43 protein-coding genes and 1 tRNA gene (2 of these 44 running past the window's edge) are annotated in these 57671 nt (G+C 65.6%); 24 read left to right on the top strand and 20 right to left on the bottom strand.

The genetic code is table 11. The features are described 5' to 3' along the window. Positions 1 to 13122: the 3' portion of a leukotoxin LktA family filamentous adhesin gene (locus tag AXZ77_RS15230; protein WP_176536052.1), read on the top strand. Its footprint begins 4743 nt before the window's first position; the window shows 13122 of its 17865 coding nt (coding positions 4744-17865); its start codon lies off the left edge, out of view; its stop codon occupies positions 13120 to 13122. 76 nt (positions 13123 to 13198) lie between these two features. On the opposite strand, the gene hemN is transcribed toward AXZ77_RS15230, so the two are convergent. After that, positions 13199 to 14554: an oxygen-independent coproporphyrinogen III oxidase gene (gene hemN / locus AXZ77_RS15225; protein WP_098411804.1), complete on the bottom strand. Its 1356-nt coding sequence runs from the start codon at positions 14552 to 14554 to the stop codon at positions 13199 to 13201. A gap of 60 nt (positions 14555 to 14614) precedes the next feature. Here hemN and fnrL point away from each other — a divergent pair, with 60 nt between their 5' ends. Then, complete coding sequence (fnrL, locus tag AXZ77_RS15220; RefSeq protein WP_098411803.1) at positions 14615 to 15361, top strand: transcriptional regulator FnrL; 747 nt, start codon at positions 14615 to 14617, stop codon at positions 15359 to 15361. Positions 15362 to 15373: 12 nt separating this feature from the next. Here fnrL and AXZ77_RS15215 read toward each other — a convergent pair whose 3' ends face one another. Next, on the bottom strand, positions 15374 to 15787 hold the full coding sequence (locus AXZ77_RS15215) for a hypothetical protein (RefSeq protein WP_098411802.1): 414 nt from the start codon (positions 15785 to 15787) through the stop codon (positions 15374 to 15376). A gap of 162 nt (positions 15788 to 15949) precedes the next feature. Here AXZ77_RS15215 and AXZ77_RS15210 point away from each other — a divergent pair, with 162 nt between their 5' ends. Further along, on the top strand, positions 15950 to 16318 hold the full coding sequence (locus AXZ77_RS15210; protein ID WP_098411801.1) for a hypothetical protein: 369 nt from the start codon (positions 15950 to 15952) through the stop codon (positions 16316 to 16318). A 48-nt stretch (positions 16319 to 16366) separates the two neighbouring features. Here the strand turns inward: AXZ77_RS15210 and AXZ77_RS15205 are convergent, their stop codons facing one another. Then, on the bottom strand, positions 16367 to 17206 hold the full coding sequence (locus tag AXZ77_RS15205; RefSeq protein WP_098411800.1) for a universal stress protein: 840 nt from the start codon (positions 17204 to 17206) through the stop codon (positions 16367 to 16369). A 263-nt stretch (positions 17207 to 17469) separates the two neighbouring features. Here AXZ77_RS15205 and ccoN point away from each other — a divergent pair, with 263 nt between their 5' ends. From ccoN to ccoP, 4 genes are read left to right on the top strand one after another with little or no spacing between them, the layout of a single operon-like run. Next, entirely contained in the window at positions 17470 to 19074 is a 1605-nt protein-coding gene (gene ccoN, locus AXZ77_RS15200; protein ID WP_078604652.1) for a cytochrome-c oxidase, cbb3-type subunit I, read from the top strand. A 12-nt stretch (positions 19075 to 19086) separates the two neighbouring features. Next, on the top strand, positions 19087 to 19815 hold the full coding sequence (gene ccoO / locus AXZ77_RS15195; protein ID WP_078548271.1) for a cytochrome-c oxidase, cbb3-type subunit II: 729 nt from the start codon (positions 19087 to 19089) through the stop codon (positions 19813 to 19815). A gap of 13 nt (positions 19816 to 19828) precedes the next feature. After that, positions 19829 to 20029 carry a cbb3-type cytochrome c oxidase subunit 3 gene (locus AXZ77_RS15190; protein ID WP_078520404.1) on the top strand — a complete coding sequence of 67 codons (201 nt, stop codon included), beginning with the start codon at positions 19829 to 19831 and terminating at the stop codon, positions 20027 to 20029. A 31-nt stretch (positions 20030 to 20060) separates the two neighbouring features. After that, positions 20061 to 20945: a cytochrome-c oxidase, cbb3-type subunit III gene (ccoP, locus tag AXZ77_RS15185; RefSeq protein ID WP_098411799.1), complete on the top strand. Its 885-nt coding sequence runs from the start codon at positions 20061 to 20063 to the stop codon at positions 20943 to 20945. A gap of 294 nt (positions 20946 to 21239) precedes the next feature. Here ccoP and AXZ77_RS19625 read toward each other — a convergent pair whose 3' ends face one another. Further along, a complete protein-coding gene (locus AXZ77_RS19625; protein WP_176536051.1) occupies positions 21240 to 21404 on the bottom strand; it encodes a hypothetical protein in 165 nt (54 codons plus the stop codon). A 100-nt stretch (positions 21405 to 21504) separates the two neighbouring features. Between AXZ77_RS19625 and AXZ77_RS15180 the strand changes: the two genes are divergently transcribed. From AXZ77_RS15180 to ccoS, 5 genes are all read left to right on the top strand, one after another. After that, positions 21505 to 22389, top strand: coding sequence for a LysR family transcriptional regulator (locus AXZ77_RS15180; protein WP_098411798.1), 885 nt, complete (start codon positions 21505 to 21507; stop codon positions 22387 to 22389). A gap of 124 nt (positions 22390 to 22513) precedes the next feature. After that, a complete protein-coding gene (gene ccoG, locus AXZ77_RS15175; RefSeq protein ID WP_098411797.1) occupies positions 22514 to 23962 on the top strand; it encodes a cytochrome c oxidase accessory protein CcoG in 1449 nt (482 codons plus the stop codon). Further along, the gene (locus AXZ77_RS15170) at positions 23959 to 24423 is read left to right on the top strand and encodes a FixH family protein (protein WP_348638848.1); all 465 of its coding nucleotides are present in this window, start codon (positions 23959 to 23961) and stop codon (positions 24421 to 24423) included. The genes ccoG and AXZ77_RS15170 overlap by 4 nt, the downstream gene beginning before the upstream one ends. Positions 24424 to 24427: 4 nt before the next feature. Beyond that, positions 24428 to 26653 carry a cation-translocating P-type ATPase gene (locus tag AXZ77_RS15165; RefSeq protein WP_098411796.1) on the top strand — a complete coding sequence of 742 codons (2226 nt, stop codon included), beginning with the start codon at positions 24428 to 24430 and terminating at the stop codon, positions 26651 to 26653. Positions 26654 to 26665: 12 nt separating this feature from the next. Continuing rightward, positions 26666 to 26827, top strand: coding sequence for a cbb3-type cytochrome oxidase assembly protein CcoS (ccoS, locus tag AXZ77_RS15160; RefSeq protein ID WP_078520399.1), 162 nt, complete (start codon positions 26666 to 26668; stop codon positions 26825 to 26827). A gap of 192 nt (positions 26828 to 27019) precedes the next feature. Here the strand turns inward: ccoS and AXZ77_RS15155 are convergent, their stop codons facing one another. Together AXZ77_RS15155 and AXZ77_RS15150 are read right to left on the bottom strand one after the other, a co-directional pair. Continuing rightward, positions 27020 to 28825, bottom strand: a complete 1806-nt coding sequence (locus AXZ77_RS15155) for a D-alanyl-D-alanine carboxypeptidase family protein (protein WP_098412575.1) — start codon at positions 28823 to 28825, stop codon at positions 27020 to 27022. 268 nt (positions 28826 to 29093) lie between these two features. Beyond that, a complete protein-coding gene (locus AXZ77_RS15150; RefSeq protein ID WP_098412574.1) occupies positions 29094 to 29792 on the bottom strand; it encodes an HAD family hydrolase in 699 nt (232 codons plus the stop codon). Between the two features lie 120 nt (positions 29793 to 29912). On the opposite strand from AXZ77_RS15150, the gene clpS reads away from it, so the two are divergent. The 3 genes from clpS (at position 29913) to AXZ77_RS15135 (ending at position 32248) form a co-directional block, all read left to right on the top strand. Then, positions 29913 to 30239: an ATP-dependent Clp protease adapter ClpS gene (clpS, locus tag AXZ77_RS15145; protein ID WP_078520398.1), complete on the top strand. Its 327-nt coding sequence runs from the start codon at positions 29913 to 29915 to the stop codon at positions 30237 to 30239. A 79-nt stretch (positions 30240 to 30318) separates the two neighbouring features. Then, positions 30319 to 31398 (top strand): class I SAM-dependent methyltransferase, encoded by a 1080-nt coding sequence (locus tag AXZ77_RS15140; protein ID WP_098411795.1) that lies wholly within the window; start codon positions 30319 to 30321, stop codon positions 31396 to 31398. A gap of 40 nt (positions 31399 to 31438) precedes the next feature. Continuing rightward, positions 31439 to 32248, top strand: coding sequence for an SDR family NAD(P)-dependent oxidoreductase (locus tag AXZ77_RS15135; protein ID WP_098411794.1), 810 nt, complete (start codon positions 31439 to 31441; stop codon positions 32246 to 32248). 3 nt (positions 32249 to 32251) lie between these two features. Here the strand turns inward: AXZ77_RS15135 and AXZ77_RS15130 are convergent, their stop codons facing one another. Continuing rightward, a complete protein-coding gene (locus AXZ77_RS15130; RefSeq protein WP_141536288.1) occupies positions 32252 to 33511 on the bottom strand; it encodes a hypothetical protein in 1260 nt (419 codons plus the stop codon). A 126-nt stretch (positions 33512 to 33637) separates the two neighbouring features. Here AXZ77_RS15130 and AXZ77_RS15125 point away from each other — a divergent pair, with 126 nt between their 5' ends. Beyond that, positions 33638 to 34198, top strand: a complete 561-nt coding sequence (locus AXZ77_RS15125; RefSeq protein WP_098411792.1) for a hypothetical protein — start codon at positions 33638 to 33640, stop codon at positions 34196 to 34198. 1 nt (position 34199) lies between these two features. On the opposite strand, the gene hemC is transcribed toward AXZ77_RS15125, so the two are convergent. After that, complete coding sequence (hemC, locus tag AXZ77_RS15120) at positions 34200 to 35153, bottom strand: hydroxymethylbilane synthase (RefSeq protein WP_098411791.1); 954 nt, start codon at positions 35151 to 35153, stop codon at positions 34200 to 34202. Between the two features lie 99 nt (positions 35154 to 35252). Between hemC and hemE the strand changes: the two genes are divergently transcribed. Further along, the gene (hemE, locus tag AXZ77_RS15115; RefSeq protein ID WP_098411790.1) at positions 35253 to 36284 is read left to right on the top strand and encodes a uroporphyrinogen decarboxylase; all 1032 of its coding nucleotides are present in this window, start codon (positions 35253 to 35255) and stop codon (positions 36282 to 36284) included. A gap of 147 nt (positions 36285 to 36431) precedes the next feature. Here hemE and hemF read toward each other — a convergent pair whose 3' ends face one another. Beyond that, positions 36432 to 37331: an oxygen-dependent coproporphyrinogen oxidase gene (gene hemF / locus AXZ77_RS15110; protein ID WP_098411789.1), complete on the bottom strand. Its 900-nt coding sequence runs from the start codon at positions 37329 to 37331 to the stop codon at positions 36432 to 36434. A gap of 127 nt (positions 37332 to 37458) precedes the next feature. On the opposite strand from hemF, the gene AXZ77_RS15105 reads away from it, so the two are divergent. Beyond that, the gene (locus AXZ77_RS15105) at positions 37459 to 37866 is read left to right on the top strand and encodes a hypothetical protein (protein ID WP_078600099.1); all 408 of its coding nucleotides are present in this window, start codon (positions 37459 to 37461) and stop codon (positions 37864 to 37866) included. A gap of 4 nt (positions 37867 to 37870) precedes the next feature. Here the strand turns inward: AXZ77_RS15105 and AXZ77_RS15100 are convergent, their stop codons facing one another. Next, the gene (locus AXZ77_RS15100; protein ID WP_255266515.1) at positions 37871 to 38533 is read right to left on the bottom strand and encodes an arylesterase; all 663 of its coding nucleotides are present in this window, start codon (positions 38531 to 38533) and stop codon (positions 37871 to 37873) included. Between the two features lie 40 nt (positions 38534 to 38573). Between AXZ77_RS15100 and AXZ77_RS15095 the strand changes: the two genes are divergently transcribed. Continuing rightward, the gene (locus AXZ77_RS15095) at positions 38574 to 39272 is read left to right on the top strand and encodes an ABC transporter ATP-binding protein (protein WP_098411787.1); all 699 of its coding nucleotides are present in this window, start codon (positions 38574 to 38576) and stop codon (positions 39270 to 39272) included. Next, positions 39269 to 41776 (top strand): ABC transporter permease, encoded by a 2508-nt coding sequence (locus AXZ77_RS15090; protein ID WP_098411786.1) that lies wholly within the window; start codon positions 39269 to 39271, stop codon positions 41774 to 41776. The genes AXZ77_RS15095 and AXZ77_RS15090 overlap by 4 nt, the downstream gene beginning before the upstream one ends. Before the next feature lie 138 nt (positions 41777 to 41914). Here the strand turns inward: AXZ77_RS15090 and AXZ77_RS15085 are convergent, their stop codons facing one another. Both AXZ77_RS15085 and AXZ77_RS15080 read right to left on the bottom strand, forming a co-directional pair. Continuing rightward, on the bottom strand, positions 41915 to 42376 hold the full coding sequence (locus AXZ77_RS15085) for a transglycosylase SLT domain-containing protein (RefSeq protein ID WP_098411785.1): 462 nt from the start codon (positions 42374 to 42376) through the stop codon (positions 41915 to 41917). A 104-nt stretch (positions 42377 to 42480) separates the two neighbouring features. Beyond that, complete coding sequence (locus AXZ77_RS15080; RefSeq protein ID WP_098411784.1) at positions 42481 to 44709, bottom strand: heavy metal translocating P-type ATPase; 2229 nt, start codon at positions 44707 to 44709, stop codon at positions 42481 to 42483. A 126-nt stretch (positions 44710 to 44835) separates the two neighbouring features. Between AXZ77_RS15080 and AXZ77_RS15075 the strand changes: the two genes are divergently transcribed. From AXZ77_RS15075 to mnmH, 3 genes are all read left to right on the top strand, one after another. After that, positions 44836 to 45042, top strand: a complete 207-nt coding sequence (locus AXZ77_RS15075; protein ID WP_078520385.1) for a DUF2892 domain-containing protein — start codon at positions 44836 to 44838, stop codon at positions 45040 to 45042. Positions 45043 to 45187: 145 nt separating this feature from the next. Next, the gene (locus AXZ77_RS15070; RefSeq protein WP_098411783.1) at positions 45188 to 45772 is read left to right on the top strand and encodes a L,D-transpeptidase; all 585 of its coding nucleotides are present in this window, start codon (positions 45188 to 45190) and stop codon (positions 45770 to 45772) included. Further along, entirely contained in the window at positions 45772 to 46821 is a 1050-nt protein-coding gene (gene mnmH, locus AXZ77_RS15065) for a tRNA 2-selenouridine(34) synthase MnmH (protein ID WP_098411782.1), read from the top strand. The genes AXZ77_RS15070 and mnmH overlap by 1 nt, the downstream gene beginning before the upstream one ends. Before the next feature lie 172 nt (positions 46822 to 46993). Here mnmH and selD read toward each other — a convergent pair whose 3' ends face one another. Continuing rightward, a complete protein-coding gene (gene selD, locus AXZ77_RS15060; RefSeq protein ID WP_098411781.1) occupies positions 46994 to 49159 on the bottom strand; it encodes a selenide, water dikinase SelD in 2166 nt (721 codons plus the stop codon). Positions 49160 to 49296: 137 nt separating this feature from the next. Between selD and AXZ77_RS15055 the strand changes: the two genes are divergently transcribed. Beyond that, positions 49297 to 49373: transfer RNA gene (locus AXZ77_RS15055), tRNA-Met, on the top strand. A 76-nt stretch (positions 49374 to 49449) separates the two neighbouring features. On the opposite strand, the gene AXZ77_RS15050 is transcribed toward AXZ77_RS15055, so the two are convergent. From AXZ77_RS15050 to AXZ77_RS15020, 7 genes are all read right to left on the bottom strand, one after another. Then, on the bottom strand, positions 49450 to 51594 hold the full coding sequence (locus AXZ77_RS15050) for an OmpA family protein (RefSeq protein ID WP_098411780.1): 2145 nt from the start codon (positions 51592 to 51594) through the stop codon (positions 49450 to 49452). Between the two features lie 161 nt (positions 51595 to 51755). After that, positions 51756 to 53042 carry an NAD(P)/FAD-dependent oxidoreductase gene (locus tag AXZ77_RS15045; RefSeq protein ID WP_098411779.1) on the bottom strand — a complete coding sequence of 429 codons (1287 nt, stop codon included), beginning with the start codon at positions 53040 to 53042 and terminating at the stop codon, positions 51756 to 51758. 217 nt (positions 53043 to 53259) lie between these two features. Continuing rightward, on the bottom strand, positions 53260 to 54345 hold the full coding sequence (locus AXZ77_RS15040; protein WP_078604630.1) for a BMP family ABC transporter substrate-binding protein: 1086 nt from the start codon (positions 54343 to 54345) through the stop codon (positions 53260 to 53262). A gap of 55 nt (positions 54346 to 54400) precedes the next feature. Continuing rightward, complete coding sequence (locus tag AXZ77_RS15035) at positions 54401 to 55333, bottom strand: ABC transporter permease (protein ID WP_078520378.1); 933 nt, start codon at positions 55331 to 55333, stop codon at positions 54401 to 54403. Next, on the bottom strand, positions 55330 to 55665 hold the full coding sequence (locus AXZ77_RS15030) for a hypothetical protein (RefSeq protein WP_098411778.1): 336 nt from the start codon (positions 55663 to 55665) through the stop codon (positions 55330 to 55332). The genes AXZ77_RS15035 and AXZ77_RS15030 overlap by 4 nt, the downstream gene beginning before the upstream one ends. Beyond that, the gene (locus AXZ77_RS15025; RefSeq protein ID WP_098411777.1) at positions 55662 to 56741 is read right to left on the bottom strand and encodes an ABC transporter permease; all 1080 of its coding nucleotides are present in this window, start codon (positions 56739 to 56741) and stop codon (positions 55662 to 55664) included. The genes AXZ77_RS15030 and AXZ77_RS15025 overlap by 4 nt, the downstream gene beginning before the upstream one ends. Next, on the bottom strand, positions 56738 to 57671 hold the 3' portion of the coding sequence (locus tag AXZ77_RS15020) for an ABC transporter ATP-binding protein (RefSeq protein WP_078541953.1). 581 nt of this gene lie beyond the right edge of the window; the window shows 934 of its 1515 coding nt (coding positions 582-1515); its start codon lies off the right edge, out of view — the gene reads right to left on this strand; the stop codon is at positions 56738 to 56740. The genes AXZ77_RS15025 and AXZ77_RS15020 overlap by 4 nt, the downstream gene beginning before the upstream one ends.

Below are 57671 nucleotides of genomic sequence, written 5' to 3'. Positions count from 1 at the left end.
GACAGCACGCAGTCGGTCTACGGCTTCGGCGTCTCGGCCGGTAAGGGCAAGACCGGCATCGCAGGCTCGATCTCGGTCAACAACATCACCGGCGGTGCGCGGGCCGACGTGACCGGCAATGGTGCGGGCGCGGACCGGATGGGCATCTCGGCCAGCTCGATCAATATCGGCGTGACCGAGGCCAACACGATCTTCTCGCTCGGCGGCGCGCTGGCCAATGGCGACAATGCCGTGGGTGGGGCCGCGACGGTGAACGTCATCACCTCGACCTCCGGCGCGACGCTGACCGATGCGCTGGTGCACGGGCAGGGCGGCACGGGCGGCACCGGCGCGATCACGATGGGCGCTGACGGCTCGAGCACGATCTCCTCGATCGCCGTCGCAGGGGCCGTGGCCGATCAGCAGACCGCAGCGGGCGTGGGCCTCTCGGCGAACAACATCTCGGCCACTCTGGAAGTCTCGGCGGCCGGCACAGAAGCGCTGGATGCGGATAGCATCGCACTGACCGCGACGAATTCGCGCGAAATCAACAGTTTGGGTGGCGGCGCTGCGGTTTCGAACGGCAGCGCGGGCGGCTTTGCGAGCACGTTGAACCTGCTCACCGCGAACACCACGAGCATCGATCTCGCCAATGCGAACCTGAGCACGACCGGTGCCGGGGCGATCTCGGCCACGGCGACCGCGACGGGCAAGATCCGGTCGGCGGCCGTGGCGCTGAGCGCGTCGCGCGACACCTCGCTGGGCGGCGCGGTGACGGTGAACGTCTCGACCGCGACGACGCGGGTTTCTGCTGCGGATGCTGTGCTGAACGCAGGCGGCGCGCTGAGCCTGAATGCTGACGATACCGGCACCATCGCGAGTGTCTCGGGCGGCGCGGCGTTTAGCGCGGGGGGCTCTGGCGTCGGTGGCGCGGTCTCGGCCAACTTCATCGCCCATGACACCGGCGTGCTGACAGATGGCGCGGATATGACCGGCGAGGGCGTTACGCTGGGTGCCAAGAACGGTTCGACCATCACCAGTGGCGCTGTAGGCCTTGCGGGGGGCGGCACGACTGCGGTCGGTGGCTCGATCGCGATCGGCGATATCGGCAACACCACGGCGGTCGATGCGACGAATGCGAAGATTGACGGCGGCACCGGGGCGGTGGCGCTGTCGGCGACGCGTGAAGGCCAGATCTCGATCCTGTCGGGCGCGGCGGCGGCAGGCGGCTCCAACGCGGTGGGCGTTGCGCTGACCGTGGCCTCGATCCATGGCGGCACCACGGCTGACCTGATCACCGGCGAAGCGGTGACGGGCGACTCTCTGAGCGTCACGGCGGATGATACCGCCGGGATCGACGCCATCGCGGTCTCGGGCGCGGCCTCGGGCGAGACGAGCGCTGCCGGTTCGGTGGTCTTCACCCAGATCGGTCAGCCGGGCGCGAATGGCCCGAGCGTGGCCCCGCTGCCCGGATCGAGCAGCGAAGACCCGGTGGGCGATGCGCAGACCCGCGTCGCGGATCGGCGCGACGCGGCGGTGACCGGACTGGTCTCGCGCGTGGGGGCGACGACGCAGGCCCCGGATTTCGACGCGAGCAAGCTGTCGCTGACGCTTGATGCGGATGCGGTCACCCGCGCGCGGGTCGAGCTGTCGGGTGCAACGCCCGCGCTGCCCGCCACCACGATCACCTCCAGCACCACCGGCACGATCCGCTCGCTCGCGGGCGCGGTCGCGATTGGCGGTTCGGGTGCTGGCGTGGGCGCCGGGATCGGCGTCAATCTGCTGTTCGCGAAGACCGAGGCAGAGCTTGTCCTGCCCACCGATGCCGAGACCCAGGCGCCGAGCGTCACGGTCGGCGCGACCCAGACCGGTACGATCGAGACGGCGGCGGTCTCGGGCGGCTTCTCGGGCGGCGTCGGCGGCGCGGGCTCGATCCTCGTGAACGTGATGAACCGGCAGGCCGATGCCCATATCCGCGGCAATGGCGGATCGGGCACGCGCGCGGCGCTGCGCACCGATCGCGGCGATGTCTCCGTGACCACGACCCAGACCGGCACGATCAAGGCGCTGGCAGGCTCGGCCGGGATCGGCGGGCAGGCGGGCGCGGGCGGCGCGATCGTCGTCAACGTGATGTCGGACGATACCGAGGCGGCGGTCGAGGACGCGGCGATCCTCGCGCGCAAGCTCGATGAGAGCGCGACGGTGGATGGCCCGCTGTCGCTCGCGGGCAAGCTGACCATCGACGCCGATCAGCAGATGACGCTTGAGGCCCTGTCGGCAGCCGTCGGTGGTGGCGGCTCGGGCGCCTTCGCGGGCAGCTTCGCGGTCAATGTCGCCAATGGCGAAGTCTATGCGGGTCTGCGCCGCTCCGAGACGCAGGTCGGAACGCTGGCGCTGGCCGCTCATTCGACCCCCTCGCTGACCGCAAATGCGGGCGCGATCAGCGGCTCGGGCGGGGCCTCGGTCGGCCTCGGCATCGCGATCAACAATTCCGCGCAGACCGTGCGCGCCGATCTCACCTCGAGCACGCTGCGCACGGGCCATAACGCTTCGCTCGGCGCCTATCAGACGACGACTTTCCACGGCAATGCGATCTCGGGTGCTGGCGGCACGGTTGGCGTGACCGGCTCTGGCGTGAACAACACGGCCGCGAACACCGTCGAAGCGGTGGTGCAGGGCGGGCCGATCTCGCTGGTCGATCCGACGAGCGGTCTGGCAGAGCAGACGCGCTACGGTTCCGACATCGCGACGCGCGGCTCGCTGCTGATCGATGCGCAATCGACGACGGCGATCACGCTCTTGGGCGGCTCTGACGAGACGAAACCCGGCAATTCCACCGATGCGCGCAACGCGGCGCCCGATCTGAACCTGTCGCTCTCGGGCGGGGCGACGGCGGGTGTCGGTGTCTCGGCTTCGGTCAACACGATCGAGAACCGGGTGAAGACCCGCATCCTCGACAATGCGCGGATCGTCGCGCTGGGTCAGGAAGCGATCGACTGGACCAATGCCGACGGTATCGCCAAGTCGACCTACGGGCTTGCGATGAATGCGCAGGCGCGCAGCGGCATTTCGATGCTGACCGCGAACGGATCGGTGGGGGGCGTCGCCGGTGTGAGCGCGCTCTTCGGGATGAACCTGATCGACGACGAGGCGCTGGTGCAGCTAGGCTCCGCGCAGGGCAGCGATCTGGTGCGGCTCAATCCGCGCTACGACGCCGATTTCACGAGTGATATCGGCAGCAATACGGCCTCGGTGGCACAGGATGTGACGCTCAATGCGGATACCGCGAACGACTCCGCGCTCTATACCGTCAATGTCGCAGCGGGTGGTGCGGCTGGCGTTGGTGCGAGCGCGGGCACGACGGTCGTCACCTCGGCCGCGAAGGTCAAAACCTATGACGCGCAGGTCGCTGCGGCGCACAATATCGCGACCAATGCGACCAGCAAATCGACCCTGACGAGCTTCGTCGCGGGGATCGGTGGCGGCTTCGTCGGAGTGACCGGCAATGCCAATGTGAACGTCCTCAACTCGACCGCCGAGATCGGTATTCATGGCGGTACGTTTGATGCGGGCTGGGATCTGAGCCTGAACACGCTGATCGACAATGACCTCTATGCGATGACCGGCGGCGGATCGGGCGGCGTGGCGGCGGCTGTCGGTGGCGCGATCCAGGTCACGGTCGCCAATGGCACCTCGAAGGTCTCGGTCGGCTCGGGCCGTGCGGGCGATGCCGCGCAGCTGCAGACAGGCAACGACCTGACCGCCAAGGCCGATACGCAGCTTCTGCAAAAGGGCTTTGCCGGGGCCGGGGCCGCGGCAGGTTTGGGTGTCGCGCTTTCGGCCAATCTGGTGGTGGATCGCGCGACCACGGAAGTCGCAATCGACGACAACCAGAAACTGTCCGCGGGCGCCAAGCTGAGCCTGACCGCGAATGAGACGGCAGACCTCACCGGAGCGGCGGGCTCGATCGGCGGCGGCGCGCTCGGCGTGGGCGTGAGCCTCGACTTCGCGAGCCTGCAGGGCACGACCAAGGTCTCTGTCGGCGACGGCGCGGTGCTGAAGGCCAATGACGCGGCCAATGGCGCGCGCGGTGTCGGGCGCAACGGGATCACACTGTCGGCCACCTCCGAGCGTATGCTGGATTCGACCGTGGTTTCGGTCGGCGCGGGCGCGATCGCGGTGGGCGCCGCGATCTCGGTGGCCGATCTGGGCGGTGTGGCCGATGATGAGAGCGGCAATCTCTCGAAAGCGATGGCCTCGATCAACAGCGAGCTGGCGAGCGATCAGAACGGCAGCGGCGGGCTGGACTCGAATTCAACCGCGCAAGATCGTCAGAATACCGGCGGCTCGATCATCGGCTTCGCCGGGGCGAGCGATACGCAAAGCCAGATCGTCACCGCACGTCAGGGGCTGAACCCCAGTGCCACGGGCAGCGATCAGGTGGGGGTCGAGATCGGCTCCGCGCAACTTCTGACCAATGGCGATCTGTCGCTGATCAGCCATGCCAAGACCGATCTGTCGCAAGCGGCCGGGGCCGGGGCCGGTTCGATCTTCGGCGGCGCGTCGAGCGGGATCGTGGTCTCCAACGTGTCCACCGGCGCGGCGGTGACGCTGCACGATGGCGCGTCGCTGAGCGCGGGCGGGGCTGTGAAGCTCGGGGCCAAGACCTATGGCGGTGACGATGGCAATGTGATCGACGCCGCGGCTTCGACCGTTGCGGGCTCGCTCGGCTATACGGGTGGCGCGGGCGTCACCGTGGCCACGCTGAACGCGGGCGCGTCGGTGCAGATGGGCGCGGGCGTCTCGGTCTCGGGCTACAGCGTCGGGGTCAATGCCGATCGCACAGGCGAGGTGAAGAGCGTCACCACGAATATTACCGGCGGTCTCGGCGGCGTTGCGGGTGTCGCGGTCTCCACCGCCAAGAGCGAGGGGACCAGCGCGATCACCATCGGCCGCGCAGGCGCGGGCCTGAGCACGCTGAATAGCAGCGTGGGCACGATCTCGCTTGAGACTTCCGATGGCACCTCGGCCCATGCGGAGGGCTCGGGCAGCACGGGCGGGCTTGGCGGTTCGGCGAATTCGGTCGTCGTGACCGGCACCAATGCGGGCAACAGCGCGGTCAGAGTTCAGCACAGCAAGATCACTGCGGGCGGGGACTTCGACCTGCAGAACACCAATGGCGGCGCGGCCTATGCCGAGGCGCATGGCGTCTCGGTCGCGGCAGGTGTGTCCATTGGCGCAGGGGTTGCGACCTCGCGCGCCGATATGAGCGTCACCACCCAGTTCGCCACCGATGTCAGCGCGCGCAACATCACGATCAACAGCGAGATCAAGCGCACCGCGGATCGGATGACGAGCCAGGCGAAGGCGCAATCGACCTCGGGCGGTCTGCTGGCCGGGAACGGGGCGGCGGCCCACGCTTATTCCAGCTATGGCGTCACCTCGACGCTGAGCGGCAACCTCATCGCCAATAACGCCCTCGCGCTGAGCGCGGATGCGAGCGCGGTGAAGGTGGATGCCTTCGCGACCGGGCGCAGCGGTGGTGCGGTGGCGGTCGGCGTGACGCTGGCCTATGCCGGGCAGGATCTGACGAAGGGCGATAGCGGCGATGTGGCCTTCTCGATCAACGACTCGGTGCTGCAAGGCAAAGTCGTCACGCTGGGCGCGGGCAATGCGCCCGATATCGTCGCGGGGGCGAATTCCGGTTCGGGCGGAATCGTCTCGGGCTCGGGGGCGGAGACCCATGTCACGACCGACACGAAATCGACTTTCGATATCGGCACGACCGGGACCACGGTGATCACCGCGTCCGATCAGCTTCAGATCACGGCGGCCCAGAACGGCGCCTTCGCGAGCAATCTCGATACGACGAGCGCCGCGGCGGTCGGCTATTCGGGGGCGCTGAGCCGCAACACGATCGGCGCGGCGACCGCGCTGACGCTGGGCGGTCATACGACGATTGGTGCGCGCAATATCGAGATCGGTGCGGATACGACCTTCAAGCGTCCCGACACTGGCTACAATCTCGTGTCGGGCTCCGGCGGGGCGATCGACGTGGCCGCGATGCGCAGCTTCGTCACTGTGAACGCGTCGACCGATCTGAATATCGACGATGGCGCGATGCTGCTGCAGACCGGTGTCGCCGATGGCGGACAGACCTTCGAGCTGGGCGCCTCGACCAACATGATCTTCTTCGACCGGCTCAAGCTCGATTCCGGCGGCGCCATCGCCAGCCCGAACGGCAACAGCACGGTCGATATCCGGACCAACACGGCCCATGTGACCATCGGCGATGCGAAGCTGCTCGCGATGGACGATCTCGACGTCTATGCGGGGGGCGACGCGAATATCAAATCCGAGGTCGATACCACCTCTTACGGTCTGTCGGGTGCGGCCTCCGGCAACTCGATGGCGTCCTATAATGCCGACAACAAGATCAACCTGACCTCGGGCGCCGATCTGCAATCCTTCACCGATATCGGTCTGCGCGCGGGCTATACCTCGAAAGGGGCGCAGCAGGTCGATGTGAAGGCCGAAACGCGCGTCTTCAACAAGACCACGTTCCCGATCAACGGCACGCCGGGCGCGGATGCGCTGGCCAACACCAACCAGCGCGTGAACGTCGGCACCGGCGCCAGTGTCGCCGCCGTGCATGACGTCTATGTCTTCGCCGAGCGCGGGGGCGGTGAGGTGCTGGGCTACGGCCGCGGCAAGGACCTCTATCGCGAGGTTGCCGCCGAGATCGGCTCGGCACTGAGCACGGCCTTCGGCGGCGATCCGGTCAGCCTCGACATCGAGAGCGGCACCTCGACCGACAAGGGCGAGAACATGATCGTGGTGAACGGTTATGTCCGCGCAGGCTCGCGCAACAAGCAGATCCTGATCCTCGATGCGAATAACCACCTGAACAACCCGTCGGAGAGCTACACCAACTCGCAGGGGCAGACGGTCAATTACAGCAATGAGGACGCGAAAGGGATCCTGAACGATCCGGGCAATGCCGATCCCGAAATCCAGGCGATGATCACGCAGGGCACCGTGCAGAACGAGCTCGCGTCACGGATCGCGGACCTTCAGTCCAAGATCGCCGATCCGATCCTGAGCCAGGACACGCAGGCGGTCACCGCGTGGAAAGCCGAGATCGATGCTCTTTCGGGCCGTCTCGATACTACCAAGAACAAGACGGTCGACTTCATCAATCTGCCCGATATCCGTGCCTCCGGCGGCAGCATCTACATGCGGTCCGATACGGTTCAGGGCGCCTCGACGGGCACGCTGGATGCGCCGGGCAATGCGCAGATCGTCGTCCATGTCTATTCCGACGCTTTCGTGAATGCCGGCAGCATGGAGATCCCGTCCTCTGACGGTGGACGGATCTATTTCAACGACGTCTCGGTCAATACGCCTGCCGACGTGCAGAAACTCGCCAATCCCAAAGGCGCCCCGATCGATTACAAGATGATTTCGGGCAATGATGCGGGCGAGTCCAAGATCGAGCTGGTGACCTATGGCAAAGGCTCGATCACCCTGAAAGGCCCGCTCACCAATCTGGACGGCAAGGTTCTGGTCAACTCGAACGTCGGCGATCTCGACGTGCGCGCCGATATCTCGGCCAAGACGATCGATTTGAGAGCCGGGGGCGATTTCACCCAAGGCTACACGCCGGGCCTGCGCAACGAGGGCGGCGAGCCGCGCGCGATCTACACCGGCTATTTCAATCAGGTCGACAATGTCGTGCGGAAATACGTGGTGGCGGGTCAGACCGTCACCGGCTTTGACGGCGGTTCGATGACCGCCACTTCGGGTGGCACTAGCGTGCAGACGCCCTCCGTCCCGAATTTCACGATCGAGCCGCGCCAGAGCGAGGTCAAGGCGGGGGCGAATGTCTACATCACCGCCGACAAGCTCAATATCAACGGCCTGATCCAGGCGGGCGTCGGCAGCTATGACGTCGTGATCGGCGATGGCCTTCAATCCGATATCTCGAACTTCTCGAAGACCCAGCCGACGGTGCTGTTCGATCCGTCGACCCCGGTGAACGCCAATATCGTGCGCAAGCCCTATGTGACCGCGAATGACGTCTGGGTGAAATACGACCCGACCGCGACCAATGCAGAAGGCGTGCAGACCGGCGCGATCACTGTTTCTCCGATGGTCGTGAAGGGGGGCACGGTGGAGATCACCGGGCAGATCCTCTCGACCGGCGCGGGCAGGATCGAGTCGCTTGACGGGTTCGGCAATATCAACGTGACCAACAAGACGTCGCTCCCGGTGGTGTTCGACCGGGTCGATACCGGCGAGGCGGGCGCGAACGGGCAGGGGCTCGAAGGGCTCGTGCGGATCACCGATACCGACCCGCTCAAGAAGACGGCAGCGGGCAAGAACCTCATCACCGAATACCGGCGCATCGGTCAGACGCTGAAGGTCTATGACAACTCCTCGACCTACGACACCATCACGAAAACCTATGGCGATGGGAACAAGCCCTTGACGGTCACGCGTGTCGTGCCGACGACCCTGATCAAGAGCAGCACGGTCGACAGTGGACGCAGCGCCAGCTACCAGCCGGTGAAGAACCGCGACCTCGTGGTTCTGCAATCCGAGCAAATCACCCAGGAGACGAATTACGACCAGACGAGATTCTACTTCTGGGCGCCGTTCAAAAAGAAGATCAAGAGCACGCTCGGCAAAGTGACGCTGACCCCGTCTGTTCCGGTCACGACTGCCGGCGCGAACGGGACCTACGTCGCCTCCGAGGATGTCAATATCAACGGTGGCGATTACAGCTACGCTTTCGATGGCGAGCGGACGAGTTATTCCACCGTCAAAGGAACCGTCAAGACGACAGACTACCGGATCCTCGGGATCGGTGACGTCAAGAAGTCGTGGACCGAGACCACGACGACAAACGTGCTCTACAAGCATCGCCTGCGGGCCGATTACCCGATCGATATCGTCTTCAGCGGTGGTGATACCGGCGCGCTGAACATCACCTCGGGCGGCGACGTGATCTTCAAGAAGACGGTCTCGAACCTCGTTGGCGATACCAACATCACCTCCAATAACGGGTCCATCGTGACCGCGAGCCCGCAGATCACCGCGACGCTCGACAATCTCGACATCAATGCCGAGAACGGTCGGATCGGTGGCGTCACGGGCGCGTTCCGCGTCGATCAGTCTGAAGGCTCGCGGTTGACGGCGGTGGGCGGCAGCGCGGTCAACATCCGCGAAATGTCGGGCTCGATGACGCTCGGCAATATCGAGGCGAAGGATCGCCCGGCCAGTACCGATGCGCCGATCACCGGCACCGTGACGCTGTTTGCCGATGGCGATATCAAGATGGCGTCCGGTTCGGACCAGATTACCGCGACCTCGATCAACCTGACTTCGCAGAACGGTTCTATCGGCAGCTTCAATGGGTCTTACGCACCCGCCTGGGTGTCGCTGAATGGCGGTGTGCTCGATGCGACGGCGAACAAGGATGTCGTGATCGGCGCCCATCAGGGCGATCTGCCGGTCCATACCGTGACCGCGCAGACCGGGTCGGCCACGCTGGCCGCGTTCAACGGTTCGATCCTCGACCGCAACAACATCGAAGTCCGCGATATCCGCTCCGAGAGCGAGCTTGCGAAGCTCTGGACGCAGGATATGGGGCTCGACAAAAAGGTGGCGCAGGACGCCCGCGCCCAGCAGCAGCTCGACGCGCTGGCTGCGAGTCGCGAGCACGACTACCGGGTCTACTGGAAGGCGCGCACCGACGCGGGTGGCGCTCCGATCAGCTACACGATGGATGCTTCCGATCAGGCGGCTCTGCTCAACAGCGGTTGGACGCAGGCGCAGCTCGACGATTACATCTCGCAGCAGCAAGGGCTCTATGCTGAATGGAATGGCGAGACCGCGGAGCAGACCAGTTTCACCTACACGCCGACGGCAGATGATCAGGCGAAACTGCTCGAAGGGATCGGCTGGACCACGGCTGAGCTCAAACACTGGATCCGCGCGGGCCTGATCAAGGGGACCGGGGACACCAATACCCGGATCGAAGACCCCAATATCAACGCCTACAAGGATATCACCTTGGGCGCGACGGGCACGATCGGGGAGATGCTCGCTCCCTATACCGTCGGCTCTGGCAAGGATCTGACGCAGGATCTGCTGGTCCTTTCGCAGGCCGAGCCTTCCGACCTGACCATCAAGCCGAACGGCGACGTCGTCGTGCGCCGGGCCGAGGATCTGAACTTCGCCTTCACCGGGCTCGATGCGAATGGCGCGCCCGTCGGCACGCTGAACGCGGTCGCGCTCGGGACGGATGTCTTCCTCGGTGCCGAGACGCCCGCCGCGATCAAGCAGGTCAACGCGGCGCGTGACGTCACGATCAAGCTCGACGGGATGATGTCGAACGCCCATGCCGGCCGCAACGCGGCGGTGACGGGCCGGATCATCGTGCTCGAGAGCGGCAATGACGCCCCGATCGCGACCCAGACGAACCCGCTTACTGTGAAGGTTCTCAATGACGGGATGCTGACCGCGCGCTCCGGCGTCGAGGTGAATATCGCAGCGACGGGCAATCTGCCGCTGGCCGAAGCCTATGCGCCGGGTCCGGTGCGGATCAGCGCGACCGGCGCGATCACCGATGCGCTGGCCACCGGCGCGGTGCGGATCAGCGCGGGCAGCCTGAAGCTGACCGGCAGGTCGATCGGCACCAGCACCGTGTCGCTGCCCTTCACCCTGACCGATACCGCGAATGGTGGCGCGCTCGACGTGACCACCACCGCGGGCGACGCCTGGCTGAGCGCAACCGGCGATCTGCCGATTTCCTCGGCCCGGATCGCGGGTGGCGGCAAGATCACGACCGATGGGCTGATGTCCTTCACCGGGATCGATACGCTTTCCTTCGGCACGGGGTCGACACTGGAGCTTGCGACCGCGTTTGGCCTCGATACCTCGGCGTCGAGTGGGACGGATGCGACGGGCGGCACGCTCTCGATCCTCACCGGCGGCCCGGTCGGCAGCCAGGCGAAGCGCTTCGAGACCGCGCTCGGCACGTTCAACTTCGCCGCGACCGGGGCCGATCCGACGCCGCTGTGGATGCATGAGGCGGACGATCTGACCATCGCGTCGCTGACCCAACTGACGGCGGGCTCGCCCACCGATATCACCGTGGGCGGCGCACTCACCATCGGCACGATCACCTCGCCGGACGAGGTGCGCCTCGACGCGGCCTCCTTCACGCAAGGCCGGATCGTGGCCGGGCGCACCAAGCTCACCGCAAGCGGCACGATCGGGAGCGTCTCGCCCCTGAGCCTGACCACCGGCAGCCTTTATGCCTCGACCGTGGATGGCGATATCCGCCTCGCGCTGAGCGACCGAGCTGCCAATCTCGAGCAGGTCACTGCGGGCGGCTCCGGGGCAATCACGCTGAGCTCGACCAACGCGCCGCTGACGCTGCTGACCGGTCCGGGGATCACCACGCAGGGCGGGGCGATCGGTCTGGATGTGACGAGCCTCAAGGCCAATGCCGATATCCTGAGCCACAACGGGGCGATCTCGATCCTCTCCGCAGGGCTGCTGCAACAGGCGGCGGGCACCTCGATCGACGCGGGCACCGGCACGATCGCTCTCGGCATCGATGGCGACATGATCGCCTCGCATGTGGTGACCCGAAGCACCGCGGACCCGGCCTTGTCCGTAACCGTCCAAGGGGCGCTGTCGATCGCGTCGGGCCAGAGCGGCACGGTGTTCGACGCGAACGCGGCGGGAGCAGGAGCGGTCCTGAACCTCGGGTCGATGATGCCGATTGGACCCGATGGGCTGCCGGTGGCCTTCGATCACGTCGTGGCGCAGGTCGCCAATGGCGCGATGCATCTCAACGAGCGCGACGCGATCCGGCTCGACCTGTTGCAGACCACGAACGGTCTGATCGACCTCTATGCTGGCGGTCCGATTACGGTACGCGACATCGATGCCCACGGTGCCTCGCCGATCGTGATCTCGGCCGGGCAGGGGGATATCCGCTCTGACGGCGCGCTGATGGCGGGGGGCGATGTGCGGCTCTTCGCCTTCAATGGCGCGATCACCGGCGAGACGGGGCCGACCTTCATGGGTGACATGTCCGACGGCGCGACCGGCCATTTCTACGCCAATGGCGACGTCAACTATCGCGAGACGGCGGGCGCTCTGCGGGCGGGCTTCGCGCTCTCGCAGAGCGGGGCACTGCATCTCGAAGCGGCGAATGGTCAGATGACGCTCGGCGCGCTGGGCGCGCGCACCGATCTGACGCTGGCCGCGGATGATGCGCTGCGCGTGACGATCGTGGGGGGCGCGACGGTCGATCTGGCCGACGAGCAGGCGATGCAGCTGATCCATCCCGAGCTCTACGGTCTGCGCGAAGCGCAATCGCCGAGCCATGCCGATCTGCGGGCGCGCAATCCGGGTTCGACCCTCTATGCGGGGCTGGTGAACGTGCGCGACACGCTCGGGCTGCATGCCGATAACATCAACGCCGATCTCTACGACATCACGCCTTCGGATGCGCTCGCGCTGACGCTGGACGGGCATGACGACGGCATGGCGGCGCAGGTCGATGTGAACTCCATCGGCGACGGCCCGGTGCTGTTCATCCCGCAATCGCAGTATTTCGACGATGTGCGCGGGCGTCTGGGTGGCCGGGACCGGGCGCGCGGCACGCTCAACCTCGTCCGAGGGCGCATCACCACGGGCTCCGTCAGCCATGCCGGGCCGGTGATCAACGGTGAGGACGTGGTGATCGGCGGCGATGTCTGGTTCTACCAGCAGGGCTTCTCGGTGCTGGCGCAGGCGGTCTATGACAAGCTCTCGACCGTGGCCGATGCGCAGACGCTTGCGATCAACGCGGGCAAATACAGCTTCAGCCAGTCGAACCGGATCGACCTGAATGTGACGGAGGGGCTCGTGCTGAACCGTCGCCTCGGCGGGACCGGGATCAATGGCGGACAGGGCTTTGGTTTCAATGTCGGCGTCGAGACCGATCTGCTGGGCTTCCCCTTCACCAGTGCGGGCGCACGCCCCGGCGTCACCCGCCCGGGGATGATCATGCGGCTGCCGAGCACGCAGCCCGAGAAGGAAGATCCGCGCGTGACCTGGGTGGTTTCCTCCGCTGGGTGAAGCCCGCGCCGGGAGCCAATGACAAAAGGGGCCGCATTTGCGGCCCCTTTCGCGTCCCTCGGTTCGGTCTTGGTCGTCAGATCGCCGAGCTATGCCCGGCTTTCGACAGATCATAGGCATCGAAATGGCGCGCGATCATCCTGGTCAGGGGGCGTGCCTTGACCGGAATGCGCAGCCCCTCCGCACTCACCTGAACCATGTCGCCGAAATGTTCGGCGCAGGTGGCGAACAGCGCGGACAGCTCCTCCGGATCGGCGCCGAAATCCTGCACCAGCTCTGCCGCGCTCACTTCGAAATCGCACATCAACGCCTCGATCAGCCGCGCGCGCATCTTGTCATCTGCGGTGAAGCGGTGCCCGCGCGAGGTCGAGAACCGATCCGCCCGGATCGCCGCCGTATGGGCCGAGGTGGCGGGCGCGTTCTGCGCATAGCCCTGCGGGAAGCGCGAGATCGACGACGCGCCGAGCCCGACCAGCGCTTCGGCCTGATCGTCGGTATAGCCCTGGAAATTGCGCCGCAGCTTGCCAGCCCTCTGCGCGATCGAGAGGCCGTCGGTCGGCAGGGCGAAATGGTCGATGCCGATCTCGTCATAGCCATCGGCCACGAACAATTCGCGCGCCACTTCGAACAGCTTCAGGCGTTCCTGCGGGGTGGGCAGGTGATCCGAGGGGATCATGGTCTGGCGTCGCGCCATCCACGGCACATGCGCGTAGCCGTATAGCGCCACCCGGTCGGGGCCGAGAGAGAGCAGCTTTTGCACCGAGTCCGCGATCTTCGTCGGCGTCTGATGCGGCAGCCCGTAGAGGATATCGGCGTTCAGGCTCGCGACATCGCGTTCGCGAATCATGTCGACCGCGGCCTTGGTGATCTCGTAGCTCTGATCGCGCCCGATAACGCCCTGAATCTGCGGGTCGAAATCCTGCACCCCGATCGAGGCGCGGTTCATCCCCGACTCGACCAGCGCATCAAGACGGGCTGCGTCGATTTCGTTGGGATCGATCTCGACCGAGAATTCCGCGCCTTCGCCCATCGGCACGGCATCGAAGACCGCATCGGCGAGGCGACGCATCATGTCGGCGGGCATCAGCGTCGGCGTGCCGCCGCCCCAATGCAGCCGCGACAGCGTGACGCCGGGAGCCAAGCGTTCCTTGAAAAGACGCAGTTCGGCCAGCAAAGTCTCGGCATAGGCGCGCACCGGTTCTTCGCTTTGCGTGCCTTGCGTGCGGCAGGCGCAGAACCAGCACAGCCGGCGACAAAACGGCACGTGCATATAGAGCGAAATGGACGCGCCTTCGGGGATCGCTTCGATCCAATGCGAGAATTCCATCGGCCCGACATCGCCCGCGAAATGGGGGGCGGTGGGGTAGCTTGTGTAGCGGGGCACCCGTGCGTCGAAGAGCCCGAGCCGGGTCAGTTGCGATTCCTGTTCCATAGGCGTATCTTTAGATGTAAGACGCGCAACAGAATTTGACCCAGATCAAGCAATATCCACATGGCACATGACGACGTTCAGCCGACTTCGCTCGCATGCGGAGACTGCCCGATCCAACATCGCGCGGTCTGCGCGCGCTGTGACGCAGACGAGCTCGCTCTGCTTGAGAAGATCAAATATTACCGAAGTTTTGAGGCGGGCCAGACGATTATCTGGGCCGGCGACCAGATGGATTTCGTGGCCTCGGTCGTCTCGGGCATCGCGACCCTGACGCAGACGCTCGAGGACGGGCGCACGCAGATGGTTGGCCTGTTGCTGCCCTCGGATTTTGTGGGCCGTCCCGGGCGCAACCGCGCCGCCTATAACGTGACCGCGACCACCGACATTCTGATGTGCTGCTTCCGCCGCAAGCCTTTCGAGGAGATGATGGAGCGCACGCCCCATATCGCGCAGCGCCTGTTGCAGATGACGCTCGACGAATTGGACGCCGCGCGCGAATGGATGCTGCTTCTGGGCCGCAAGACCGCGCGCGAGAAGATCGCCTCGCTGCTGTCGATCGTGGCGCGGCGCGATGCGTCGATCAACATGAGCCCGAGCGCCCGACATATGGTGTTCGATCTGCCGCTGACGCGCGAGGCGATGGCCGACTATCTCGGGCTGACGCTCGAGACGGTGAGCCGCCAGATGTCCGCGCTGAAACGCGACGGGGTGATCGAGCTGCAGGGCAAGCGCCATGTCACCGTCCCGGATATGGACCGGCTGCTGCTGGAAGCGGGCGATGACAGCGACGGCGGTTTCCTCATCTAAACGTCCGTCCGATCAGGGGGACACGCACTGCCGATAGGTGAGGGGCTTCATCGAGTCCCGCGTGATATCCTGACGCGAGAGATAGATGCCTGTGCTCGACAGGGTCAGCACGATGTCGCGCTGCCATTTTTCTCCTTCTCCGATAAAATTCCACGTCGCCCGCACCACGCGATCGGTCGCGCTGTCGATCTCAGTGAGCTTGGCCTGCGACTCGTAGAATTGCAGGCTGTCCGGTTTCACCACCATCAGGCCCTTGGCGTCATCGCGTGAGCTGTCGCAATCGGCTTTCGTTAGTCCCCAACGCCCGATCATGCCATCCGGCAGCGTCGTGGGCATCGCCCCGTCTTGTTTCGGCGCCATTTCCTGACAGGCGGCGAGCAGCGCGAGGCTGGCGAGAAGGGCGGGAAGCATGATGTGGCGGGTCATTGGGGGGCTCCGGTCTTTCGTCAGCCAGCCAACCCGCCAGTGCGGTTGGAGTTCCGCGCAGGGCAGGGATGTCGCGACAAGGTCGCGAATTCGTGCGGGTTCTGCCCCGGTTTCGGCACTGTCGTTAGGTAAATAAGGGTAGGCCCAACGAGGGAGGTCTTTATGCGTTTCCTGTTTGTCAGTGTCTTCCTCGTTGCCGCTCCAGGCCTGAGTGTGGCGCAGCCGTTGTCGCAGAGTATGGCGCAATGCTCGGGCCTGTTTCATGGCGTCGGCACGATGATGTCCGACCCCGCGCGGGCGGGAAAGCTCGACCGGGCGGGGATGATCTGGCGTGGCGCGGCGATCAAGCAGGCCGAGGCCGAAGGGCGCGCAGATGCTGCCAGCTGGGTCGCGGAACACCAGCGTGAAAGCTTTGACGACTGGCGTGGGCGCGGCAAGATGGCGGCCTTCTCGCAGGACTTTCGGGACTGGGCCAGCTATTGCCGGAAGCTGGGCAAGGCGAAGGGCATCGAAACCGACTTGCACCAATGAAAACGGCGCCCCGAGAGGCGCCGTCATCCGTCCTGAAAGGTGGCGCGCTCAGTGCGCCATGATCACCGGAACCTCGGCCATCTCGAGCATGTGGCGCGTCGCCCCACCCAGGATCGCTTCGCGGAAGCGCGAATGGCCGTAAGCCCCCATCACCACCGCATCGGCTTCGCTGTCGCTGATATGGCGGTTGAGCACGTCCGACACGCGCGGCATGGTTTTGGCCAGCACCGACACTTCGGCATGGACGCCGTGACGCGCCAGCATCTGGCTGAGTTGGCCACCGGGGTCGGAGCGCTCGGGCCCATGCGCCGGCGGGTCGATCACGGTGATATCGACCAGATCGGCCGATTTGAGGACGGGCAGGGCGGCGCGCACGGCGCGCATCGCCTCATGCGATTGATTCCACGCGATAACGACGCGCTTGGCGGGCATGTCGCCGTTATACCCGTCGGGCACGATCGCGACCGGAACCTGGCCCTCGAAGAGCGCGGCTTCGACCGCAGCCTCGATCTCCGGCCCGCGGCCCTCGCCATAGGGGCGGCCCATCACGACCAGATCGGCGAAACGGGCGCGCTGGCCGACAACGGTCGGCATCGCGCCGATTTGCGAGACGACCGCATCGACGCCCCAGCGGATGTCTTCGGAGTCGAGCCGCGCGCGCACCGCGGCTTCGGCATTGCGCGCATCATCCTGTGCGCGATCCATCGTTTCCTGCTGCACGAAGGCGGTCGCGCCTGCGTAATAATATCCGGTCTGCGTGCGATCCACACCGAGGCAGAGCACGTCGAGATGGGCGTCGCGCCGCCGGGCGACGGCCACGGCGGTATCGATTTGTGTCGCGGCCGCCTTGGGATCCGTGACGATCGTGAGAAGTGTCTTGTAAGCCATGGGTCCTGTCCTTGCGCCAAAAGCGAATAAGCATGTGAGACCAGAGACTAACCCGAAGAGATCGGCCGCACTTTGACGCGGATCAAGGGACGTGTTCGTCATATCACATAACTGCGACCGAATGGCGCACTGTGATCGCGAGCATTTGATGCAGATCAAGGCATCGTGCATACCCTCGGATCACAAGGACTCCAGTCAAGCCCAGGAGGATTCTCGGTTTACGAGGGTGCCGCAGGGGCAGACCAGACGAAGGGACGCACAAAATGTGGGATTATATCAAGCTGATCGCGCTTGGCCTTGTGGCGGTTCTGGCCGCCATTGCGGCCGGCTACGCGCGCGATCTTGCCTATCAGGTGAATGCCGTCGAGGTCATGCTGGCCGCGGCCATCGCATTCATCTGGGTGCTTCGCACCATGGGGAGCCGCCAGCCGGTGGCTCAGAACGAGTATTTCGACGGCGTGGTTCGCGCCGGGGTGATCGCGACGACCTTCTGGGGTGTCGTGGGCTTCCTGGTCGCCGTCATTATCGCCTTCCAGCTGGCCTATCCGGCGCTCAATTTCGAATGGGCACAGGGCTATCTGAACTTCGGCAAACTGCGCCCGCTGCATACGTCGGCGGTGATTTTCGCTTTCGGTGGCAACGCGCTGATCGCATCGTCGTTCTACGTGGTGCAGCGCACCTCGGCAGCGCGGCTGTTCGGTGGCAACAGCCTCGGCTGGTTCGTGTTCTGGGGCTATAACCTGTTCATCGTGCTCGCCGCGACCGGCTACATCCTCGGCGCGACGCAGTCGAAGGAATATGCCGAGCCGGAATGGTATGTCGACATCTGGCTGACGATCGTCTGGGTCGCTTATCTGCTTGCCTTCCTCGGCACGATCTTCAAGCGCAAGGAACCCCATATCTACGTCGCCAACTGGTTCTACCTGTCCTTCATCGTGACCATCGCGATGCTGCATATCGTGAACAACCTGTCGATCCCGGTCTCGTTCTTCGGTTCGAAGTCGGTTCAGGTCTTCTCGGGCGTGCAGGACGCGATGACGCAGTGGTGGTACGGCCACAACGCGGTGGGCTTCTTCCTGACCGCAGGCTTCCTGGGCATGATGTATTACTTCGTGCCGAAGCAGGCTGAACGTCCGGTCTACTCCTACAAGCTGTCGATCGTGCACTTCTGGGCGCTGATCTTCCTGTACATCTGGGCCGGTCCGCACCACCTGCACTACACGGCGCTGCCTGACTGGGCCTCGACGCTGGGCATGACCTTCTCGGTGATCCTGTGGATGCCCTCCTGGGGTGGCATGATCAACGGCCTGATGACGCTCTCGGGCGCATGGGACAAGCTGCGCACCGATCCGATCATCCGTATGATGGTGGTGTCGGTCGGCTTCTACGGCATGTCGACCTTCGAAGGCCCGATGATGTCGATCAAGGCGGTGAACTCGCTGTCGCACTACACCGACTGGACGATCGGTCACGTGCACTCGGGTGCGCTCGGCTGGAACGGCATGATCACCTTCGGCATGCTCTACTTCCTCGTGCCGCGTCTGTGGGCGCGTGAAGGGCTCTACTCGCTGAAACTGGTCAGCTGGCACTTCTGGCTCTCCACCATCGGGATCGTGCTCTACGCCGCTTCGATGTGGGTCGCCGGGATCATGCAGGGCCTGATGTGGCGCGAAGTGGACAGCCAGGGCTTCCTCGTGAACGCCTTCGCCGACACCGTGGCCGCCATGCATCCGATGTTCGTGGTCCGTGGTCTGGGCGGTGTGCTCTACCTCACGGGTGGCATCATCATGGCCTACAATCTGTGGATGACCGTCGCTCGTCAGCCGCGCGTGGAATCGCGTTCGGTTGCCGCCGTGCCGGCTGAATAAGGAGAGGAACAGATGGGACTTCTCGACAAGCACAGTGTTCTTGAAAAGAACGCCACGCTCCTGCTGATCTTCGCCTTCCTGGTCGTCACGATCGGCGGCATCGTGGAGATCGCACCGCTCTTCTACCTCGAAAACACCATCGAGGACGTCGAAGGGGTGCGGCCCTACACGCCGCTGGAGCTCACCGGGCGCGATATCTACATCCGCGAGGGCTGCTATGTCTGCCACTCGCAGATGATCCGCCCGATGCGCGACGAAGTGGAGCGTTACGGCCATTACTCGCTGGCAGCGGAGTCGCAATACGACCACCCGTTCCAGTGGGGTTCGAAGCGGACGGGGCCCGACCTCGCCCGCGTCGGCGGCCGCTACTCGGATGCCTGGCATGTGGATCACCTGACCAATCCGCAGTCGGTCGTGCCGGAGTCGGTGATGCCGAAATATGGCTTCCTGCTCAATCGCATGGTCGATCCCGCGCATATCGACGAGCGGCTCTCGACCGATGCGATGGTGGGCGTGCCCTATACCTCGGACATGATCGAGAACGCCAAGGCGGACTTTGCCGCTCAGGCCGATCCGAACAGCGACTATGACGGGCTGATGGAGCGTTATCCCAACGCGACGAACGTCCGTAACTTCGACGGTCGCCCGGGCATTTCCGAGATGGACGCACTCGTCGCCTATCTGCAGGTGCTCGGCACCATGGTCGATTTCTCGACCTTCGAACCCGTGGCCAGCCGGTAAGGGGAGCTGATCAATGGACTATCACATCTTCAGGGAATTCGCGGACAGCTGGTTTCTGATCTTCATGTTCGTCTTCTTCCTGGCCGTCGTGGCCTGGGTCTTCCGGCCCGGTTCGCGCAAGACCTACGAAGATACGTCCGAGATCCCGTTCCGGCACGAAGACAAACCCGCCAATGCCTCGGAGGCCGGCGAAAGCCGGTCCTCCAAGGACTGACGGCGCCACGTTGTAAGGAGGCGTGGAGAACATGAGCAAAAGACCAAGCAAGCACAAGCACGAGGTCGAGACCACGGGTCACCAGTGGGACGGCATCGAGGAATACAACAATCCGCTGCCCAAATGGTGGCTGTGGACCTTCTATGCCTGCGTCATCTGGGGGATCGGTTACTCGATCGCGATGCCGGCATGGCCGATCTTCAAGTCCGGCGCGACGCCGGGGATCATGCACTCGTCGACCCGCGCGAATGTGCAGGCCGATATCGACAAGTTCGCCGCGGCGAACAAGCCGATCCAGGAGAAGCTCGTCTCGGTCGATCTCGACCAGATTTCGAGCGATCCCGAGCTGAACAACTACACCCAGAACGCCGGTGCGGCCGTGTTCCGGACCTGGTGCGCGCAGTGCCACGGTGCGGGTGCGGGCGGCAACTCGAACCTGGGCTATCCGAACCTTCTCGACAGCGCATGGCTGTGGGGCGGCACGATGGAGGACATCCATTTCACCGTCACGCACGGCATCCGCAACGAGACGGACCCGGATGGCGAGGCGCGTTACTCGGAAATGCCCGCGTTCGGGCGTGACGAGATCCTCGAGCCCGCGCAGATCGACCAAGTCGTGCAATATGTCCGCAAGATTTCGGGCCAGGAGCATGACGAGGCAATGGCCGCCGAAGGCGAGACCGTCTTCGTGGACAACTGCACGGCCTGTCACGGTGAAGAAGGTAAGGGCGACCCGATGATGGGCGCGCCGAACCTCACCGATGCCGTCTGGCTCTATGGCGGTGACGTCGACACGCTGACCTACACGGTCACCAATGCCCGTTACGGCGTGATGCCGAACTGGAACGAGCGTCTGTCGGAAGCGGATATCCGCGCCGTGGCGGCCTACGTTCACAGCCTGGGCGGCGGCCAGTAACGGTCGAAATTACAGAGATCCCGCGGGGCTTTGGTCTGGCGGGTCGCACCGGCACCCCGTCCTGTTCGCGCGTTTCCTGGGGGTGCCGGTGCCCAATTTCAGAGGGCCCCCGTCGCGGGGCCCTCTCGCTTGTCGAGGGTTACCTATCACCTATCTTGGGGTCATCTTTGGGCAAAACAAGCTCCGCGCTGGTCTTTGCACGCCGATGTGAACGCCGATGAGTGCGGGCCGCCGGCAGGCTGGAGCGCTGATCGAGGCCCGTGGCGATGGTGAAGCTCTGCGCCCAGATCCCGATCATTTCCACATCTCCCGAAACCGTTGGCGCAGCGAGGGGCGCGGTCCGCGACGGCGCTGGCGCGAGTCTATCGGGTCCGTCAGGTGCGGCCAGTTGCTTTGCGGTGGGTAGAGGTCCATGCGGGCGAGCAGCATCAGCGTGTCGGGTGTAACTCTATCTTTCATGTCTGATCTCCTGAAGGCGGGTCAACTCTGGTCAGGATGCGTTACTTGCGCGAAGATGCGACTCAGGAAACTTTCCACTATGTAAGGTAAAGTTACGGATATGGACTGGCGAACCCTTCCCTCCCTGACCGCGCTGCGGGCCTTTTCGGCGTTTGCCGACTCCGGTTCGGTGGCTCAGGCGGGGCGTGCGCTCAACGTGTCGCATGCGGCCGTCAGTCAGCAATTGCGGGGGCTTGAAGAGCGGCTCGGTGTGACGCTTGTCGACCGGTCGGGGCCGCGGCCTGCGCTGACGCCCGACGGTCGCCGTCTTGCGCAGGCGCTCCGGGAGGGCTTCGGCACGATTGCCGAAGCGGTCGCTTCGCTGAGCGGCACCGCCGACTCCCGCCCGCTGCAAATCTCCACCACGCCAAGCTTCGCCTCGGCTTGGCTGTTGCCCCGGCTCCCGGATTTCCGCGAAGCCCATCCCGAGATCGGTCTGACCATCGACCCTACGGCGGCCGTCTCCACGCTTGCGCCGGGCGGGGTCGAGATGGCGCTGCGCTACGGATCGGGGGACTGGCCCGGCCTCGAGTCGCGGCTTCTGGTGCGCTCGCCCATCGTCGTGGTCGCGGCGCCTGCGCTGGTGGGGCAGGGACGGTATGACTGTCCGGCGGATTTGCGCGGCCTGCCGTGGCTGCAAGAGCTCTGTACTTCCGAGTCGACCGACTGGTTCGGGCGCCATGGCGTCACGCAGGATCAGGCCAAAAGCCTGACCGTGATGCCGGGGAACCTTTTGCTCGAAGCGGCGCGCGGCGGGCAGGGGGTGGCGGTGACCGCTTTGGCCTGGGTCGCAGGCGATATTGCGGCCGGACGGTTGCGGCTTCTGTTTGAAGACAGCGAGGAAAAAGGCTATTACACGGTTACGCGACCGGGCGTGAGGCGACCGGCGCTACGCCAGTTCATGTCTTGGCTCTTCAAACAAGCGGCGCATGCCGGTGACCAGTAAAAATATCAACCAGTGAAGATTTCCTGTATGGCAGACCTGTCTTTTTGACGCAGGTCAAAGCCTTCACGACTGTGTCATACCAGAAGAGCCTGTGACGCAGAGAAATATATGAACGGAGAGAGTCGTGAGCTCCACCGAACCAGTCGATCCCCCGCCGCTTTACGCCGCCCGCGAGCCGATCTTTCCGCGCCGCGTGCACGGCCAGTTCCGCAACCTGAAATGGGTGCTCATGGCGGTGATGCTTGGCATCTATTACATCACGCCTTGGATTCGCTGGGATCGTGGCCCGGAACTGCCCGATCAGGCGGTGCTTCTGGACCTCGCGAACCGCCGGTTCTTCTTCTTCATGATCGAAATCTGGCCGCATGAATTCTACTTCGTCGCGGGCCTTCTGATCATGGCGGGCCTTGGCCTGTTCCTGTTCACCTCGGCGCTAGGGCGCGTCTGGTGCGGCTATGCCTGCCCGCAGACCGTCTGGACCGACCTGTTCATCTTGGTCGAGCGGTGGGTCGAGGGCGACCGCAACGCGCGTATCCGTCTGCTGCGTCAGAAATGGAACGCCGAGAAATTCCGCAAGCGCATCACGAAATGGGTGCTCTGGCTGCTGATCGGCGTCGCCACCGGCGGGGCCTGGGTGTTCTACTTCACCGATGCGCCGACGCTGCTGACCGATCTGTTCCACGGCACCGCCTCGCCGATCGCCTATACGACGATCGCGGTGGCGACGCTCACGACCTTCGCCTTCGGCGGCTTCGCCCGCGAGCAGATCTGCATCTACGCCTGCCCGTGGCCGCGTATTCAGGCGGCGATGATGGACGAAGACACGATTACCATCGCCTATCGCGAATGGCGCGGCGAGCCGCGCGGCAAGCTCAAGAAGGGCCAGCACGATCCGACGCAGGGCGACTGCATCGACTGCATGGCCTGCTTCAACGTCTGCCCGATGGGCATCGATATCCGCGACGGCCAGCAGCTTGAATGCATCACCTGCGGCCTGTGCATCGACGCCTGCAACGAGATGATGGACAAGATCGGCAAGCCGCGCGGCCTCATCGGCTACATGGCGCTGAAGGACGAGGCGAACGAGCGCTCGGGAAATCCGGTCATCAATGTCTGGAAGCACATCATGCGCCCGCGCACGATCCTCTACTTCTCGATGTGGTCGCTGATCGGCATCGGTCTGGTGGTCGCGCTGTTCATGCGCTCGCCCATCGACTTCAACGTGACGCCGAACCGCGATCCGCTCTTCGTGGTGGAGCCCTCGGGCGCGATCCGCAACATCTACACGCTGCGGCTGCGCAACAAGGCGGGCGAGGCGACCGAGTTCAAGGTCTCCGTCAAAGCCCCCGATCCGGTCGAGCAAAGCACGCTGAGCGTGTTGCTCGAAGGTCAGGACGGAAACACCGTGACGGTGCCCGCAGATGAAACCATGACCCAAAGGGTCTATATTGTCGCCGAACCCGGTTCGTCCATCGCCACCAGCGAGCGTACCGAGCTGACGATGTGGATCGAGGACATGACCAATACTGACCGCGTGTCGGAGACGACCGTATTCAACGGAAGGGTACAATGACCGAGATGGCGAAACCGCTGACCGGAAGAAAAGTGCTGATGATCGCGGTGGGTGCCTTCGGGGTGATCATCGCGGTCAACCTCGTCATGGCGTGGCAGGCCGTCAGCACCTTCCCCGGCCTCGAGGTCGACAATTCCTATGTCGCCTCGCAGACCTTCAATGAAGAGAAACTGGCGCAGGATGCGCTCGGCTGGACGGTGTCGCCGGAGTATTCCGACGGCAAGCTGAGCTTCGTGATCCGCGACGAGGACGGGCTGCCCGCGAGGGTGGCCGAGTTCAAGGCGCTCGTCGGGCGCACCACCCATGTCCGCGATGACATGACGCCCGATTTCGACTATGTCGGCGGCATCTTCACCACGAAGCTCGATCTTGCGCCGGGCGTCTGGCTGGTGCATCTCGACGCGAAAGCCGCCGACGGCACGGAGTTCCGCCAGCGGATTGACCTGTTCGTGAAAGGCTGAGCCGATGTCGGTGTCGCCCGCTTCTCCATCGCATAGCGAACCGTTCGAGGACGAGCATGTCTCGGCCTCGGCCTGTCCCGCCTGCATCGCGGCCCCCTCGGCCGAGCAGATGGCGAAATCCGGTGACATCAAGGGCGCGCGGATCATGCTGTCGCTGCCCACGGCGCATTGTGCGGTCTGCATCACCGATGTCGAACGCGAGCTGATGAAGCAGCCGGGCGTAAAATCCGCCCGGGTGAACCTGACGCTGAAACGCGCCTCGGTCGATGCGGCGGGCGATGTCGAACCGGCGGGGCTGATCGCGGCGCTCGACAAGATTGGTTACGAGGCGCACGAGCTCGATCCCGGCATGCTGTCCGCGACCGAGGCCGACAAGCGCGGACGGGACCTGCTGATGCGCATGGGCGTCGCGGGCTTCGCGATGATGAACATCATGATGCTCTCGATCGCGGTCTGGTCGGGGGCGCAAGATTCGACGCGCGACCTCTTCCACTGGATTTCGGCGGCGATCGCGCTGCCCACCACGATCTTCGCGGGCCAGCCCTTCTTCGCCAATGCCTGGGCGAGCTTGCGCGGCGGGCGTCTCGGGATGGATGTGCCGATCTCGCTCGCGATCCTGCTCGCGCTCGGGATTTCGCTGTTCGAGACGATGCATTCCGGGGCACACGCCTATTTCGAAGCGGCGACGATGCTCACCTTCTTCCTGCTGGTGGGCCGCTATCTCGACTATCGCACCCGCGCCGTGGCGCGCTCGGCGGCCGAAGAACTGGCCGCGCTGGAAGTGCCCCGCGCGACCGTGTTGCGCGACGGTGAAGAGGTCACCGTGCCCGTGAGCGAACTGGTTCCCGGCGATCTGATCCGGGTGCGCCCGGGGGGGCGTATCCCCGCCGATGGCGAAGTGACCGAGGGCCAATCCGAGAGCGACCGCTCTCTGCTGACCGGCGAAAGCCTGCCCGTGCAGGTGCTGCCCGGCATGGCGCTCTCCGCCGGGGAGGTGAACCTGACCGGGCCGCTGACCCTGCGCGTGACGGCAGCCGGGCGCGACAGCTCGCTGCATCGGATGGCCGATCTCGTCGCGATGGCCGAGAGCGCGAAGACCAAATACACCTCGCTCGCCGAACGGGCGGCGCGGGCCTATGCACCGATCGTGCATATCCTGTCCTTCAGTGCGTTCTGCGCCTGGGCCTGGATCACGGGCGGCGATTTCCGTCTGGCGGTGAATATCGCGGCGGCGGTGCTGATCATCACCTGCCCCTGTGCGCTGGGGCTTGCAGTGCCTGCCGTGGTGACCGCCGCATCGGGCAAGCTGTTCCGCAAGGGGCTGTTGATCAAGGATGGCACCGCGCTGGAGCGTATGGCCGAGATCGACACGGTCGTCTTCGACAAGACCGGCACGCTGACCATGGGCGCGCCGCGCCCGCAGAACCTCTCCGACCTCTCGCCCGAGGCGCTGTCCGTCGCGATGGCGTTGGCCGAAGGTTCGAGCCACCCGCTCGCGCGCGCCCTGCACGAGGCGGCGGCAGTGCAGGGGGGCGTCCCCGCCACGCTGAGCGATCTGCGCGAAGTTCCCGGCTACGGCGTCGAAGGCGTCTGGCAGGGGCAGCGCGTGCGGCTCGGTCGTGCGAACTGGATCGGCGCTGCCGAGGGGGCGACCACCGCGACCCATCTCGCGATCGGTGAGACCACCCCGATCTCGATCCGTTTCGCCGACACGCTGCGCACCGGCGCCGAAGAGGCCGTGGCCGGTCTGAAGGCGCAGGGCAAGCAGGTCTGGCTGGTGTCGGGCGATGTCGAAGGCGCGGTGAGCGATCTCGCCGCACGCCTCGGGATCGACACCTACCGCGCCGGTGCTTTGCCCGCGGAGAAAGCGCAGCTCGTGAGCGATCTTACGCAACAGGGCCACCGCGTGCTCATGGTCGGCGACGGTCTCAACGACACCGCCGCGTTGGCGGCCGCCCATGTCTCGGTCTCGCCCGCCTCCGCACTGGATGCGGCGCGCACGGCGTCGGATATCGTGCTTCTGGGTAAGGATCTCGCGCCGGTTTCCGATGCCGCCTCGATCTCTGTGCGCGCCCGCCGACGGATCAAGCAGAACTTCGGCATCTCCATCGTCTACAATATCATCGCCGTACCGCTCGCGCTGACCGGGCTTGCGACGCCGCTGATGGCGGCGCTCGCGATGTCGGCCAGCTCGATCACGGTTTCGCTCAACTCGCTGCGCCTGCGCTGAAAGGAGCCCCTCATGGAGGTTCTTCTCTATTCGATTCCGATCTCCCTGCTGCTCGGCGGGATTGGCCTCGGGGCGTTTTTCTGGTCGCTGAAGAACAATCAGTATGACGACCCGAAAGGCGATGCCGAGCGTATCCTGTCCGACGAGTTCGACGATCACCCGAAGCAGGACTGAGCGCGCGACGGGCAGGGCAGGGCCGGGCGGCCCGATCCCCTCAGATCCGCGCTCGCTTCGCCTTGGCATAAATATCCCCGCCGGAGGCTCCTGCCGTGGCAACCCGTGCGGCGGGTACCAAAAGGTCCGGAAAAAGGAAAAGCCGCGCTGACCAAGCGCGGCTTTTCATATTTTGCCCCTAAGGGAAGACTCTCAGGGGCCGACCACTTTGCAGTCCATAGCGCGAGACTCGAGCCTTGCACAGGCCAGTTGTGCCATGTCTTGGGTCATTCCCACGAAATTCGCCTCATAACCGGTCTTTCGGGTGGCCACTTTGCGCAAAGCTTCGCCCAAAGTGTCGCTTTCCATCAATGCCGTGGTCAGCATGTGACGCTCCGCAGCGAATCGCGAACCGAACAGTCCGAGGCTGACACCCCAGTTGCGCCCGCCCGAGCTGGAGACGCGGGCGACCACGCGCGGCTTCTGCGCGGGGGTCGGGGCAGGGGGGGTGAGAGCGGCGAGGATGATCTCGCTTTTGCGCTTCTCGGGGGCTGCGGCCATCTGCGCGGTCTCGGGCTGCGGGTCCGTCGACTGCACGAAGCTGGACGGGGCCTTGGCGCTATCGGGCTTGCCGTTTTGGTCCAGATCGAGCGTATGCGCCTCGGCCAGTTCCATCGTCTCGGGCTGCGGCTGGGTGGACTGGACGAATTTCGGGCCGTCCGATGCGCCGGGCTCGTAGGAGGCAAGCTGCACGTCGCTCGGCTCTTCGCTGCCATCCGCGCTGGCCTTGCCTGCGGCGACGGCGGCGTCATGCGCCTGTGCCTGAGCCAGCGGGGTGGCCTTGGTCACCTCGGCCGGCAGCGCCTTCGTCGCGTCCGCAACCTGAATTTCGCGCGGGTTGCGCTGCGGGCGGGGGCTTGCGGTGATCTCCGCGCCGATCCCGAGCGTGCCGGCATCGGCCACGACGACATCTTGCGTGTCCGCAGCGTTGTCCTGCGCGCCTTCGGCCACGTCTTCGGGAATGTCGGTGCTCTCGTCCACCTGATCGGCCTGCACCGCGGCGGCGAGCGCCATCGAGATCGCATCGCTATCCGCGGTCGGTGCGGAGGGGCGGATTTCGGGACGCGGGCTCTTCTTGGGCGCGAGGTTCGCCATCAGCATCGGCGATTGCGCGGGGGCGATGTATTGCGGGATCCGGGGGCGGTTCGTCGGCGCGCGGTTCGGTGCGCGCTTGAAGCCCAGATCCAGCAGATCGGCCATTTTCGCGTTGCGCTGCGCGGTCGAAGTGCCGCCGAAGACGGTCGCGATGATGCGCTTGTTGCCGCGCTGTGCGGAGGCGGTCAGGTTGAAGCCCGAGGCCGAGGTATAGCCGGTCTTGATGCCGTCCGCGCCCTTATAGGCTGCGAGGAATTTGCGGTTCGTCGAATAGACGGTGCGCACTTTCGCATCCGCCGAGCGGCGCGAGAAAATGTTGTAATATTGCGGATAGTCGAAGAACAGGTGACGGCCCATGATCGTCATGTCATGCGCCGAGGACAGGTGGCCCTTGCGGGTCAGGCCGTTGGCGTTGACGAAATGGGTGTTCTTCATGCCTAGCTGCCGGGCGGTGCGGTTCATCCGCGCGGCGAAGCCTTCTTCCGAACCGCCGATGTAATCGCCAAGCGCCGCAGCGGCGTCATTGGCGGATTTGATCGCGGCGGCGCGGATCAGGTAGCGCACGGCGATCTTCTGGCCGGGGCGCAGGCCGAGACGCGAGGGCGGCTGGCTGGCGGCGTGCTTCGTCACGGTGACGATGGAATCGAGGCTGAACTCACCATGCTCGATCGCCTGGAAGGTGATGTAGAGTGTCATCATCTTCGTCAGCGAGGCCGGGTGCAGCGGCGTGTCGGCGTTCTTGGAGTAGAGAACTTCGCCCGATCGCATGTCCATGACCATCGCCGCGTAGGGGGCGGCCTGCGCAGCGATCGGCGCAATGAGTGTCAGAAGGATTACGAATAGCCCATCACGGACCCAGCGCATCAGCGTGGTCACGGCTTCACCTATTTCACTGCCTCAATTTGACCCCTTTGCGGTACCGATCTTGAGCCGGTTTCCGGGGTTTATATTAGCGAGAAGCGTAGCACGGGTCTCTCAGGCTGAAAACTCCCTATTTTCAAGAGCTTTCACTGCGGCATTCATGCAATACCGCAAGATGTGGTGGGGCTCTTGCGCGAATCCGTCTACTGGTGGTGGTCGGAGCACACGTGCCCGTGAGATTGGCGGAGCATGACGCCACGCAATGCAGGGCTCAATCGGTGATTTTTGCGATCAGATCGGGCAATGCGCCGAGGTCGGGCAATTCGGCGAAGCGCGGATGCTCCATCGGGGGCTCGGCATGCTCGAAGGCCCATGTCAATTCATGGGGCACATGCACGCCCCAGCCGCCCGCCTCGATCATCGGTATCACGTCGGATTTCAGCGAATTGCCCGCCATCAGACCATGCTCCGCCCCTTCGGCATGGCGCGCGAAAATCTCGGTGTAGACCGGGGCCTTCTTGTCCGAGACGATTTCGACCGCGTCGAACAACTCGCCCAAGCCCGACTGCGCCAGCTTTCGCTCCTGGTCGATCAGGTCGCCCTTCGTCACCAGAAGGATGCGGTAGTCGTCCGACAGCGCCTCGATCGTCTCCCGCGCATGGGGCAGCAGCTCGATCGGGTGAGAGTGCATCTCCCGCCCTGCCGCGAGAATCTCCGACAGGATCGTTGCGGGCACGCGGCCCTCGCTGACTTCGATCGCGGTTTCGATCATCGACAGGGTGAAGCCTTTGATGCCAAAGCCGTAATGCGCGATGTTGCGACGTTCCGCCGCGATCAGCCGCTCTGCCAGATGATCGGGCTCCGCGTGCTCGCGCAGCAAGTCGGTGAAGCGGTCATGCGTGAGTTGAAAGAAACGCTCGTTATGCCAGAGCGTATCATCCGCATCGAAGCCAATCGCCGTGAGCCGCATCGTCCCGCCTTTCTCGCCGGAGGTGTTGAAAGACTTTTCATATGTCACGAAGACCCTATATTCCGCCAGAGCCCCTCAACGATTCCTGATGCCGGAGCGCCCTTGACCGAGCCTCTTTACATGATGTCCGACGACGACCAGGACGACAGCGACAACGATGCGTCCCTCGCGACCAAGACGCGGCCGAAGACGCAGCGTCCGCCGATGTACAAAGTCATGTTGTTGAACGACGATTACACGCCGATGGAATTTGTCGTCCATATCCTCGAGCGGTTCTTCGGTCTCAATCACGCGCAGGCGTTCGAGATCATGCTGACCGTGCACAAGAAGGGCCTTGCGGTGGTCGGCGTCTTCTCTTTCGAGGTGGCCGAGACGAAGGTGGCGCAGGTGATGGATTTCGCGCGCCGCCACCAGCACCCGCTGCAATGCACGATGGAGAAGGACTAAAGGCCGCCCAAGCGGTTCCTTGCAAATTCAGTCGCGCCCGCCTATCTGGCGGGCTCGTTTCTTTCAGAGGGTTCCCTGCATGAGCCATCCGCGACTTTCGCTCGCTCTCGAGATGCCCGAGGCGCTTCCGCCCGAGGGAGACATCGCGCTGTTCGCGCCCGTGGGCACGCTGGACCTCGGCGGTCTGCCGGTCGATCGCCTCGTCGCGATCCAGCCCGAGAAGCCCGACCATGACGTGCTCGCGCAGCGCGGCGTTCGCGTTTCGCCGAGTGCCGAGGGCAGCTATGCCGCCGCGATCATCTTCGCGCCCCGCGCCAAGGCCGAAGCCCGCGCGCTGATCGCCGAAGCCTGCCAGCGCGTGGCGCCGGGCGGGCCGATCTATGTCGACGGGGTGAAGACCGAAGGGATCGACTCGTTGCTCAAGGAATTGCGGGGACGGGTGGAGCTGTCCGCGCCGATCGCGAAGGCCCATGGCAAGATCGCTTGGTTCGCCGCAGCCCCCGATCTGCTGAGCGACTGGGCGGCGCAGGATATCCATCCGGCCGAAGGCTTCGTGACCCGTCCGGGCGTGTTCTCCGCGGATGCGGTGGACGAGGGCTCGGCGCTTCTGGCCGAATGCCTGCCCGATAGCCTGCCGTCGAAAGTCGCCGATCTCGGCGCGGGCTGGGGTTGGCTCTCGGCGCAGATCCTTGCGCGCAAGGGCGTCGAACGGCTCGATCTGGTCGAGTCGGACGCGGTCGCGCTGGACTGCGCCAAACGCAACATCACTGATCCCCGCGCGCAGTTCATTTGGGCCGATGCCACGCGGCATGCGCCGGAAGAGCGCTACACGGCCGTCGTGATGAACCCGCCTTTCCACGGGGCCGCACGCGGGGCCGATCCGGCGCTGGGGCTGGCCTTCATTCAGGCCGCACGCGGGATGCTGTCGCTCTCGGGCACGCTTTGGATGGTCGCGAACCGCCATCTGCCCTATGCCGACGCGCTCGCCGCGGCGTTCCACGAGATCGAAGAGATCACGCCGCCCAGCGGACCCTCGACCCGTTTCCGCAGCATCCGCGCAGCCAAGCCGATCCCCGCTGGAAAGAGCCCGGGGAAATCGGCGGGCGTGCGCGCCACAGCCGAGCCGAAACGCCGCGTTGCCCCTCGCAAGCGGCGCTAAGCTCGCCTAACCTGCCTCCAAATCCACAGGGAGACACCCAATGTCCCTTTCTGTTTCCGGCAAGACCGTCATCGTCACGGGCGCAGCCCACGGTATCGGTCAGGCCATCGCGCGCCATTTCGTCGATCGCGGCGCGCAGGTGATGTTTGCCGATATCGATGAAGACAAGCTCGCCGCCGAACTGGGCGACACGGCCAAGACCGAAGGGCCGGTGCGCTATTTCTCGGGCGATCTGTGCGAGAAGCTGGCGGTAAAGAACCTGCTCTCGGCCACGGTGGACGCGTTCGACCGGATCGACATTCTGGTGAATTGCGCGCGCACCTTCGCGCCCTGCGACCCGCTCGAGCCGTCGGTGGACGTGCTCGATTCGATGCTGTCGCAGAACATGAAATCGGCGCTGCGGGTCAGTCAGATGACCGCCAAGCGGATGATCAAGCAGGCCGAGGACGAGGGGCGCACCGAAGGCGAGATCGGCTCGATCATCAACGTCTCGACGCTGGCCTCGAACCGCACCCAGCCCGAGCTGATGGCCTATTCGATCGCCTGCGCCGCGCAGGATCAGGCGATCCGTTCGCTCGCTGTGGCGCTCGCGCCGAAGCGGATCCGGGTGAACGGCGTCAGCTTCGCCTCGGTGATGAGCCGCTCGCTGCAGGATGCGCTGAAAGAGAATGACGACTGGCGCGAGGCGATCTGCGAAGGCACGCCGCTGGGCCGGATCGCGCCGCCGTCGGAGCTGGCCGAGACGGTGCAGTATCTTGCGTCCTCGGGGGCGAGCTTCGTCACCGGGCAGATCATCAATGTCGATGGCGGGCGCAGCCTTCTCGACCGCGTGCAGGTCCCGGCCTTCTAAGGCTCAGGATCGCGCCGCGCGCCGGTCCATCGCCCAGAGTGCGCCCGCGCCGGCTACGCCCAGAAGGGCGCCTGCGGCTGCGGCCAGTTCATAGCCCGCAAGCGCCGTGCCAATGGCGAAGATGGCCGCGGAGAACCCGTCGCCTGCCAGCTTTTGCAGCGCCATCAGCGAGGCCCCCGCGCCGGGCCGGTTCGACAGCAGGTCCTGCAGATAGGCCATCGGCTGGGTCAGCACGACCGCGCCGCCTATCGCGCCGGGCAGGGCGAGAAACCAGACGTAAGGCGTGGGCGCCAGCAGCGGCAGCAGCCCCAGATGGGTCGCGTAAAGCGCAGCCCCGATCCAGATCATCGTCGTCCGCTCTATCCGTCCCAGAACCAGCGGCAGCGCCAGCATGAAGGGCACTTCCAGCCCCGCCATTAGGCCCGCGTATAGCGCGGTATCGGCGGCCCCGCGTCCGGGCGTCGCCTCGAACACGAGCCCCATCACGACGAGATAGAGCATGATCGACCCGTTGATCGTGCCAAGCGCCACGACGCGGGCGAGGATCGGCAGGTTCGCCATCTCGTGCAGGGATTGCCGGAAGGTCAGCCCCGATTTCGGATCGGGCCAGCGGGTCGCCCCGTCGCGCGGCCAGAACAGGAAGGTCAGCGCGAGGATCGTGGCCCCGAGCGTCAGCGTCACCGGGTAGATCGAGGTCATCGCAGCGCCTCGGTCGAAGACCACCGACCAGATCGGCAGCACCACCACCCAGGGCAGCGCGAAGAGCGCGCGCAGGGTCGAGAGGATCGCAGGGCGGTCCTCTGTGGGATGGGTGGAGGCCGCCAACCGCGAGAGCGCGAAGAGCTGGCCGAAGATCGATGCCGAGAGCGGCAGGATCAGCGCGTTGGCGATCACGAAGACCACCCAGTTGTCGCCCGCCAGCACCAGCCCCGAACCCACGATCAGCATCGCCGAGGTACCAAGCGCGATGGCCCGGCGGTTCGCGCGCTGATCGGCGAGGATGCCAAGCCCGACCGAGGCCGAGACCGAGAGCACCGAGGCGACCATCAGCACACCCGAATAGGCGCGGTCCGACAGGCCGAAGACCTTGATCGCCAGCGCCGAGACATAGGGCCCCATCGTTGCCGCATGGGCGCCGAACAGCACCAGCAACACGGCGGCGAGGCGCAGGGCAGGATCGGACAGGACGAGACGGATCGGACGCAGCATGTCGCCGCTTTGCGCTTTCGGGCCGCCAAGTGCAAGAGGCAGCCACCAAGCCATACGCGTGGACCTACAAAGGCTTAGCGAAATGCTCGGCGAAAAACCGCCAAGGGCAGGGAACGGCTGCGCTGGAACACTACTTCAAAAGGCAGGGCGGGAGAGGTTGTACATGTAAAAGGAAGCATCATGCTCTCGCGTCATATCGCCCTGAAGTTCGACAATGTGATCCGTAATATCTTCGTTCGCGCCGAGGCGCCGCCTTCGCAGGTGGCGACACCGCGGCTGGGCCGTCTGGAAGATGCCGAAACCGCTCTGGAGCAGGAGTGCGCCCGCGTGGTGCTGGCGATGCCGCAAGAGGAACGCGGGGTTCTGAGCCTCACCTACGGGCTCAGCGGTCACGCCCCGATCCCGCCGCACCGCGCCGCCGATGTGCTCGGTTGGACATTGATCCAGACGATGACGATCGGGGAGGGCGCGATCCTGCGGTTGCGCAATGCCCAATCCGCGCGTGCCGCATTCGAGCCGCTTCTGCAGGCCCTGCATCCGCGCCTGCTCGCGGCGGCGGACGAGATCTACGAGATGCGTCTGGCCGATGTGCCGCGCAAGCGCCGCAACAAGGTGCTCAAGACCCTCTGGTGCGAAATCAGCCCGCTGGAACGGCTTGCGCTACGCGGCTTCGGCGACGGCGAGGTCCCCGAGATAGAGCGGGCGCTGGAGCGCCGCGCCGCCGGTCAGCTTCTGTGTTAACTCAGCGCCAGTCGAAGAACCCTTCGCCCGCCTGAGACAGCAGATCGCGCGCGAGGTGCTCGCCCATCGCAGCGCCCTCGTCGATATTGCCCCAACGCTCGCCCGCGAGCGCCTCGGACCCGTCGGGGCGCAGGATCTGGCCACGCAGCCAGAGCCGGTCGCCCTCGATCAGCGCAAGCCCCGCAATCGGCGTCTCGCAAGAGCCGTCCAGCGTCGCGAGGAAGGCACGTTCGGCCAGCAGGCGCTGCTCGGTCACCAGATCATGGATCGGTTCAAGGAGCGCCTCGGCCCGCGCATCGGCCATCCGGCGTTCGATCCCGATCGCGCCCTGCGCGACTGCCGGCAGCATCTCCTCGGGGGCGATCGGCCCGCGTGCCGAGTCCTCCATCCCCAGACGCCGCAGCCCCGCATAGGCGAGGAAGCTCGCTACCGCGACACCGTCCGCCAGTTTCTTCAGCCGGGTCTGCACATTGCCGCGGAACTCCACCAGTTTCAGATCGGGGCGCACATGGGCAAGCTGCGCCCGGCGGCGCAGGCTCGACGTGCCTACCGTCGCCCCTTCGGGCAGGGCCATGATCGAGTCGTATTCCAGACTGACGAAAGCATCGCGCACGTCTTCGCGCGGCAGGTAGCAATCGAGCACCAGCCCCTCGGGCTGCTCGGTCGGCATGTCCTTCATCGAATGCACGGCGATATCGATGCGGCCATCGACCATGGCCTCTTCGATTTCCTTCGTGAACAGGCCCTTGTTGCCGATCTCCTTGAGCGGCTTGTCCGCCGCGATCATCGCCCGGTCGTCGCCCGTGGTCTTGATCACCACGACTTCGAAAGCGTCTTCGGGCAGACCATGCGCGGCCATCAGCCGGTCTCGGGTCTCATAGGCCTGCGCCAGCGCCAGCGGCGAGCCGCGGGTGCCGATCTTGAGCGGGGATTTCGCATCGGGCATCTGTGTCATGGACCCGGAATATCCGCGACAGATGGACCTTGCAAGAAGCCCTGCGCTTGACATGACGCCACAGGTCGCGTCGAAGGGGTGCAAAGAGGAGGCGCGAGAATGACCGACAAGACGATCCTGCGAGCTTTGAAAGGCGAAGTGCTGCCTACCCCTCCGGTCTGGATGATGCGGCAGGCGGGGCGCTACCTGCCGGAATATCGCGCGACGCGGGCGAAGGCGGGCGACTTCCTGTCGCTGTGCTACAATCCCGAACTGGCCGCCGAAGTGACGCTGCAGCCGATCCGCCGCTACGGGTTCGACGCGGCGATCCTGTTTGCCGACATTTTGCTGCTGCCGCAGGCTCTGGGCGCCGATCTGTGGTTCGTCACCGGCGAGGGTCCGCGCCTCTCGACCATCACCGGGGCGGAGGGCTTCGCCAAGCTCAAGACCAAGGACGACATCCACGAGACGCTCAACCCGGTCTACGAGACCGTCTCGATCCTCTCGGAAGAACTGCCGAAAGAGACCACGCTGATCGGCTTCGCCGGCGCGCCCTGGACCGTCGCGACCTACATGATCGCGGGCCGTGGCACCAAGGATCAGGGCCCGGCCCATGCGCTGAAGGCCGAAGACCGCGAGACTTTCGTGAAGATCATCGACCTGCTGACCGTCTCGACCATCGAATACCTGTCGAAACAGGTCGAGGCCGGGGCCGAGGTCGTGAAGATCTTCGACAGCTGGGCGGGCTCGCTCAAGGGGCAGGATTTCGAGGATTTCGCCGTCGAGCCGGCGCGCAAGATCATCGCCGAGATGAAAGCGCGCTTCCCGGGTCTGCCGGTCATCGCCTTCCCGCGCGAGGCGGGCGAGGGCTATATCGGCTTCCATCAGAAGACCGGCGCCGATTGTGTTGCGCTCGACAATTCGATCACGCCGGAATGGGGCGCCGAGCATGTGCAGGTGTCCGGCTGCGTGCAGGGCAACCTCGCATCCTCGCATATGGTCACCGGCGGTCAGGCGCTGATCGACGAGACGCGCCATGTGGTGCAGGCCTTCAGCAAGGGTCCGCATATCTTCAACCTCGGCCACGGGATCACCCCCGATGCCGATCCGGAGAATGTGGCCCTGATGGTCGAGACGATCCGCAACGGCTGACGCGCGGTTTCGACCGAGAGCACGCGCGTCCGAGCCTTCGGGCGCGTGTCCTTCGCTTCCTCTTGGCCCAAATATCCCGGGGTGAATTCGCGCAAGCGAAGAGGGGCAGCGCCCCTCCAACCTTGGCCCTGTGCGCGCCTTAGCCCCTCAATACCACTTCGCGATTGGCGGTAGGCTCATCAGAACCGCATCCGCGTTATGCCCGGTCTCGAGCCCGAATTTCGTGCCCCGGTCATAGACGAGATTATATTCCGCATAGAGGCCGCGATGGCGCAGTTGGGCCTCGCGGTCCTCCTCGGACCAATCCTGTACCCGGCGCTTCTCGATCAGCGGCTGGAAGGCGGGCAGGAAGCCCGCGCCCACCGATTGGGTGAAGGCGAAATCATCCTCCCACTCGCCGGTGTTCAGATCGTCGTAGAAAATCCCGCCGACGCCGCGTGCCCGGCCGCGATGGGGGATGAAGAAATACTCGTCCGCCCAGGCCTTGAAGTGGTCGTAATAGGTCTTGTCATGGGCGTCGCAGGCGGCCTGCATCTCGGCGTGGAAATGCGCGGTGTCCTCGTCATACTCAAGGCACGGATTGAGGTCGGCACCGCCGCCGAACCACCACGCGCCGGGCGTCCAGAACATGCGGGTGTTCATGTGGACGGCGGGGCAATGCGGGTTTTGCATATGCGCGACGAGGCTGATCCCCGAGGCCCAGAAGCGCGGGTCTTCCTCCATCCCCGGCACGCCGCGCGCGGCCATCGCCTTTTGCGCGCGGGGCGCCAGTTCGCCCCAGACGGTGGAGATGTTCACGCCGACCTTCTCGAAGACGCGCCCGCCGCGCATCACGCTCATCTTGCCGCCGCCATGATCCTCGCCGTTCGGCCCCTTGCGCTCGGTGGGCGTCACCTCGAACCGGCCCGGCGCCTGATCGGAAAGCGGGCCTTGCGCATGGCTGTCCTCCAGCCCCTCGAACGCCGCGACGATCCGGTCGCGCAGGTCGGAAAACCACTGGCTCGCGCGGGCCTTGCGGGCGTCGAAATCCTCAACCGTGTCAGTCATGCGTAGGGCCTCCCAAATCTCTGGCGTGATCCTTAGCAGGCGCGGGCGGGTGCGGGAAGGGCGCGATTGATCGCGCGATTGATCGGGCGCACTTGCGAGCGTAGGCTGAGAGCGAAGGAGACCGCCCATGCGCCACGCCCTCATGCTGATCCCGCTCGTCCTGCTCGCCGCTTGTGGCACTCCGCAGGAACGCTGCATCCGTCAATCCACGGCCGAATTGCGGCGCGTCACCGATCTGGTGAGCGAGGTACAGGGCAATCTCGCGCGGGGCTATGCGTGGCAGAGCTACGAGACCACGTCGAGCCGATGGGAAATCTGCGGCTATGACACGATCACCAAGGGCGACAAGGTGATCCAGAAGCCGCGCATGTGCCTCGAGGATTACACGGTGACGCGGCAGCGCCCGATCCCGATCGACCCGGCCGCCGAGAAACGCAAGCTGGAAGCGCTGCTGAAGCGGCAGGCGGAGCTGTCGAAGGCCGCCGAGGCGCAGATCGCGGCCTGCAAGGCGGCCTATCCCGAAGAGGAGAGCTGAGCGCTCAGCTCCCCTGTTTCACTTTCGCCAGAAGCTCCAGCACCTTCGGCCCCAGAGCAGAGACCACCTTCTTCACCCCTTCGGGCGAGGGGTGGATATTGTCGGGCTGCATCAGGTCGGTCTTGGCGCGCTCTTCGATCGGGGTCTCGGTGATCGGAGCGAGCAGGTTGGGCACCAGAACGGCATCGTATTTCTGCGCCAGATCGGGATAGATCGCGTCGAAATCGTGCTGATATTTCGGCCCGAAATTCCCCGGTGCGGGCAGCCCCGCCAGCAGCGCCGGGATGCCCTTCGCCTGAAGTTTCGCCAAAATCCCATCGAGGTTCGCCCGCGCCTGTTCGGGCGGCAGTCCGCGCAGCAGGTCATTGCCGCCCAAGGCCACGATCACCGCGTCGGGCTGGGGCGTCAGCAGCCAGTCGATCCGCGACAGCCCGCCCGCCGTGGTGTCGCCCGAGACGCCCCCGTTGATCACCTTCACATCCTGCCCATGATCCTGCAGCCAGCCCTGCAGCTGCGGCACCAGCCCGTCCGCCGGATTATCGAGCCCATAGCCTTGGGTCAGCGAGTCCCCCAATGCGAGGATCGACACCTCCGCCATCGCGGGCCCGGCCCCCAGCGCCAGCCCCGCGGCGATAAAACCCGCAGCGATCCGCTTGCGTATCCCCATCCGCGGCCCATATCCCTTTGAAGCAAAAGAAAGACGGCGCATGAGTGACACGATCCTTGAGTTGAAAGACGCGCGGCTTGCGCTCGATGGCAATACCGGGCCGGTCGAGATCCTCAACGGGATCGACCTGAGCATCGCGAAAGGGGAAAGCGTCGGGCTCACGGGGCCGTCTGGATCGGGCAAATCGTCGCTCCTCATGCTGATGGGCGGGCTCGAACGCGCCACCTCCGGGTCTGTCACCGCTTTGGGCCACGATCTCTCGAAGCTGTCCGAGGATGCGCTGGCGCGGTTTCGTCGGGGTAATATGGGGGTGGTTTTCCAAAGCTTCCACCTCATCCCGACGATGACGGCGCTGGAAAACGTCGCGATGCCGCTGGAAATCGCGGGGGTGGAGCGCCCGTTCGAGCGCGCCGCGGCAGAGCTGGAGGCCGTCGGGCTGGCGCATAGGCTCGAGCATTATCCCAGCCAGATGTCGGGCGGCGAGCAACAGCGCGTGGCCCTGGCCCGCGCGGTTGCGCCCCGGCCTGCGATCCTGCTGGCGGATGAACCCACCGGCAATCTCGACAGCGCCACGGGCGAGACGATTATCGAGCTGCTCTTCGGCCTTCAGGAAAAGCACGGCGCGACGCTGGTGCTGGTGACCCACGCGCCCGAACTGGCCGCGCGCTGCGACCGCATCGTGGAGCTGCGCGACGGCGAAGTCGTGGGCGATCACATCGCAACGGACGCCCCCGCATGAGCCTCGCGCTCTCCATCGCCCGGCGCGAGCTGCGCGGCGGCATTCGCGGCTTCTGGGTGATGCTGCTCTGCCTGATGCTGGGCGTGGCGGCGATCGCCTCCGTGGGGCTGGTGCGCTCCGCCATCGAGCGCGCACTGTCGGATCAGGGCGCGGTGCTGCTGGGCGGCGACGCGCAATACGAATTCACCTATCGCCGCGCCAAGCCCGAGGAGTTGCAATGGATCACCGACCGCGCCACGGCGGTCTCCGAGGTGATCGACTTCCGCTCGATGCTGTCCACCGGCACCGATCCCGCCGACCGCGCGCTGACGCAGGTGAAGGCGGTGGACGGGGCCTATCCGTTGACCGGCAAGCTGCAGCTCGATCCGCCCGTCACGCCTGACGCGTTGACAGGGAAGGGCGGCGTGCCGGGGATTTTCCTCGATCCGATCCTCGCCGATCGTCTGGGCCTGAGCCCCGGTGATAAGGTGCAACTCGGCGGGCAGGATTTCGTGATGATGGCGCGGATCGTGCGCGAGCCGGATTCGACCGGGACAGGGATGGGGCTTGGCCCGCATTCCATCGTCTCTCTGACGGCGATCGAGAACACGCCGCTTCTCTCGCCGGGTTCTCTTTTTGAGACGGAATACCGCGCGACACTGCCGCCCGATACCGACCTCGCCACCCTGAAACAGCAGGCCGAGACCCGGTTCGACGGTGCAGGTATGCGCTGGTCCGACCGCCGTCGCGCCGCGCCGGGAGCGGAGCGTTTCGTGCAGCGGCTGGGCTCTTTCCTCGTGCTGGTGGGGCTCGCAGGGTTGGCTGTGGGTGGCGTCGGCATCTCCGCAACCGTCGCTGCCTGGATCGAACGTAAGGCGCCTACCATCGCGACCCTGCGCGCGCTCGGTGCCACCGGCAGCACGATCCGCGCGGCGTTTCTGCTGCAGCTCGCCGCCCTCGGCCTTGCGGGCATTCTCGCGGGGCTCGTCCTCGGCGCCGGTCTCGTCCTTGGCGCGTCGGGGCTGATCGAACGCTCGCTGCCGCTGCCGGTCGAGATCGGCCTCGATCCCGGCCCGCTGGGCGAGGCCGCGCTTTATGGCGCGCTGGTCGCGATGCTGTTTGCCCTCTGGCCGCTCTCGCGCATGTCGAAGATGCGCGCGGCGACGCTTTACCGCGACACCGGCGCAGGCCGCCGCCTGCCGGGCTTGCCCACGCTTCTGCTGACGGCGGCGCTTCTGACGATCATCGTGACCGTCTCGGCGTGGTTCTCGGGCCTCTGGACGCTGACGCTGGCGAGCCTCGGCGGCATCGCCGTGGCGCTTCTGATCCTGACGCTCGCCGCCAGCCTGATCCGCTGGCTGGCGCGTCGCGCCCAGCATCGCGCCCGAGGCCGCCCCGTGCTGCGCGCAGCCCTTGCCGCGATTGGCGGGCCGCGCTCCGAGGCGCGCTCGGTCATCCTCTCACTCGGCCTCGGCCTCTCGGTTCTGGCCGCGGTGGGGCAGGTCGATAGCGGCTTGCGCGGGGCGATCGACCGCGATCTGCCGAAGGTCGCGCCGGCCTATTTCGTGATCGATATCCAGCCCGACCAGATTCAGCCCTTCACCGATCTGCTGGTGGATATGCCCGAAGTCACCAAGGTCGAAAGCGTGCCGATGCTGCGCGGCGTGATCACCAAGATCAACGGCGAGGACGCGCGCAAGACGCATGGCGAGCATTGGGTGCTGCGCGGCGATCGCGGCGTGACCTATGCCGAGACCCCGCGCGAAAAGATCACCGCGGGCGAGTGGTGGCCGAAGGATTATAGCGGCCCGCCGCTGGCCAGTTTTTCGGCCAAGGAGGCGCAGGAGATCGGCCTGAAGCTCGGCGATACGATCACGGTGAACATTCTCGGGCGCGACATCACCGCGAAGGTGACTTCGTTCCGCGACGTGGATTTCTCGACCGGCGGGATCGGCTTCGTCCTCACGCTCGACCCGGCGGCATTGCGCGGCGCGCCCCATACATGGCTCGCCACGATCTACGCGCCGCCAAGCGCCGAGGCGCAGGTGATGCGCGATCTGGCGGAGCGTTTCCCCAATATCACCGCGATCCGCGTGCGCGACGCCCTGCAGCGCGTGACCGATGCGCTCTCCGCCATCGCGCGGGCGACCTCGCTGGCCGCGGGCGTGACGCTGCTCACCGGCTTCGTCGTGCTGATCGGTGCGGCGGCGGCGGGCGAGCGTGAACGCGCTTGGGAGGCGGCGATGCTCAAGACGCTCGGCGCCACGCGCGGCGCGATCCTTGCGAGCTTCGCGCTGCGCTCGGCGCTGATGGGCGCGGCGGCGGGCCTGGTTGCGATCCTGTTTGGCGGGCTCGCGGGCTGGGCCGTGGTCGATCTGGTGATGGGGGCGGAGTTCCATTTCGCCCCGATCCCCGCGCTTCTGATCGTGGCGGGCGGCGTGATCGCGACGTTGCTGGCCGGTCTCGTCTTCGCACTGCGCCCGCTTGCAGCCCGGCCTGCCGGGGTGTTGCGCGCGCCTGAGTGAGGGGCGGCTTTGCGTGGAAAGGCCGGATGCCTCCGGCGGGGATATTTCGGCCAAGCCGAAGCGAGGGCGCTTTGCTTCGCCTTGGTGCAAATATCCCCCGCGGAGCGTCCCTAAGTTTGAGGGCGCGCAGGTCGCGGGTCAGCGCAGCCCGGTTTCGCGGAGCAAGCCGCGCCGTTTTGCCTCGTAGTAATAGCCGCGCGAATACCATTTCACCGCGCGATCTTCCGAGCCGTCCGAGACAAGCCATGCGCCGCGCAGGTATTTCACCGCGTATTTCAGGTTCGTGTCGGGATCGAGCAGGTCATGCGGTTGGCCGCGAAATCCCATGCTACGCGCGGTTTGCGGCAGGATCTGCATCAGCCCGTAATAGGGGCCGTTGCGGGCATCGGCGCGGTAGCGGCTCTCGCGCTGGACCACGCGGTGGGTAAGGGTGCGCGGCACCCCGTAATGGTCCGAATAGCGGTTGATCAGGGCGCGGATTTCCGGCGTCTCGTTGCGATGGAGCGGTAGCGCATAGGCCGGTTTCGGCATCGGACGCGGCGAGCCGCCACAGGCCGCGAGGGCGCCGAGCGAGAGCAGAAAGAGGCGACGAGTCAGCATGCGGGCGCTCCGGGTGGTGGGTCGCCGTCAGCTAAGCGTCCTCCTTGCCGCTTGGGAAGGGTGGAGTTCCGGCCTCGGCGCGCTCTCGCCGATCCGCGCCCGGATCAGCGCAGGGCGCGGCGCAGGCGCAGCGCGTTGGTGACCACGAAGACCGAGGAGAACGCCATCGCGCCCGCCGCCAGCATCGGGGACAGGCCGGGCCCGCCGAAAGGCACGAGGATGCCCATCGCGACCGGGATCAGCGCGACGTTATAGGCGAAGGCCCAGAACAGGTTCTGCCGGATGTTGCGCATCACCGCGCGCGACAGTTCCAGCGCCATCGCGACGCCGTTGGGATCGCCGCGCATCAGCACGACTTCGGCAGCTTCGATGGCGACATCGGTGCCGGTGCCGATCGCGAGGCCCACATCGGCGGCCGCCAGCGCAGGCGCGTCATTGATGCCGTCGCCCACGAAGGCGACCGGGCCAATCTGGCGCAGGCTCTCGACCGCGTCGCGCTTGCCGTCGGGCAGTACCTCGGCCTCGATCCGGTCGATGCCGAGATCGTGGCCCACGGCTTCGGCCGTGGCGCGCGTGTCGCCGGTGACCATCGCCACCTGCTTGCCCGCCTTATGCAGAGCGTCGACCGCTTCGCGCGCCTCGGGTTTGATCGGGTCCGACAGCGCCATCAGCGCGACGGGGCGGTCGTCGAGCGACATCCAGACCGGGGTGCGGCCTTTCGCGGCCAGCGCCTTCGCGCGTTCGGCAAAGGGTGCGATATCGGCCCCGGCCTCTTCCATCGCACCGGCATTGCCGATCCAGAGCTTGGCCCCTTCGGCCTGCGCGCGCAGCCCCTTGCCGGACAGCGCCTTGACGCGTTTGACCGGCGCATGGGCGATGCCGCGCGTCTCGGCCTCGGCGAGGATCGCGCGGGCCAGCGGATGCTCCGAGCGCGCCTCGGCGCCTGCGGCCAGCGCGAGGATCTCCGCCTCGGGCAGATCGGCGAGCGGTTCGAGATCGGTCAGGGCGGGGTGGCCTTCGGTCAGCGTGCCGGTCTTGTCGAAGCCCACGACTGCGACTTCCGAGAGACGTTGCAGCGCGTCGCCACGGCGGAACAAAAGGCCCAGTTCGGCGCCGCGCCCGGTGCCCACGAGGATCGAGACCGGCGTCGCCAGCCCCATCGCGCAGGGGCAGGCGATGATCATCACCGAGATCGCCGCGACGAAGGCATGCGAAAAGCCCATGCCCGCGATCATCCAGATCGCGAAGGTCAGGAGCGACAGCGCCATGACCACCGGCACGAAGACGCGGGTGACCTTGTCGACCAGCGCCTGCACCGGCAGTTTCGCGCCCTGCGCGGCTTCGACCATCGCGATGATCCGCGACAGGACGGTGTCGCCGCCGGTCGCGGTGACGCGGTAGCTGAGTGCGGATTCGCCGTTCACGGTGCCGCCGGTGATCGGATCGCCTTCGGATTTCGCGACGGGGACGGGCTCGCCCGTCAGCATGCTCTCGTCGATATGGCCCGCGCCCTCGGCGATTACCCCGTCGAGCGCGACCCGTTCGCCGGGGGCGAGCAGCAGGATGTCGCCGGGCACGAGTTCCTCGATCGGACGTTCCTCGACACCATTTTCGGTCTGCACGCGCGCGGTCTTGGGCTGCAGCCCGATCAGCCGCGAGATCGCCTCGCCAGCGCGGCCCTTGGCGCGCGCCTCCAGCCAGCGACCCAGCAGGATCAGCGTGACGATGGTCGCCGCCGCCTCGAAATAGACGCCCCGCGCGGCCTCTGGCAGAAGGCCGGGCGCAAGCGTGACAAGGGCGGAATAGACAAAGGCGGCGAGCGAGCCCATCGCGACGAGCGAATTCATCTCGGGCGAGCCGCGCAGCAGGGCGGGGACGCCGATGCGCAGAAAGACGCGGCCGGGGAAGGCCAGCACCAGCGCGGTGAGGATCATCTGCACCCACCAGCTTGCTTCGATCCCGATCGTGCTGGCGATCAGGTGATGCATGCCGGGGATCATATGCGCGCCCATCGCGAGCACGAAGACCGGGGCGGTCAGCGCGAGCGCGGTCAGGAACTGACGCCGCAGCTGGCGCGCCTCCTGCATCTGGCGCTCGGCGGCGCTGGGGCCGTTGGCCATCTCCTCTTTCAGGCGCCCCGGATAGCCCGCCTGGTCGAGCGCGGTCTTGAGGCTCTCGAGATCGGCAGGCCCGTCGAATTCGACATGGGCACTGCGCGCCATCAGGTTGGCCGAGGCGTTTTGCACGCCGGGTTGTGCCAAAAGTGCGCGTTCGACCCGACCGGTGCAGGCGCCGCAATGCATGGCGTCGATGATAAATGTGGCTTCGCTCATAGGGCGTTATCTGATCCTGCGCAGGGCTGCGGTCAAGCGTCGCGCGACATATGCAGGTAATTGAATTTGACGTGAGGAGCTGTTATATTCTTTCACAACGTAACTTTTCTCGTGGAGTGCCCTCGAATGAACCTCGACCGTGCGATTTTTGCCTTCGCTGGCGTGATGATCCTGATCTCGCTGCTGCTGGCCGTCTATGTCTCGATGTATTGGCTGTGGTTCACCGCCTTCATCGGCGCGAACCTGCTGCAATCGGCCTTCACCGGCTTCTGCCCGGCGGCGATGATCTTCGGCAAGTTCGGCATCAAATCGGGCTGCGCTTTCGGTAAGTAATCGACAAAGCGGCAACGATTGGCGCTGGCCTTTTTCTGACCCGGTACCAAATTCTTGAGAGGGTGGGGCGGCTTTGCTAGCCTCACCCTTGGTTTTGTCGAACGCTTTGCCGGGAGACGCCGCAGGATTTTGCAGGAGTTTGATCATGGATCGCCGCGCTTTTCTTCTTTCGCTGGCCGCTTTGCCCTTCGCAAGCCTGCCCGCTTTCGCCGCAAGCGGACCCGCGCAGACCATCGAGACCGCGCCCGCGAAGCGCTGGCCGATCGGCTCGCAATATTACCCGACCAAGGTCACGGTGAAGCCCGATCTGGCGGTGGGCTCGATCATCATCGTCTCGGATAAGTTCTTCCTCTATCACATCACCGCGCCGGGCGTGGCGATGCGATACGGCGTGGCCGTGGGCAAGGATGAGCTGAAGTTCCGCGGCACCGCGACGGTGGCGCGCAAGGTCAAATGGCCGAGCTGGACGCCCACGCGCGAGATGATCGAACGCAATCCGGCTTACAAGAAATACGAGGACGGGATGAAGGGCGGGCCGGAAAACCCGCTCGGCGCGCGGGCGATGTATCTCTATCAGAATGGGCATGACACGGCGATCCGCATCCACGGCACGACCGAACCGGGTTCGATCGGGCACGCGGTCTCGAACGGCTGCATCCGGATGGTGAACGATCATGTCATCGATCTGTTCAACAGCGTCCCCGTCGGCACGCAGGTTACTGTCTACTGATGAAACTTACCTCGATTGCCGAGGTCGCCGCGCTCGATTTCGACACGATCATCGACGTGCGCTCACCTTCGGAATTCGCCGAGGATCATATCCCCGGCGCCATTAATCTGCCCGTGCTCGACGATGAGGAGCGCGCCCGCGTCGGCACGATCTACAAGCAGGTCGCGCCTTTTGACGCGCGCAAGATCGGCGCGGCGCTGGTGGCGCAGAATGCAGCCAAACATCTGCAGGGTCCGCTGGCCGATAAGGAGGGCGGCTGGCGTCCGCTGGTCTATTGCTGGCGCGGCGGGCAGCGTTCGGGGTCGTTCGCGACGATCCTCAAGCAGGTCGGCTGGCGCGTGGAGCTGGTCGAGGGCGGTTACAAGGCCTTCCGGTCGCTGGTGGTGGAGGCCGGGCTTGCCGCGATGCCCTGTCCGGTCGTCGTTCTCGACGGCAACACCGGCACCGCGAAGACCGACATCCTGAAAGCCGCGCGGGCGCAGGGTGCGCAGGTCATCGATCTGGAGGGGCTCGCCAATCATCGCGGCTCGCTCTTCGGGGCGATGGAGGGTGGCCAGTCGAGCCAGAAGGATTTCGAGTCGCGGCTGATCATGGAGATCGCGGCGCTCGATCCGGCGCGGCCGGTGCTGCTGGAGGCGGAAAGTTCCAAGATCGGCGATCTGCAACTGCCCGCCGGAATCTGGGCCGCGATCAAGGACGCGCCGCGCCTGCGAGTGCGTGCGCCGCTGTCGGAGCGGGCGCAGTATCTGGCGCGGGCCTATGCGGATATCACGGCGGATGCCGACCGGCTGCTGGCGGTGCTCGATCAGCTGCGGCCCTTCCAGCCCGCCGAGCGGATCGCGGCGTGGCAGGCGCAGGCCACGGCGGGGGAATATGCGGCGCTGGCGGGGGAGTTGATGCGCGACCATTACGATCCGCGCTACGAGAAGCACCGCGCGCGCCATGTGGAGCATGAGCGGGTGATCGAGGCGGACAGCCTCGCGCCGGAGGCGATCGAGGGGCTGGCTGCGCAGGTGGTGAAAGAGGCGTCGGAGATGGCGGGGCGCTGAGGGGCGCGCCCGAGCCTCGGGTGGGCACCCCCTCGATGCGTGGCTGGGTGATTTATTTAGCAAGCCCGAAAGACCGTTAGGCCCGCGGCGCTATCGCCAATGCGCCCTCCCGGGGGGAGGGTCGGGCGCGGCCCGGGCTGGTCGCCCGTGCCAGAAGAGGGATGCGAGGCGCTCACCGCACCCGCAGGAACGCCGGCCCGTCAATAATCACCCCGATCTGCGCGGCGCGGTAGCCTGCCGCTACCAGCTTTGCCAGAACTTCCGCAGCCTGCGCCTCCGGCACGCTGGCCAGCAACCCGCCCGAGGTCTGCGGATCATGCAGCAGCTCTGTTCGCGGCCCCGGTGGTGCGGTCATTCGGCCCGCGCAATTGGCGATGTTCTGCGGCAGAAGCGTCGAGTGCTCGCCTGCCGCCGCCAAAGCCTCGGCCCCGTCGAGCAGCGGGATCGCGGCAAGGTCCAGCTCTGCCGAGACGCCCGACGCCTCGCATAGCCCCAGCAGATGCCCCGCGAGACCAAAGCCCGTCACATCCGTCATCGCGGAAGCGATCGGCGCGAGGATCGCGGAAGCCTCGGCAGAGCTGCGGCCCATGCTCTCCAGCGCGCCTGCCACCACCTCGCCGGGCGCGTGTTTCGCCATCTCGGCGGCGAGGATCACGCCCGTTCCAAGCGGCTTCGTCAGGATCAGCACCTCGCCGGGTTTCGCGCCGTCTTGACCCAAAGGCCGCTCGGCCAGCCCGGTCACGGTGAAGCCCAGTGTCAGCTCCGCGCCCATTGAGGTATGGCCGCCGACGAGATCGCAGCCTGCGTCGCGGAAGGCCTCGGACGCGGCCCCCAGCATCTCGCGCAGGGCCCGCGCGCCCAGTTCTTCGGATTGGCGGGGCAGGGTGACCTGCGCGAGGGCTGCCTGCGGTGCCGCGCCCATCGCCCAGGCGTCGCTCATCGCATGCAGCGCCACGATCCGGCCCAGCAGCCACGGGTCCTCGGTGAAGGCGCGGACGTGATCGGTGGTGAAGACCTGCGTCTGCGTGCCGCAAGACAGCACGGCGGCATCGTCGCCCGGACCGCTCAGCACATCGTCGCGCGCGGGCGCGGGCAGATCGGACAGTGCCTCGCGCAGCGCCTGACCGCCGAGCTTCGCGCCGCAGCCGCCGCACATCGGCTTGCTGCCCAGAACGTCTTCGATCCCTTGCGCATGTTCGCGGGGCAAGGGCGGCGTCGGCATCGCGGGCAGATCGTGGACCTTCGCCATGAACTTGCGGTCGATGTGGTCCTTCCACCGCCAGAGCCATTTCCCGTTCAGCGGCAGGCCCCATTTGTCGGCCACCGCCTGCTTTCCGCCCGTGGAGATCAGTTTCAGATAATCGCGCTGCGGCTGATAGGTCTTCATCATCCCGCCCGAAGCGGCAGCGCGCAGGTTGGCGAAGAGCGGCTTCGCTTCGCGCACCGCATAGACGCCCGCCTTGGGGCGCGGCGCGTGGCTGAGATGGGCGATGTCGCCTGCGGCGAAAATCGCGGGATCGGAGCTTTGCAGCGTCGGGCCGACCGTGACGAATCCGTCGGTCAGATCGAGCCCGGTCTCGGGCAGCCAGTCGGCGGGTTTCGTGGCTCCCGTGCCGATGATGAAATCGGCCTCGGCTGTGCGTCCGCCTTCCAGCAGAAGCCGCCCTTTTTCCGCTCCGATCAGCGCCGCGTCGGTCTCGATGGTCACGCCTAGCCGCGCGCAGTGCGCCAGCATCGCGTTCCGAGCGCCGGTGCCAAGCGCGCGCAGCGCCTCGGGGGCTGCCTCATAGACCGTGACCTGTGCCTGCGGCAGGCGGTGCGCGCAGGCCATCGCGAGCTCCACCCCCGCCACGCCGCCGCCGACCACGGCGATCTTCGGCGACTCGGGCGGATCGGCGGCGAAAGCGTCCCAGGCATCGGCGAAAGCGTCGAGCGGTTTCGCAGGCACGACATGGTCGAGAAAGCCCGGCAGCTGCGGCATCTCGGCCGTGATCCCGATATCGATCGAAGCCACGTCATAGGCGATCGGCGCACGCCCCGGCACCTCGATCAGCCGCCGCCCTCGGTCGAGGCCCGTGGCGCGCCCCAGAACCAGCCTCGCGCCCGAATGCCGGGCGAGCTTCACCAGATCGAGCTGCAGCTCGTCGCGCGTGTAATGCCCTGCCACATGGCCCGGCAGCATTCCCGAATAGGCTGCGGAGGGGGTTGGGTTGATCACGGTCAGCCGCACACCCGGCAGCGGGTTCATCCCCCACATCCGCAGCACCAGCGCATGGGTATGTCCGCCCCCGATCAGAACGATATCGCGTGTCAGGGGCAGGGCTGGGGCGGCGTGCATGGTCTCTCCTTTTCCCCTCATGCCTAGCCTTTGCGCGCGGCTTCGCCAATTCCCAATATGCCGCAGCGAAATGGGGGCAATTTTCCCGCAAAACGTCCTTGACTGGACGATCCGCTTTGCCTAGTTAGCCCCCCAGTGGCTAGGTAGCTCAGCTGGTTAGAGCACACGACTCATAATCGTGGGGTCGGGGGTTCAAGTCCCCCCCTCGCCACCACTCCTCCCCCTCTTTCGGGAGAGATGCGAAAAGGGCGCCCCTCGGGGCGCCCTTTGCTTTGGTCTCAGGCTCAACCTCAGTTCGAGGCGGTGCGCAGAAGATCAGTGATCCGGCGCACCACGGCGCGGCGGTTGGCTTCCGAGGCGCCTTCGGTTTGCACCTTCAGGTCCTGTTCGCCATAGCCCTGCACCACGAGGTTCTCGGCGGGCACGTCGAAATACTCGCTCAGAGCCAGCGCAACCGATTCCGCGCGACGGTCCGAGAGCGCGAGGTTGTAGGCGGCACTGCCGACGGCGTCGGTATGGCCTTCCACGAGGAACAGCTCGCGCGGGTTTTCGTCGATGCGCTGCTGGATCGCCTGACCCAGAGCCGAGAGGGCCTGCGCCTGATCGGGCTGGATCGCGGATGAGCCGGTCTCGAAGTTGATGTTCTCGACCGAAATCGCGGGGGCGAGATCACGCACCGGGGTGATGTTGCGCACCTGCGAGAGCGTGAAGGTACGGTCGATGCCACTCTGACGGGTCAGCGCATCGCGCAGAGCCTGCTCGTTGCTGGACGAGACCGTCGCGACGGGCTTGGGCTTGGGAAGCGCCGAGACGTCGACCGGATCGGCCCCCCGCGCGTCGTCGACCAGCAGGTATTGCGTGCCATCGGGCTGGACCAGCGTCCGCTTCAGAATCTGGCGCTGAGCGTCATAGACCGTCACGATCTGGCTGCCATCGGGCTTGGTCACGATCGTGCGCGACGAGCCGTCGGCATAGTCCTGCGTGCGGATTTTCGAGCCGGGCTGACGCAGCAGCGCGTTGTCGTCCTTCACCAGTTGGTACGAACCATCGGGTTGCTGCACCACAACACGGTCGCCCGAATTCACGGCCACCTTTGAGCCATTGTTCAGGATCGCCCCCACGGCAAGCGCCCCGAGGCCCGAGAGCGCGGCGGTTTCCAGCGTGCTCAGGCGGTCCTTCTTTTTCTTCTTCGACGAGTCGGTTTGCGCGGTTGCCTGCGCCTGAGCGTCGGGCTTGGCGTCGACCGAGGTCGCGAAGTCTTCGGATGCGCTGCGCGCGGTGTCCTCGGTCACCGTCTCTTCGGTGGCGTCGGCGGTGTCGGCGCTGTCGGTCGGCGCGTTGAGCGCCTCGTTCTGCACCGCTTCGCCTTCGATCGCGGCTTGCGTATCGGTCAGCGCGTTCTCCAGCATCTTCGTCGCCTTGGTGGCCGCCGTGTCTTGGCTCGCCTGCTGATCGGTTTCCGCCGTGGTGTCAGCGGTCTCCGAGGCGGTGGCCTCCGCGTCGGCATTGGCGGCCTCTTCCGGCTGGATCACCTTCGGCTCGACGTCCGCGCCGGACCCGCCCTTGCCTTCCTGCACGACCTGCGTGTCGGAGGTGGTGTCCGTCGAGGTTTCGCCTGCAGGTTTCGCCTCGGGCTCTGCCGTCGCGGTGCTGTCCGCTTGGGCCTCCGAGTTCTGCATCGCCTCTTCAGTGGTGTCAGTCACCGGGGCAGGGGCGTCCTGCGAGGTGGTGTCGGGGCTGAGCGTGCTCGTCGCCTCAGCGTCCGTCTGGCCGTCGGCCGCGGTGGTGGCATCGGTCGCGCCGTCTGCCTCTGCGGTGGTCGAGCCATCGGTTTCAGTCGTAGCGGAGCCGTCGGTCTCTGCAGTGGTGTCGGCGGTGGTATCCGCCGAGGTCGAGCCATCGGTGTTTGCGGTAGCCGAACCATCGGTTTCTGCCTCAGCTGCAGCATCGGGCTGCGCGTCGGTGGCAGCTGTTGCGTCGGTCTCGGTATCCGTCGTCGCAGCGGCGGCCGCGTCGGCGTTGGTATCGGTGCCCGTGGTCTCGGATTGAGTGGTCACATCCGCGCCGCCTTCGACTGCGGCTTTCGCGCTGGCGTCGGGGGTGTCACCGCTCGCAGCCGGGTCCTGATCGGCGGGCGGGGCTGCGCCTTCGATCGCGGCTTTTGCGGCCTGATCGGCTTCGCTGTCGCTCATCGGCGCATCGGCATTCGCCGGATCGGTGCCGGCCGCAGCCTCGGCGGAGCCATCGGCTTGCGCCGCCTCGGCCTCGCAATCGGCTTTCGCCTGATCCGTCGGGGTGCCATCGGCGACCGCCTTCGCGATGCATTCAGCGGCGGCGGTATTGCTGTCCTGGGCAAGCGCACTGAACGGCAGGATCGCCGGGCTCAGCGCGGCAAGGCCGGCAACGAGCGCAGTGGTCGTCTTCAACGTCTTCATGTCGTCTCCCTTTCATGCGGCATCTGGCCGCGTGTCGGGGGTTCAAACGTCTCACAGACCCGTGTGTTCCGGCGAGCTCTTGACCATCGGCAGGAATCAGCACGGGGCGGACCCGCAGGCCCGCCCCGTGATTAGGGAAGAAAAATCTGTGCCGGTTCGGCTCAGTGGGTCTTCTTGACCGCTTTCAGCTTGTCGATGCCGAGCATCTTCATCGCGGTCTTCTCGTAGAACGGCTCCGAGGTGCCTTTGCGCAGTTTGCGCATGAAATATTTCTCGAAACCGATCTTGGCGAGGTGGACCCATTTGCCCTGGCTCGACCAGTTGACGTTGCGCGGCGGAAGCTGCGGCTGGGCCACGAAGGCGATGCCGCTGTCGCCGAAATCGGCCAGGCAGATCGCGTTCCAGGTGCCGGTCTCGTCGGGCTCCTGACCGCGTACGATATTGCCGAGGTTATGCGCGGTGGCGGTCACCATCGACTCGATCATGAACCCGGTCTTCGGCACGCCGCAGGGCACCGGGGTCGGGCCCATGGGCGGGATCGCGATGCCGACGCCGATCCCGAAGACATTCGGGTATTTCGGGTTGCGCTGGTGCTTGTCGACGATGACGAAGCCGCGCGGGTTCACGAGCCCTTCGAGCCCCATGACCGCCGGGATGCCACGGAAGGGCGGCAGCATCATCGAGTATTTGAACGGCATCTCGTGGGTCGCCTTGACGGAGCCGTCATCGGCGATCTCTTCGACATGCATCACGCCGTCTTCGATCTTCTTCACGCGCGACGAGGTCATCCACTTCATGTGCTTCTCGCGCATTGCGCCTTCGAGAAGACCCTTGGTGTCGCCGACCCCGTCGAGACCGAGATGGCCGACATAGGGTTCGGAGGTCACAAAGGTGATCGGAACTTGATCGCGGATCTTCGCGCGGCGCAGCGCCGTGTCGAGGATGAACGCGAATTCATAGGCCGGGCCGAAGCACGACGCGCCTTGCACCGCGCCCACGATGATCGGGCCGGGATCTTCGCAGAAGCGCTTGAAGGCGGTGCCGGCATCCTCGGCGTGATCGACATGGCAGACCGAGTGGGTGAAGCCGTCGGGACCGAGCCCCTCGATCTCGTCGAAGGCCAGTTCCGGGCCGGTGGCAAGCACGATGTAATCGTAGGAGACCTCTTGGCCATCCTCCAGCTCGACCTTGTTGTCATCGGGGTGCAGGCGCTTTGCCGCGACCGGGATGAACTTGATGTTCTTCTTCTTCATCGTCGGTTCGAGATCGACGGTGATGTCCTTGCGGTCGCGCCAGCCGACGGCGACCCAAGGGTTGGAGGGCACGAAGTGGTACTTCGGGTCCTTGGTAATGACGGTAATTTCGTCTTCCTTACGGACCTGATCGCGCAATTCATAAGCCATGATTGCGCCGCCAAGACCTGCGCCGAGCACCACGATATGTGCCATTTTCGTTCCTCCCCGTTACCCGGTCATCAACTTGTCATGTCTCATTCGATAGATGCAATTGTTTGAATGTGTCAAGAAGACCCGCCTTCCAAATCCTGCGACGAATCAGCCTGTGGAACAAGTCTAACGCTAACGTGAAGCGAAAAGACCTTTGCGAAACAACGAAAAAGGGCCGGCGCGTGGCCGACCCTTTCCTATTCGCATCAGTAGGACTGACTTATTTCGGCGGTTCTGCCGTGATCCCCTCGACGTAGAAGGTCATCGAGTGAAGCTGATCGTCGGTCGCCATTTCGCCATCGGCGAGGAAGGCCGTGCCGTCCTGCTTGTTGAGCGGGCCGGTGAAGGGATGGACCTTGCCCGAGCCGATATCGTCCTTGAGCTGCAGCGCCTCTTTCTTGACGTCGTCCGGCACGGCCGAGGAAATCTCGCCGATCTCCACCATGCCGCTGTCGATGCCGCCCCAGGTGGCTTCCGACTTCCACGAGCCGTCCATGACCGCACCGACGCGCTCGATGTAATAGGGCGCCCAGTTGTCGATGGTCGACGCAACGCGCGGCATCGGCGCGAAGCTCGACATATCCGAAGCCTGACCGAAGGTGATGACGTTGCCCGCTTCCTGAGCTTTCGCCTGCGGCGCGGTCGAGTCGGTGTGCTGCAGCAGCACGTCCACACCATCGGCGATCAGGGCTGCGGCCGCGTCGGCCTCTTTCGCCGGATCGAACCAGGTGTAGGCCCAGACCACTTTCATCTCGATATCCGGGTTCACCTTCTTCGCGGCCAGATAGGCGGCGTTGATGCCCTGATAGACCTCGGGGATCGGGAAGGAGCCGATATAGCCGATCTTGTTGGTCTTGGTCATACGACCGCCGATCGTGCCCTGAATGGCGCGACCCTGATAGAACTTGGCGTCGTAGGTGGCGACGTTGTCGGCGAGCTTGTAGCCGGTGGCGTGCTCGAATTTCACGTCGGGGAATTTCTTGGCGACGTTCATCACCGCGTCCATGTAGCCGAAGGAGGTCGCGAAGATCAGCTTGTTGCCGTCCAGCGCCAGCTGGGTCAGCGCGCGCTCGGCATCGGGGCCTTCCGGCACGTTCTCGATGAACGAGGTCTTCACCTTGTCGCCGTATTTCTCTTCGATCGCCTGACGACCTTGGTCGTGCTGGTAGGACCAGCCCATGTCGCCGACGGGGCCGACATAGATGAAGCCGATCTTCAGCGGCTCGTCAGCGGCGAAAGCCGGGACGCCGACGCCCGCGACGACGGCCGTTGCGGCGGTGGTTTTCAAAAAGGATCTGCGGTTCATCGCGTTACTCCAAGTTGGGTGGCGGGCCTCTTGATGGGGCCCTTCGAGAGATGCCTCAGCTCGAGGCGTGGAAAGATTTGCCGAGGCTGGCAGGGGCGGCCTGCACGCCGTGGCGGTGAATGGCGGACAGGATGACCAGCACCACGATGGTGATGACATAAGGGGCCATCGAGAGGATATGTACCGGGATCGCGTAGCCCGCAGCCTGCAATTGCAGCTGCAGCGCGGTGATGCCGCCGAAGAGGTAAGCGCCCAGCAGCACCCGCCACGGGCGCCAGCTTGCGAAGACGACGATGGCCAGAGCGATCCAGCCCGCGCCTGCGGTCATGCCTTCGGTCCATTGCGGCACGCGCACGAGGCTGAGATAGGCGCCGCCAAGCCCCGCGAGCGCCCCGCCGAAGGCGAGCGCGGCGAAGCGCACGGCGACGACGCGGTATCCCAGCGCGTGGGCGGCGTCATGGCTCTCGCCCACCGCGCGCAGGATCAGCCCGGCGCGGGTGGAGCGCAGCACGTACCAGACCACCGCGACGAGGATCAGCGAGAGATAGACGATCCAGTCATGCGAGAACAGGATGCGGCCCAGCACCGGAATATCCGAGAGCGGTCCGAAATCGATCTTGGCGGTCGGCGGGGGGCGCACGCCCTCGTAGCCCTTGCCGATCAGTGCGCTCAGGCCCAGCCCGAACAGCGTCAGCGCAAGACCTGTCGCGACCTGGTTCGACAGCAGCTTCTGAGTCAGGAAGGCAAAAAGCGTCGCCAGCAAGGCACCGGCGATCGCGCCCATCAGGAAGCCCAGAACCGGGCTGCCGGTGGCAACAGCGGCGGCGAAGCCTGCGACCGCGCCCATGATCATCATCCCCTCGACGCCGAGGTTGAGCACGCCCGATTTCTCGGCGACCAGTTCGCCGGTCGCGGCCAGGAGGACCGGGGTCGATGCGCCCATCAGCGTCGCCGTCAGGGTGATGATATCGATGCCGCCCACGATCATAGTGCGCCTCCATGTCCCCAGAACAGAACCGGCCCCCAGGCCAGATAGCCGCCGACGAGGCCGACGATGAGCCCGGCCACAGAGGCGTAACGCTCGCGTCCATGCAGGGTGGGGCGGCGGGGCTCTTCGCTGTCGGGCCGCGCGCCGATGCGGTAGATCACCGCCCGCGAGGCCCCCAGCGCCAGCTCGAACACCACCATCATCACCACGCCGATCACGACGAACGCCCAGAACGCCTGCGCCACCGCAAGCAGGTAGTACAGGCCAAGCCCCATGACGACGCCGCCAAGGAAGATGATCAACAGGCGCAGCGAGGGGAGTTTGCGCATCATGCCGCGACTCTCCCGAAACGGATGCGGAAATTGGTCAGCACGTCGAAGGCCAGCAGGAAGAACAAGAGCATCCCCTGGAAGACCTGGATCGCCGCCGAGGGCAGGCCGAGCATCAGCTGCGCCATGTCGCCGCCGATATAGGTCAGCGCCATCAGGAGCCCCGCCAGCAGGATGCCGATCGGGTGCAGCCGGCCGAGGAAAGCCACGATGATCGCGGTGAAGCCGTAGCCCACGTTGAAACTGTCGGTGATCTGGCCCGAGGGACCCGAGACTTCGAACATGCCCGCAAGCCCTGCGAATGCGCCGCCCATGCCGAGCCCGAGCATCACCAACCGCGCCGGGATCACGCCTGCGAAACGCGCAGCCCGCGGTGCCTCGCCCGCGACACGGACGCGGAAACCGGTGATATGGCGGTGCATCAGCCCATAGGTGAAGATCACCGCGATCAGCGCCGCGACGACGCCCCAATGCATCCCCGTGCCCTCGATCAGCTCGTGATTGAAGGCTGAGGGGTAGTCTTGCAGGTTGCGCGAGCCGGGAAAGCCGAAGCCCTCAGGGTTCTTGAGCGGGCCGAAGGCCATGTAGGCCAGCAGGTTCTCGGCGACATAGACCAGCATCAGCGAGACGAGAATTTCCGAGGTGCCGAACAGAACCTTCAGCACCGCCGGGATCATCGCCCAGAGAAAGCCGCCAAGCGCGCCCAGCACGATCATCGCCGGGAACAGCCAGTGGCTTTCGGCGGGGTACATTTTCAGCGCCAGCCATGCCGAGAACAGCGCGCCCATGATGTATTGCCCTTCGGCCCCGATATTCCAGATGCCCGCGCGAAAGCCCACGGCGAGCCCGCAGGCGATCAGGATCAGCGGCCCGGCCTTCACCAGAAGCTGGCCGCGAAAATAGCTGGCATTGCCGCCGAAGAGCGGGTCCCAGAAGATCACGCGGATCGCCTCGACCGGGTGCTTGCCCAGTATCGCGAAGAGGATGCCGCCCGCGATCATCGTGGCGATCACGGCGAGGAGTGGCGTTGCGTAGGACCAGAATTGCGACGGGGTGGGGCGCCGGACGAGGGTGATCATACCGCGGCCTCCTGCATCCCGTGCGCACCGCCCAGCATCATGCCGATCTCTTCGATCGTCAGCCCTTGGGTCGGGCGCGAGGCGCTCAGGCGGCCTTCGTTCAGCGCCGAGAAGCGGTCGGAGATTTCCATAAGCTCATCGAGGTCCTGGCTGATTGCGATCACCGCAGCGCCTTTCGCCGCGAGGTCCAGCAGCGCTTGCCGGATCGACGCGGCGGCGGCGGCATCCACGCCCCATGTCGGCTGGTTCACGACCAGCACGGCGGGGTTTTGCAGCACCTCGCGGCCGATCACGTATTTCTGCAGGTTGCCGCCCGAGAGCGCGCGGGCCGCGACATGCGAACCCGGTGTGCGCACGTCGAAGGCCTGAATGATCTCGTCGGCGAAGGTCTTCGCCGCGCCCTGATCGACAAATCCGTTGCGGGTCAGCGGTTTGCGCATCGTGCCGGTGAGGATCGCGTTCTCGGTCAGGCTCATCGCGGGGACGGCGGCATGGCCCAGCCGTTCCTCTGGCGCGGCCAGCAGCCCCTTCGCGCGGCGGCCGTTCGGTCCGAGCCCGGAGATATCCTCGCCCATCAGGCTGACCGTGCCGGGGGCGGAGGGGCGCTCGCCCGACAGGGTCGCCAGCAATTCTTCCTGACCGTTGCCCGCGACGCCGCCGATGCCCAGCACCTCGCCCGCGCGCAGCTCCAGGCTCAGATCCTTCAGCGAGGGTCCGAACTGCGACAGCGGTGCGAGCGACAGGCCCGAGACTTTCAGAACGACATCGCCCAGCTTGCGCTCGGCCCGGTCGGTGACTTTCAGCTCCGCGCCGACCATCAACTCGGCCAGCTCTCGCGCGGTCTTCTCGCGCGGGTTGCAGCTCGCCACCACCTTGCCCGCGCGCAGGATCGTCGCGCCTTCGCAAAGCGTGCGGATCTCTTCGAGCTTG

Source organism: Thioclava sp. ES.031, assembly GCF_002563775.1.
Classification (GTDB): domain Bacteria; phylum Pseudomonadota; class Alphaproteobacteria; order Rhodobacterales; family Rhodobacteraceae; genus Thioclava.
The sequence above is the reverse complement of the archived record's forward strand: the minus strand, read 5'-3'. Positions and strand labels throughout refer to the sequence as shown.

Coding starts and splice junctions, on each gene's coding strand:
- AXZ77_RS15045 (WP_098411779.1), bottom strand. CDS start 53,042: ATGGCACATATCGTGGTGCTCGGCGCAGGTCTTGGCGGCGCAATCATG.
- AXZ77_RS15040 (WP_078604630.1), bottom strand. CDS start 54,345: ATGAACCGCAGATCCTTTTTGAAAACCACCGCCGCAACGGCCGTCGTC.
- AXZ77_RS15080 (WP_098411784.1), bottom strand. CDS start 44,709: ATGAGCGAAGCCACATTTATCATCGACGCCATGCATTGCGGCGCCTGC.
- AXZ77_RS15180 (WP_098411798.1), top strand. CDS start 21,505: ATGGACTGGCGAACCCTTCCCTCCCTGACCGCGCTGCGGGCCTTTTCG.
- ccoO (WP_078548271.1), top strand. CDS start 19,087: ATGGGACTTCTCGACAAGCACAGTGTTCTTGAAAAGAACGCCACGCTC.
- AXZ77_RS15095 (WP_098411787.1), top strand. CDS start 38,574: ATGAGTGACACGATCCTTGAGTTGAAAGACGCGCGGCTTGCGCTCGAT.
- ccoS (WP_078520399.1), top strand. CDS start 26,666: ATGGAGGTTCTTCTCTATTCGATTCCGATCTCCCTGCTGCTCGGCGGG.
- AXZ77_RS15105 (WP_078600099.1), top strand. CDS start 37,459: ATGCGCCACGCCCTCATGCTGATCCCGCTCGTCCTGCTCGCCGCTTGT.
- AXZ77_RS15025 (WP_098411777.1), bottom strand. CDS start 56,741: ATGATCACCCTCGTCCGGCGCCCCACCCCGTCGCAATTCTGGTCCTAC.
- hemF (WP_098411789.1), bottom strand. CDS start 37,331: ATGACTGACACGGTTGAGGATTTCGACGCCCGCAAGGCCCGCGCGAGC.
- hemN (WP_098411804.1), bottom strand. CDS start 14,554: ATGGAACAGGAATCGCAACTGACCCGGCTCGGGCTCTTCGACGCACGG.
- AXZ77_RS15090 (WP_098411786.1), top strand. CDS start 39,269: ATGAGCCTCGCGCTCTCCATCGCCCGGCGCGAGCTGCGCGGCGGCATT.
- AXZ77_RS15135 (WP_098411794.1), top strand. CDS start 31,439: ATGTCCCTTTCTGTTTCCGGCAAGACCGTCATCGTCACGGGCGCAGCC.
- AXZ77_RS15100 (WP_255266515.1), bottom strand. CDS start 38,533: ATGGGGATACGCAAGCGGATCGCTGCGGGTTTTATCGCCGCGGGGCTG.
- AXZ77_RS15140 (WP_098411795.1), top strand. CDS start 30,319: ATGAGCCATCCGCGACTTTCGCTCGCTCTCGAGATGCCCGAGGCGCTT.
- AXZ77_RS15210 (WP_098411801.1), top strand. CDS start 15,950: ATGCGTTTCCTGTTTGTCAGTGTCTTCCTCGTTGCCGCTCCAGGCCTG.
- AXZ77_RS15050 (WP_098411780.1), bottom strand. CDS start 51,594: ATGAAGACGTTGAAGACGACCACTGCGCTCGTTGCCGGCCTTGCCGCG.
- ccoP (WP_098411799.1), top strand. CDS start 20,061: ATGAGCAAAAGACCAAGCAAGCACAAGCACGAGGTCGAGACCACGGGT.
- AXZ77_RS15125 (WP_098411792.1), top strand. CDS start 33,638: ATGCTCTCGCGTCATATCGCCCTGAAGTTCGACAATGTGATCCGTAAT.
- clpS (WP_078520398.1), top strand. CDS start 29,913: ATGATGTCCGACGACGACCAGGACGACAGCGACAACGATGCGTCCCTC.
- AXZ77_RS15155 (WP_098412575.1), bottom strand. CDS start 28,825: ATGCGCTGGGTCCGTGATGGGCTATTCGTAATCCTTCTGACACTCATT.
- ccoN (WP_078604652.1), top strand. CDS start 17,470: ATGTGGGATTATATCAAGCTGATCGCGCTTGGCCTTGTGGCGGTTCTG.
- AXZ77_RS15070 (WP_098411783.1), top strand. CDS start 45,188: ATGGATCGCCGCGCTTTTCTTCTTTCGCTGGCCGCTTTGCCCTTCGCA.
- AXZ77_RS15215 (WP_098411802.1), bottom strand. CDS start 15,787: ATGACCCGCCACATCATGCTTCCCGCCCTTCTCGCCAGCCTCGCGCTG.
- AXZ77_RS15165 (WP_098411796.1), top strand. CDS start 24,428: ATGTCGGTGTCGCCCGCTTCTCCATCGCATAGCGAACCGTTCGAGGAC.
- AXZ77_RS15075 (WP_078520385.1), top strand. CDS start 44,836: ATGAACCTCGACCGTGCGATTTTTGCCTTCGCTGGCGTGATGATCCTG.
- AXZ77_RS15035 (WP_078520378.1), bottom strand. CDS start 55,333: ATGATCGTGGGCGGCATCGATATCATCACCCTGACGGCGACGCTGATG.
- AXZ77_RS15085 (WP_098411785.1), bottom strand. CDS start 42,376: ATGCTGACTCGTCGCCTCTTTCTGCTCTCGCTCGGCGCCCTCGCGGCC.
- AXZ77_RS15205 (WP_098411800.1), bottom strand. CDS start 17,206: ATGGCTTACAAGACACTTCTCACGATCGTCACGGATCCCAAGGCGGCC.
- AXZ77_RS15130 (WP_141536288.1), bottom strand. CDS start 33,511: ATGGCTTGGTGGCTGCCTCTTGCACTTGGCGGCCCGAAAGCGCAAAGC.
- AXZ77_RS15150 (WP_098412574.1), bottom strand. CDS start 29,792: ATGCGGCTCACGGCGATTGGCTTCGATGCGGATGATACGCTCTGGCAT.
- hemE (WP_098411790.1), top strand. CDS start 35,253: ATGACCGACAAGACGATCCTGCGAGCTTTGAAAGGCGAAGTGCTGCCT.
- hemC (WP_098411791.1), bottom strand. CDS start 35,153: ATGACACAGATGCCCGATGCGAAATCCCCGCTCAAGATCGGCACCCGC.
- selD (WP_098411781.1), bottom strand. CDS start 49,159: ATGCACGCCGCCCCAGCCCTGCCCCTGACACGCGATATCGTTCTGATC.
- AXZ77_RS15030 (WP_098411778.1), bottom strand. CDS start 55,665: ATGATGCGCAAACTCCCCTCGCTGCGCCTGTTGATCATCTTCCTTGGC.
- AXZ77_RS15170 (WP_348638848.1), top strand. CDS start 23,959: ATGACCGAGATGGCGAAACCGCTGACCGGAAGAAAAGTGCTGATGATC.
- AXZ77_RS19625 (WP_176536051.1), bottom strand. CDS start 21,404: ATGAAAGATAGAGTTACACCCGACACGCTGATGCTGCTCGCCCGCATG.
- fnrL (WP_098411803.1), top strand. CDS start 14,615: ATGGCACATGACGACGTTCAGCCGACTTCGCTCGCATGCGGAGACTGC.
- mnmH (WP_098411782.1), top strand. CDS start 45,772: ATGAAACTTACCTCGATTGCCGAGGTCGCCGCGCTCGATTTCGACACG.
- AXZ77_RS15190 (WP_078520404.1), top strand. CDS start 19,829: ATGGACTATCACATCTTCAGGGAATTCGCGGACAGCTGGTTTCTGATC.